The organism is Hyphomicrobium sp., from assembly GCF_009026145.1.
Lineage (GTDB): Bacteria > Pseudomonadota > Alphaproteobacteria > Rhizobiales > Hyphomicrobiaceae > Hyphomicrobium_A.
The window spans coordinates 1-53,096 of record NZ_WBUE01000026.1 but is presented as its reverse complement, the minus strand read 5'-3'; the positions used below and the strand labels follow the sequence as shown (position 1 = coordinate 53,096).

Annotated in this window: 64 protein-coding genes and 1 pseudogene (1 of these 65 running past the window's edge); 34 read left to right on the top strand and 31 right to left on the bottom strand. The window is 65.8% G+C overall.

Features of this window, described 5'->3' with window-relative positions; genetic code table 11:
• Together F9K20_RS17130 and greA are read right to left on the bottom strand one after the other, a co-directional pair.
• Positions 1-209: the start of a hypothetical protein gene (locus tag F9K20_RS17130; protein ID WP_291004619.1), read on the bottom strand. Its footprint begins 1,741 nt before the window's first position; only the first 209 of its 1,950 coding nucleotides appear in the window; it begins with the start codon at positions 207-209; its stop codon lies off the left edge, out of view.
• Positions 210-290: 81 nt separating this feature from the next.
• Entirely contained in the window at positions 291-749 is a 459-nt protein-coding gene (gene greA, locus F9K20_RS17125; protein WP_291004616.1) for a transcription elongation factor GreA, read from the bottom strand.
• A gap of 133 nt (positions 750-882) precedes the next feature.
• Here greA and F9K20_RS17120 point away from each other — a divergent pair, with 133 nt between their 5' ends.
• The 3 genes from F9K20_RS17120 (at position 883) to F9K20_RS17110 (ending at position 2,787) form a co-directional block, all read left to right on the top strand.
• Positions 883-1,266: a hypothetical protein gene (locus tag F9K20_RS17120; protein WP_291004613.1), complete on the top strand. Its 384-nt coding sequence runs from the start codon at positions 883-885 to the stop codon at positions 1,264-1,266.
• Positions 1,266-1,949 carry a CAP domain-containing protein gene (locus F9K20_RS17115; RefSeq protein ID WP_291004610.1) on the top strand — a complete coding sequence of 228 codons (684 nt, stop codon included), beginning with the start codon at positions 1,266-1,268 and terminating at the stop codon, positions 1,947-1,949. The genes F9K20_RS17120 and F9K20_RS17115 overlap by 1 nt, the downstream gene beginning before the upstream one ends.
• Before the next feature lie 127 nt (positions 1,950-2,076).
• Positions 2,077-2,787 (top strand): CAP domain-containing protein, encoded by a 711-nt coding sequence (locus tag F9K20_RS17110; RefSeq protein ID WP_291004607.1) that lies wholly within the window; start codon positions 2,077-2,079, stop codon positions 2,785-2,787.
• Here F9K20_RS17110 and recO read toward each other — a convergent pair.
• The 4 genes from recO to F9K20_RS17090 are packed head-to-tail and all read right to left on the bottom strand — an operon-like array spanning position 2,784 to position 4,777.
• Positions 2,784-3,524 carry a DNA repair protein RecO gene (recO, locus tag F9K20_RS17105; RefSeq protein ID WP_291004604.1) on the bottom strand — a complete coding sequence of 247 codons (741 nt, stop codon included), beginning with the start codon at positions 3,522-3,524 and terminating at the stop codon, positions 2,784-2,786. The genes F9K20_RS17110 and recO overlap by 4 nt on opposite strands.
• 9 nt (positions 3,525-3,533) lie before the next feature.
• Complete coding sequence (gene yidD / locus F9K20_RS17100) at positions 3,534-3,839, bottom strand: membrane protein insertion efficiency factor YidD (protein WP_291004601.1); 306 nt, start codon at positions 3,837-3,839, stop codon at positions 3,534-3,536.
• A complete protein-coding gene (locus F9K20_RS17095; protein ID WP_291004598.1) occupies positions 3,832-4,296 on the bottom strand; it encodes a cupin domain-containing protein in 465 nt (154 codons plus the stop codon). Before F9K20_RS17095 ends, yidD begins: the two co-directional genes overlap by 8 nt.
• A 16-nt stretch (positions 4,297-4,312) precedes the next feature.
• Entirely contained in the window at positions 4,313-4,777 is a 465-nt protein-coding gene (locus F9K20_RS17090) for an iron-sulfur cluster assembly scaffold protein (protein WP_291004595.1), read from the bottom strand.
• A gap of 155 nt (positions 4,778-4,932) precedes the next feature.
• On the opposite strand from F9K20_RS17090, the gene folE reads away from it, so the two are divergent.
• From folE to F9K20_RS17075, 3 genes are all read left to right on the top strand, one after another.
• Positions 4,933-5,553, top strand: coding sequence for a GTP cyclohydrolase I FolE (folE, locus tag F9K20_RS17085; protein WP_291004592.1), 621 nt, complete (start codon positions 4,933-4,935; stop codon positions 5,551-5,553).
• A gap of 28 nt (positions 5,554-5,581) precedes the next feature.
• Positions 5,582-6,028, top strand: coding sequence for a phosphoribosyl-AMP cyclohydrolase (gene hisI, locus F9K20_RS17080; RefSeq protein WP_291004589.1), 447 nt, complete (start codon positions 5,582-5,584; stop codon positions 6,026-6,028).
• Positions 6,029-6,264: 236 nt separating this feature from the next.
• A complete protein-coding gene (locus F9K20_RS17075) occupies positions 6,265-7,221 on the top strand; it encodes a patatin-like phospholipase family protein (RefSeq protein WP_291004586.1) in 957 nt (318 codons plus the stop codon).
• A gap of 34 nt (positions 7,222-7,255) precedes the next feature.
• Here the strand turns inward: F9K20_RS17075 and F9K20_RS17070 are convergent, their stop codons facing one another.
• Positions 7,256-7,687, bottom strand: a complete 432-nt coding sequence (locus F9K20_RS17070; RefSeq protein WP_291004583.1) for a CBS domain-containing protein — start codon at positions 7,685-7,687, stop codon at positions 7,256-7,258.
• A gap of 173 nt (positions 7,688-7,860) precedes the next feature.
• On the bottom strand, positions 7,861-8,586 hold the full coding sequence (locus F9K20_RS17065) for a rhomboid family intramembrane serine protease (RefSeq protein ID WP_291004580.1): 726 nt from the start codon (positions 8,584-8,586) through the stop codon (positions 7,861-7,863).
• 232 nt (positions 8,587-8,818) lie between these two features.
• On the opposite strand from F9K20_RS17065, the gene F9K20_RS17060 reads away from it, so the two are divergent.
• From F9K20_RS17060 to F9K20_RS17050, 3 genes are all read left to right on the top strand, one after another.
• A complete protein-coding gene (locus tag F9K20_RS17060; protein ID WP_291004577.1) occupies positions 8,819-9,466 on the top strand; it encodes a PAS domain-containing protein in 648 nt (215 codons plus the stop codon).
• Positions 9,467-9,679: 213 nt separating this feature from the next.
• Positions 9,680-10,327, top strand: a complete 648-nt coding sequence (locus F9K20_RS17055; protein WP_291004574.1) for a PilZ domain-containing protein — start codon at positions 9,680-9,682, stop codon at positions 10,325-10,327.
• A gap of 101 nt (positions 10,328-10,428) precedes the next feature.
• On the top strand, positions 10,429-11,103 hold the full coding sequence (locus F9K20_RS17050; protein ID WP_291004571.1) for a transglutaminase-like cysteine peptidase: 675 nt from the start codon (positions 10,429-10,431) through the stop codon (positions 11,101-11,103).
• A 16-nt stretch (positions 11,104-11,119) separates the two neighbouring features.
• On the opposite strand, the gene F9K20_RS17045 is transcribed toward F9K20_RS17050, so the two are convergent.
• The 3 genes from F9K20_RS17045 to cysE form a co-directional block, all read right to left on the bottom strand.
• On the bottom strand, positions 11,120-11,650 hold the full coding sequence (locus F9K20_RS17045) for a gamma carbonic anhydrase family protein (RefSeq protein ID WP_291004568.1): 531 nt from the start codon (positions 11,648-11,650) through the stop codon (positions 11,120-11,122).
• Between the two features lie 6 nt (positions 11,651-11,656).
• Positions 11,657-11,872 carry a DUF3126 family protein gene (locus F9K20_RS17040; protein WP_291004565.1) on the bottom strand — a complete coding sequence of 72 codons (216 nt, stop codon included), beginning with the start codon at positions 11,870-11,872 and terminating at the stop codon, positions 11,657-11,659.
• Between the two features lie 63 nt (positions 11,873-11,935).
• Positions 11,936-12,769 carry a serine O-acetyltransferase gene (gene cysE / locus F9K20_RS17035; RefSeq protein WP_291004563.1) on the bottom strand — a complete coding sequence of 278 codons (834 nt, stop codon included), beginning with the start codon at positions 12,767-12,769 and terminating at the stop codon, positions 11,936-11,938.
• Between the two features lie 212 nt (positions 12,770-12,981).
• On the opposite strand from cysE, the gene F9K20_RS17030 reads away from it, so the two are divergent.
• From F9K20_RS17030 to F9K20_RS17020, 3 genes are read left to right on the top strand one after another with little or no spacing between them, the layout of a single operon-like run.
• Positions 12,982-13,782, top strand: coding sequence for an enoyl-CoA hydratase (locus tag F9K20_RS17030; RefSeq protein ID WP_291004560.1), 801 nt, complete (start codon positions 12,982-12,984; stop codon positions 13,780-13,782).
• A gap of 25 nt (positions 13,783-13,807) precedes the next feature.
• Complete coding sequence (locus F9K20_RS17025) at positions 13,808-14,842, top strand: polysaccharide deacetylase family protein (protein WP_291004557.1); 1,035 nt, start codon at positions 13,808-13,810, stop codon at positions 14,840-14,842.
• On the top strand, positions 14,839-15,348 hold the full coding sequence (locus F9K20_RS17020) for a GNAT family N-acetyltransferase (RefSeq protein WP_291004555.1): 510 nt from the start codon (positions 14,839-14,841) through the stop codon (positions 15,346-15,348). The genes F9K20_RS17025 and F9K20_RS17020 overlap by 4 nt, the downstream gene beginning before the upstream one ends.
• A 1-nt stretch (position 15,349) precedes the next feature.
• Here F9K20_RS17020 and F9K20_RS17015 read toward each other — a convergent pair whose 3' ends face one another.
• From F9K20_RS17015 to F9K20_RS16990, 6 genes and pseudogenes are all read right to left on the bottom strand, one after another.
• On the bottom strand, positions 15,350-16,333 hold the full coding sequence (locus F9K20_RS17015; RefSeq protein ID WP_291004553.1) for an MDR family oxidoreductase: 984 nt from the start codon (positions 16,331-16,333) through the stop codon (positions 15,350-15,352).
• A 549-nt stretch (positions 16,334-16,882) separates the two neighbouring features.
• A complete protein-coding gene (metH, locus tag F9K20_RS17010) occupies positions 16,883-19,579 on the bottom strand; it encodes a methionine synthase (RefSeq protein WP_291004548.1) in 2,697 nt (898 codons plus the stop codon).
• 39 nt (positions 19,580-19,618) lie between these two features.
• A complete protein-coding gene (locus F9K20_RS17005) occupies positions 19,619-20,227 on the bottom strand; it encodes a hypothetical protein (RefSeq protein WP_291004545.1) in 609 nt (202 codons plus the stop codon).
• A 17-nt stretch (positions 20,228-20,244) separates the two neighbouring features.
• Positions 20,245-21,294, bottom strand: a pseudogene (locus F9K20_RS17000) (homocysteine S-methyltransferase family protein); the annotation flags it as partial.
• A gap of 9 nt (positions 21,295-21,303) precedes the next feature.
• Positions 21,304-22,230 (bottom strand): methylenetetrahydrofolate reductase [NAD(P)H], encoded by a 927-nt coding sequence (gene metF, locus F9K20_RS16995; protein WP_291004542.1) that lies wholly within the window; start codon positions 22,228-22,230, stop codon positions 21,304-21,306.
• On the bottom strand, positions 22,230-23,267 hold the full coding sequence (locus tag F9K20_RS16990) for a metalloregulator ArsR/SmtB family transcription factor (RefSeq protein ID WP_291004539.1): 1,038 nt from the start codon (positions 23,265-23,267) through the stop codon (positions 22,230-22,232). The genes metF and F9K20_RS16990 overlap by 1 nt, the downstream gene beginning before the upstream one ends.
• A gap of 146 nt (positions 23,268-23,413) precedes the next feature.
• Here F9K20_RS16990 and F9K20_RS16985 point away from each other — a divergent pair, with 146 nt between their 5' ends.
• Both F9K20_RS16985 and F9K20_RS16980 read left to right on the top strand, forming a co-directional pair.
• Positions 23,414-24,043 carry a hypothetical protein gene (locus F9K20_RS16985; protein ID WP_291004537.1) on the top strand — a complete coding sequence of 210 codons (630 nt, stop codon included), beginning with the start codon at positions 23,414-23,416 and terminating at the stop codon, positions 24,041-24,043.
• A gap of 157 nt (positions 24,044-24,200) precedes the next feature.
• Complete coding sequence (locus F9K20_RS16980; protein WP_291004534.1) at positions 24,201-24,851, top strand: ABC transporter substrate-binding protein; 651 nt, start codon at positions 24,201-24,203, stop codon at positions 24,849-24,851.
• 35 nt (positions 24,852-24,886) lie between these two features.
• Here the strand turns inward: F9K20_RS16980 and F9K20_RS16975 are convergent, their stop codons facing one another.
• From F9K20_RS16975 to F9K20_RS16960, 4 genes are all read right to left on the bottom strand, one after another.
• Positions 24,887-27,112, bottom strand: a complete 2,226-nt coding sequence (locus F9K20_RS16975) for a trehalose-6-phosphate synthase (RefSeq protein WP_291004531.1) — start codon at positions 27,110-27,112, stop codon at positions 24,887-24,889.
• Between the two features lie 111 nt (positions 27,113-27,223).
• Complete coding sequence (locus F9K20_RS16970) at positions 27,224-27,499, bottom strand: DUF5985 family protein (protein ID WP_291004528.1); 276 nt, start codon at positions 27,497-27,499, stop codon at positions 27,224-27,226.
• A complete protein-coding gene (locus F9K20_RS16965; RefSeq protein WP_291004525.1) occupies positions 27,499-27,756 on the bottom strand; it encodes a DUF5985 family protein in 258 nt (85 codons plus the stop codon). The genes F9K20_RS16970 and F9K20_RS16965 overlap by 1 nt, the downstream gene beginning before the upstream one ends.
• A gap of 3 nt (positions 27,757-27,759) precedes the next feature.
• Entirely contained in the window at positions 27,760-28,137 is a 378-nt protein-coding gene (locus tag F9K20_RS16960) for a hypothetical protein (RefSeq protein WP_291004522.1), read from the bottom strand.
• A 197-nt stretch (positions 28,138-28,334) separates the two neighbouring features.
• Between F9K20_RS16960 and F9K20_RS16955 the strand changes: the two genes are divergently transcribed.
• Positions 28,335-28,718: a DUF930 domain-containing protein gene (locus F9K20_RS16955; RefSeq protein WP_291004519.1), complete on the top strand. Its 384-nt coding sequence runs from the start codon at positions 28,335-28,337 to the stop codon at positions 28,716-28,718.
• An 87-nt stretch (positions 28,719-28,805) separates the two neighbouring features.
• Here the strand turns inward: F9K20_RS16955 and F9K20_RS16950 are convergent, their stop codons facing one another.
• On the bottom strand, positions 28,806-29,087 hold the full coding sequence (locus F9K20_RS16950) for a PepSY domain-containing protein (protein ID WP_291004516.1): 282 nt from the start codon (positions 29,085-29,087) through the stop codon (positions 28,806-28,808).
• Positions 29,088-29,233: 146 nt separating this feature from the next.
• On the opposite strand from F9K20_RS16950, the gene F9K20_RS16945 reads away from it, so the two are divergent.
• The 7 genes from F9K20_RS16945 to F9K20_RS16915 all read left to right on the top strand — a co-directional run bounded on the left by F9K20_RS16945 (position 29,234) and on the right by F9K20_RS16915 (position 34,441).
• Positions 29,234-29,542 carry a PepSY domain-containing protein gene (locus F9K20_RS16945; RefSeq protein WP_291004513.1) on the top strand — a complete coding sequence of 103 codons (309 nt, stop codon included), beginning with the start codon at positions 29,234-29,236 and terminating at the stop codon, positions 29,540-29,542.
• On the top strand, positions 29,542-30,207 hold the full coding sequence (locus F9K20_RS16940; RefSeq protein ID WP_291004510.1) for a response regulator transcription factor: 666 nt from the start codon (positions 29,542-29,544) through the stop codon (positions 30,205-30,207). The genes F9K20_RS16945 and F9K20_RS16940 overlap by 1 nt, the downstream gene beginning before the upstream one ends.
• Positions 30,204-31,580 carry a sensor histidine kinase KdpD gene (locus F9K20_RS16935; RefSeq protein WP_291004507.1) on the top strand — a complete coding sequence of 459 codons (1,377 nt, stop codon included), beginning with the start codon at positions 30,204-30,206 and terminating at the stop codon, positions 31,578-31,580. The genes F9K20_RS16940 and F9K20_RS16935 overlap by 4 nt, the downstream gene beginning before the upstream one ends.
• A 64-nt stretch (positions 31,581-31,644) precedes the next feature.
• Positions 31,645-32,046, top strand: coding sequence for a thioredoxin family protein (locus tag F9K20_RS16930; RefSeq protein ID WP_291004504.1), 402 nt, complete (start codon positions 31,645-31,647; stop codon positions 32,044-32,046).
• 10 nt (positions 32,047-32,056) lie between these two features.
• The gene (locus F9K20_RS16925) at positions 32,057-32,779 is read left to right on the top strand and encodes a cytochrome c biogenesis CcdA family protein (RefSeq protein WP_291004501.1); all 723 of its coding nucleotides are present in this window, start codon (positions 32,057-32,059) and stop codon (positions 32,777-32,779) included.
• 59 nt (positions 32,780-32,838) lie between these two features.
• On the top strand, positions 32,839-33,681 hold the full coding sequence (locus tag F9K20_RS16920; RefSeq protein ID WP_291004498.1) for a cytochrome b/b6 domain-containing protein: 843 nt from the start codon (positions 32,839-32,841) through the stop codon (positions 33,679-33,681).
• Positions 33,671-34,441, top strand: coding sequence for a molybdopterin-binding protein (locus F9K20_RS16915; protein ID WP_291004495.1), 771 nt, complete (start codon positions 33,671-33,673; stop codon positions 34,439-34,441). Before F9K20_RS16920 ends, F9K20_RS16915 begins: the two co-directional genes overlap by 11 nt.
• Positions 34,442-34,447: 6 nt before the next feature.
• Here the strand turns inward: F9K20_RS16915 and msrB are convergent, their stop codons facing one another.
• Both msrB and F9K20_RS16905 read right to left on the bottom strand, forming a co-directional pair.
• Complete coding sequence (gene msrB / locus F9K20_RS16910) at positions 34,448-34,846, bottom strand: peptide-methionine (R)-S-oxide reductase MsrB (protein WP_291004492.1); 399 nt, start codon at positions 34,844-34,846, stop codon at positions 34,448-34,450.
• A gap of 371 nt (positions 34,847-35,217) precedes the next feature.
• Positions 35,218-35,442: a hypothetical protein gene (locus F9K20_RS16905; RefSeq protein ID WP_291004489.1), complete on the bottom strand. Its 225-nt coding sequence runs from the start codon at positions 35,440-35,442 to the stop codon at positions 35,218-35,220.
• 28 nt (positions 35,443-35,470) lie between these two features.
• Here F9K20_RS16905 and exbB point away from each other — a divergent pair, with 28 nt between their 5' ends.
• Genes exbB through F9K20_RS16890 form a run of 3 tightly spaced genes read left to right on the top strand, consistent with a single transcriptional unit; the run spans position 35,471 to position 37,559 of the window.
• A complete protein-coding gene (gene exbB, locus F9K20_RS16900) occupies positions 35,471-36,208 on the top strand; it encodes a tonB-system energizer ExbB (RefSeq protein WP_291004486.1) in 738 nt (245 codons plus the stop codon).
• A 2-nt stretch (positions 36,209-36,210) separates the two neighbouring features.
• On the top strand, positions 36,211-36,744 hold the full coding sequence (gene exbD / locus F9K20_RS16895; RefSeq protein ID WP_291004483.1) for a TonB system transport protein ExbD: 534 nt from the start codon (positions 36,211-36,213) through the stop codon (positions 36,742-36,744).
• Positions 36,741-37,559, top strand: coding sequence for an energy transducer TonB (locus tag F9K20_RS16890; protein WP_291004480.1), 819 nt, complete (start codon positions 36,741-36,743; stop codon positions 37,557-37,559). Before exbD ends, F9K20_RS16890 begins: the two co-directional genes overlap by 4 nt.
• Positions 37,560-37,607: 48 nt before the next feature.
• Here the strand turns inward: F9K20_RS16890 and F9K20_RS16885 are convergent, their stop codons facing one another.
• A complete protein-coding gene (locus F9K20_RS16885; protein WP_291004478.1) occupies positions 37,608-38,045 on the bottom strand; it encodes a DUF6691 family protein in 438 nt (145 codons plus the stop codon).
• Positions 38,046-38,047: 2 nt separating this feature from the next.
• Positions 38,048-38,482, bottom strand: a complete 435-nt coding sequence (locus F9K20_RS16880; protein WP_291004475.1) for a YeeE/YedE family protein — start codon at positions 38,480-38,482, stop codon at positions 38,048-38,050.
• 462 nt (positions 38,483-38,944) lie between these two features.
• Between F9K20_RS16880 and F9K20_RS16875 the strand changes: the two genes are divergently transcribed.
• Positions 38,945-39,175, top strand: a complete 231-nt coding sequence (locus tag F9K20_RS16875; protein ID WP_291004472.1) for a hypothetical protein — start codon at positions 38,945-38,947, stop codon at positions 39,173-39,175.
• 231 nt (positions 39,176-39,406) lie between these two features.
• On the opposite strand, the gene F9K20_RS16870 is transcribed toward F9K20_RS16875, so the two are convergent.
• Both F9K20_RS16870 and F9K20_RS16865 read right to left on the bottom strand, forming a co-directional pair.
• Positions 39,407-40,114, bottom strand: a complete 708-nt coding sequence (locus tag F9K20_RS16870) for a phosphatidylcholine synthase (RefSeq protein ID WP_291004470.1) — start codon at positions 40,112-40,114, stop codon at positions 39,407-39,409.
• 25 nt (positions 40,115-40,139) lie between these two features.
• On the bottom strand, positions 40,140-40,499 hold the full coding sequence (locus F9K20_RS16865; RefSeq protein ID WP_291004467.1) for a hypothetical protein: 360 nt from the start codon (positions 40,497-40,499) through the stop codon (positions 40,140-40,142).
• Positions 40,500-40,829: 330 nt separating this feature from the next.
• Here F9K20_RS16865 and F9K20_RS16860 point away from each other — a divergent pair, with 330 nt between their 5' ends.
• The 4 genes from F9K20_RS16860 to F9K20_RS16845 all read left to right on the top strand — a co-directional run bounded on the left by F9K20_RS16860 (position 40,830) and on the right by F9K20_RS16845 (position 45,265).
• Entirely contained in the window at positions 40,830-42,056 is a 1,227-nt protein-coding gene (locus F9K20_RS16860; RefSeq protein ID WP_291004464.1) for a UbiH/UbiF family hydroxylase, read from the top strand.
• Positions 42,057-42,119: 63 nt separating this feature from the next.
• Positions 42,120-43,034 carry a lipid A biosynthesis acyltransferase gene (locus F9K20_RS16855; RefSeq protein ID WP_291004460.1) on the top strand — a complete coding sequence of 305 codons (915 nt, stop codon included), beginning with the start codon at positions 42,120-42,122 and terminating at the stop codon, positions 43,032-43,034.
• Positions 43,035-43,248: 214 nt separating this feature from the next.
• Positions 43,249-43,713: a helix-turn-helix domain-containing protein gene (locus F9K20_RS16850; protein ID WP_291004457.1), complete on the top strand. Its 465-nt coding sequence runs from the start codon at positions 43,249-43,251 to the stop codon at positions 43,711-43,713.
• A 142-nt stretch (positions 43,714-43,855) separates the two neighbouring features.
• On the top strand, positions 43,856-45,265 hold the full coding sequence (locus tag F9K20_RS16845) for a hypothetical protein (RefSeq protein ID WP_291004454.1): 1,410 nt from the start codon (positions 43,856-43,858) through the stop codon (positions 45,263-45,265).
• 63 nt (positions 45,266-45,328) lie between these two features.
• Here F9K20_RS16845 and F9K20_RS16840 read toward each other — a convergent pair whose 3' ends face one another.
• The gene (locus F9K20_RS16840; protein ID WP_291004452.1) at positions 45,329-46,279 is read right to left on the bottom strand and encodes a helix-turn-helix domain-containing protein; all 951 of its coding nucleotides are present in this window, start codon (positions 46,277-46,279) and stop codon (positions 45,329-45,331) included.
• A 237-nt stretch (positions 46,280-46,516) separates the two neighbouring features.
• Here F9K20_RS16840 and F9K20_RS16835 point away from each other — a divergent pair, with 237 nt between their 5' ends.
• Complete coding sequence (locus tag F9K20_RS16835) at positions 46,517-46,873, top strand: MarR family transcriptional regulator (protein WP_291004449.1); 357 nt, start codon at positions 46,517-46,519, stop codon at positions 46,871-46,873.
• A 122-nt stretch (positions 46,874-46,995) separates the two neighbouring features.
• Complete coding sequence (locus F9K20_RS16830; protein ID WP_291004446.1) at positions 46,996-48,051, top strand: CoA ester lyase; 1,056 nt, start codon at positions 46,996-46,998, stop codon at positions 48,049-48,051.
• A gap of 18 nt (positions 48,052-48,069) precedes the next feature.
• On the opposite strand, the gene F9K20_RS16825 is transcribed toward F9K20_RS16830, so the two are convergent.
• On the bottom strand, positions 48,070-49,224 hold the full coding sequence (locus tag F9K20_RS16825) for a hypothetical protein (RefSeq protein ID WP_291004443.1): 1,155 nt from the start codon (positions 49,222-49,224) through the stop codon (positions 48,070-48,072).
• Positions 49,225-49,609: 385 nt separating this feature from the next.
• Here F9K20_RS16825 and hspQ point away from each other — a divergent pair, with 385 nt between their 5' ends.
• Positions 49,610-49,948 (top strand): heat shock protein HspQ, encoded by a 339-nt coding sequence (hspQ, locus tag F9K20_RS16820; protein ID WP_291004440.1) that lies wholly within the window; start codon positions 49,610-49,612, stop codon positions 49,946-49,948.
• A gap of 82 nt (positions 49,949-50,030) precedes the next feature.
• Here hspQ and F9K20_RS16815 read toward each other — a convergent pair whose 3' ends face one another.
• Positions 50,031-50,909, bottom strand: coding sequence for an invasion associated locus B family protein (locus F9K20_RS16815; protein WP_291004437.1), 879 nt, complete (start codon positions 50,907-50,909; stop codon positions 50,031-50,033).
• Between the two features lie 310 nt (positions 50,910-51,219).
• Here F9K20_RS16815 and F9K20_RS16810 point away from each other — a divergent pair, with 310 nt between their 5' ends.
• The gene (locus F9K20_RS16810) at positions 51,220-53,010 is read left to right on the top strand and encodes an extracellular solute-binding protein (protein WP_291004434.1); all 1,791 of its coding nucleotides are present in this window, start codon (positions 51,220-51,222) and stop codon (positions 53,008-53,010) included.
• The last annotated feature ends 86 nt before the right edge of the window (positions 53,011-53,096 follow it).

The following is a 53,096-nucleotide window of genomic DNA, read 5'->3' as shown; positions in this document are numbered from 1 at the left end:
AGCCCAATAGCGAATAGGCCCGTAGGACTCGCGGGCAGTTGCCAAAGAAGGGGCGAACCAGCGTGGTAAAGGAAAACGACTATCGATAAGAATAGCAGGGCTGCAGCAGCTAAAAAAGAGGATTTGTGCGATCTTATGTATTCGCTGTAGTCGCGCAATAATGCCGATACAGCGAGGCCACCAATGATTCCCAATATAAATGCCAGCATAATGCGGCGCCTTCAAATGCCTTGAAAAATCATCTTTGCTAAAAGACAATAAGTCACGTATTTCTCACGCCTGAGGGGCGCCTACCGCACCTCCACAATTTCAGCGTCGGCGCCGGCGATGCGGATGGTGTCGCCGACCTCCTTGCCAGCCAGCTGGCGCGCCAAGGGCGACACGTACGAGATCGAGCCCTTGCCCGGATCGGCCTCGTCCTCGCCGACGATGCGGTACGTTTGCCGCCGCCCGTCCGCCCGCTCGATGGTCACCGTGGAGCCGAAATGCACGCGCTCGGTGTCGGCCGGCGCCGGCACCAATTCGGCCGAGGCCAGCCGCGCGCCCCAGTAGCGCACCTCGCGCGCCGTGGCGGCCATCGCCTCGCGATCGCCAGCCACCTGCGCGGCGGCGTGCGCGGCATCGGCGCGGCGCAACTCCGCCTCGATGTGGGCGAGACCCTCCTTGGTGACGAGGTTGGGGTGCTCGGAGATCAGCTTGTCGGGCAGCTCCTCGACGCTCTCCTGCTCCTTGACGAAGGCGCGGCTCATATCGGTTCCTTCCGTCTGGCCGGCGCCGGCAAGTTCCGGCGCAAGAGGGTCAGTATACCCGGGCCAGGAAATTGCGCATGACGCGGCGCAACACGTTGTTGCCGGCGCCGGCGCAGCCTACATTCGGGCTGCAATGGGAATCGCCGCCATAAACGTCAGCCTGACGGGTTTCGAAAAGCGCCACCATAGGGTGATCTCGCGCCCCGCCTTCGCCCGCCGCATGCTGCGGGCGTCCGGCATTTGGTTGGGACTGACGACGTTCGGGCTCGCCGTCGGCATCGCCGGCTATGCCGGCTTTGAAGGCATGTCGCTGACGGATGCCTTTCTCAATGCGGCGATGATCCTCTCCGGGATGGGCCCGGCCGCGGAGCTGAAGACCGAGGCCGGCAAAGTGTTCGCAGGCTGTTACGCCATCTTCTCCGGGCTCATCATCATCATCGCCACCGGCTTCGTGCTGGCGCCGATCTTCCATCGCGTGCTGCACAAGTTCCACGTCGAAACACGCAGCGACGAATAGTGCCCGTCCTCCCCGACATCCCGGCGGCGGAAGCCGCCATCGTCGAGATGACGAATGCCTTCCGGGCGCAGCACAGGCTGGCGCCGGTGCGGCACAACCCCAAGCTTGCGGCAGCGGCGCGCGGCTACGCCAGGAAGCTCGCCGGCCAATCGGCGCTGTCGCACACAGCGGACGGCACAACGCCGGCCGAGCGCATCGCCGCGGCCGGCTACCACTATTGCCAGGTGGGCGAGAACCTCGCCGCGATCCTCGATACGCGTGGGTTCACCGCGGCCGAGTATGCGCGCCGCGCGGTCGAGGGTTGGGAGGACTCGCCCGGGCATCGCAAGAACATGCTGCTGCCGTTCGTCACCGAGACCGGCGTCGCGGTGGCGCGCGCCTCGCCAACGGAGCCCAACTACATCGCCGTGCAGCTATTCGCCCGCCCCGAAGCGGCGAAGTACAGCTTCAAGGTGACGAATGCGGCGCCACAGGCGGTCGCCTATACGTTCAACGGCGAGGATAACACCGTCTCGCCGCGCGAGATCGTCACCCACACGGCGTGCCTGCCGGGCACCATTACGTTCGCGACCGGGAGCCGGGCCAGCGCCTCCTCGCAGTATGAAGCCGGAGATGGGCAGGTGTACGCGATCAAATCGACCGCTGCCGGCATCGCCGTCGAGGTCAGCCGCAAACCGCGCTGAGCCGAATTTGTCGTCCGGGCACGGATTTTTCACCCCGCCGGCGATATTGCGCTGCAAACCGCTGGCCGCATCGCTTGTTTCCGGGGAGACTGCGGAGTTGCTCGCCCGTGCCGCTGATGGCGCACGCATGCCGATCACCGCCGACATACCGGCCGCCGAGGTGGCCATCGTCGAGATGACGAACGCCTTCCGCAGGAAGCACGAGCTTGCGGCGGTGCGTCCCAATGCGCAGCTGGAGGCTGCCGCGCGTGCCTACGCGCGTGTCCTCGCCGCCGGCACCGACCTGTCGCACACGCTCGAGGAGTCGACGCCGGCGACGCGGGCGCAGAAGGCCGGCTATGCGTACTGCCAGATCGCCGAGAACCTCGCCATGGCCTCCTACAGCGGCAGATTCACGCCGAGCGACTACGCCAATCGCGCCATGCGCGGCTGGGAGCACTCGCCCACCCACCGCCGCGTTCTCATGCTGCCGCATCTGACCGACATCGGCGTCGCCGTGCTGCGCGCCTCGCCCGACGATCAGCGCTACATCGCCGTGCAGCTGTTCGGGCGGCCGCGCACGGCGCGCTACGAGTTCAAGGTGCGCAACACGGGCAGGAAGACCGTCGCCTACGAGTTCGCCGGCAAGCGCTATGACCTCGAGCGCGAGCAATACATGACCCACAAGGTGTGCCTGCCCGGCAGCATCGACGTGATCACCGGCCGGGCCAGGAAGGCCACGGCGCGCTATGAGGCGCGTGACGGCCAGGTCTATTCGCTCGAGGCCGGTCCCGAGGGCGTGACGGTCGACGTCGCACCGGACCCGCGCCACACCACCGAGGTGGCGGCGCCGAATTAGGCGGCCTGCGCGGCGCGGCGCACCATCAGATCCTTGAGCCGCACGCGCGCCGCCGGCATCTCTTCCTCGCGCGGGATCAAGACGCGCGTCTCGAGGAAATGTCCGGTGAGGTTGAGCCCGGCGACGACATCGTCGGGCGTTGCGGCTCCTCCCTGGCGGCCCTTGGCGAGAAAGCCCGGCAAGCGCAACAGCCGGTCCTTGTAGTCGGCGCCGGCGGTGGCCGAGACGGCACGGCCCGACTTCGGCGACACGTAGATCAGATCGTCCTTGCTCCCGGTGGCGGCGCAGGCCGAGAGGTCGAGGCCGAAGCCAAGCTCGTCGAGCAGCGCCAGCTCCCAGCGCACCATCAGCGCCGGCCACACCTCCGGCTCGTCGAGATAGCCGAGCACGAACAGCGCCACCTCGAATAGCGCCGGGTGCGGGTCGCGCTCGGGCAGCAGGCGCGCCAAGGCACACAGCGAGGAGAGGCCGGCCAGCGCGGCCGGGTCCTCCATCGCCTGCGCCGCATACCCCTTGCGCAGCTCGACGAGCAGGTGGCCGAGGTGCTCGGCGAGGCGCGCCTTCCAGGTGGCGTCGACGTGGTTGCCGGTCTGCAGCACCGGACGCAGCTTGCGCGAGCGCCCACCGTGCACCAGGCCGAGATGGCGGCCATGCGCGCGGGTGAAGATTTCCGCCACGGCCGCCGTCTCGCCGTGCGGCTTCACCGACAGGATAATGCCCTCATCGGACCACTGCATTGCTTCTCGCTACGGTAGCTTGTGCCAGCGCCAGCGGCCGTAGCGCCAGGGCGCAAGCGCGTGCCGCTCGGCGCGAATGTCGGGCACCGGATCGAGCCCCCGCGTACCGTATGGGTGGCAGCGCGACAAGCGCGAGACGGTGAGCCACAAGCCGCGCCAGGGCCCGTTCTTGTCGATGGCTTCGAGCGCGTATTCGGAGCAGGTCGGCAGGTGCCGGCAGTTCCAGCCGACGTACGGCTTCAGCGTCCAGCGGTAGAGGTGGATCGGAGCCTTCAGGAGCGCGCCGGTCAGGCTCGTTCGACCATGCTCACTCATACGGCTCGCCGGATTTGCGCACGAAGCGGTAGCGCCCGTCGCGTTTCTCGGCGCGCAGATCGACGTCGGAGTAGGTCGCATCCTCGTCCTTCGAGCGGGTGCCGATCTCGAGATAGGTCGCCGGCTGCGGGCTGCGGTTGATGAGATGATGACCATTCGCCTCGCCCGCCGGGAACCCTGCCGCCATTCCCGGCTTCAGCACGCACTCCCCCTCGTCGGTGATGAGCACGAGCTCACCTTCCAGCATGTAGACGCACTCGTCCTCCTTCGCATGCCAATGACGCAGCGAGGACATGGCACCGGGCTCGAGCGTCGTCAGGTTGACGCCGAACTGCGTGAGGCCCAGCGCTTCCGTCAGGGCGCGCTTGATGCGCCCGTCGAAACCGGCGGCAAACTCGGCCGGGTAAATCGTGCCGCGCCGCCCGGCGAGCTGCAATGGATCGCGGATCACCGCCATGGACCGCCCCGCTGCGTCAGGCGGTGGCGGCGTTGGCGCCGACCGCACGCTTGGCCTCGATCTGGTCGACGGCGCGCTCGAGCGCATCGAACACCAGCATCACCGAACCGTGGCGCGCCTTGTAGTGGCGCACCGGCTCCAGGAGCTCGAGATCCGCGAAGCGCCCCCCCGGCGGCGGGCCGTTTTCCTTCAGCATGCGGCGCATGGCGCCGGCGACATCGCGCAGCTCGGCAGCAGTGGCGCCGATGATATGCTCGCCGACGATGGCGCAAGCCGCCTGCCCGAGCAGGCACGCCTTCACGCTCTGCCCGTAGCCGGTCACCGCTCCCTCGCGCATGTTGAGGTCGATCGACACGGTCGAGCCGCACAGCTTCGAGTGCGCGGAGACGGTCGCATCGGGAGCGGAAAGGCGCGCCGAATGCGGTATGTGCGCCGCCAGTTCCAGCAGTCTCGAGTTGTAGATCTCGTTTAGATCGGCCATGTGTCGCCCTGATGCGAGGCAGCTCAATTCGGTCCCGCCGGCCTTCCCAAGCGCGTCGCGGGTGCCGATAATATAGGGCACCCTGTCGCCCCGCACAGCCCGGACAGGCTGCCGCAAAGCCGCAACTGCGCGATCTCACACCAAAGGAGCGCCCCGTGACCGATACCCCGGGCCTCAAGCTCAAAAGGGCGCCGCGCCTCAAACCCTCGCGCGAGGAGGCGGAGGACGCGGTGCGTACGCTGCTCGCCTGGGCCGGCGACGATCCCGCGCGCTCGGGGCTCATCAACACGCCTAAGCGGGTGGTCGAGGCCTTCGAGGAGCGGTTCAGCGGCTATCGCGAGGACGCCGCCGCCGAGCTCGCGCGCACCTTCGAGGACGTTTCCGGCTACTCCGACATGATCCTGTTGCGCGACGTGCGCCTGGAAAGCCATTGCGAGCACCACATCGCCCCGTTCACCGGCATTGCGCATGTCGCCTACCTGCCGGACAAGCGCGTCGTCGGCTTGTCGAAGCTCGCCCGCGTGGTCGATATCTTCGCGCGCCGTCTGCAGGTGCAGGAATCACTGACCGCACAGATCGGCGAGACCATTCAGCAGAGCCTGGCGCCGCTCGGGGTCGCGGTGATGATCCGCGCCGCGCACCAGTGCATGACGCTGCGCGCCGTCAATCAGCCCGCGGCCGTCATGGAGACGACGCACTTCACCGGCGTGTTCGACAAGGACGAGAGCTGGCGCCAGCGCTTCCTCGATGCGGTGCGCCTGCGCGCCGGCGCATAGTTCGGCCCTTCACTCAGCAGGTTTTTGCATGGCTTTTACGAAGACGTATGCGTTCAACCCGCGCGGCTCCAAGGCCGAGATCGAGAAGGGTCTCGACTTCCAGCCGAAGTTCGATGCCGATGGCCTCATCCCGGCGATCGTCACCGACGCCCGCACGGGCGAAGTCTTGATGTTTGCTTTCATGAATGCCGAGGCGCTCGCGCTCAGCATCGAGACCGGCATTGTCCACTTCTGGAGCCGCTCGCGCGGCGCACTTTGGAAAAAGGGCGCGGAAAGCGGCAACGTGTTTAACATCCTCGAAATGCGCACCGACTGCGATCAGGACGTCGTCTGGTTGCGCGTCACAGTCGAGGGTGATGGCCAGGCCTGTCACACCGGCCGCCGCAGCTGCTTTTACCGGCTCGTTGCGGTGAACGGCGGAGCGGCAGTGGGCGCGCACCTCGTCATGGCGCCCGACGCCGACGAGCCCGGCTGAAACTAAACCCCACCTGAAGTCCGTATTAGTTGTTGCATCGCACCTGCTTCGACCGCAGTGCGAGACGAGTTGCGTCATAGTGCAAGGTTAATCTTGGACGCTTATATCTGAGGCGTATGCTGAGTTGAGGGCGCATTCGCTGAGTCGCCGCAACGGGGCACAAAATGCGCACCAGGACGTTAAGCAAGCGCAGATCTTGGGGTCAGACAGGCGGCATCGCATAAGCAGGTGAGGACATGGCCAAGGCAAAGATCGGTCTGGCATTGGGGGGCGGCGCGGCACGCGGCTGGGCCCACATCGGTGTCCTCAAAGCTCTCGTCGAAGCCGGCATCAAGCCCGACATCATCGTCGGCACCTCCATCGGCGCCGTCGTCGGCGCCTGTCACGCCGCCGGACATCTCGATGCCCTCGAAGAGTTCGCCCGCGACCTGACGCGCCGGCGCATCTTCGGCTACCTCGATTTCAACTTCGCCGGCACAGCGCTCATCAACGGCCAACGCCTGTGCGATCGGCTGGAGAGCCATCTGGGCCATCTGCACATCGAGGAGCTCGACCCGCGCTTCACCGCCGTCGCCACCGAACTCGGCACCGGACACGAGATCTGGCTGTCGCGCGGACGCCTCGCCGACGCCGTGCGCGCCTCCTACGCGCTGCCCGGCATCTTCCGACCGGTGAAGATCAATGGCCGCTGGCTGTTCGACGGCGCGCTGGTCAATCCCATTCCCGTCTCGGTCGCCCGCGCGCACGGCGCCCGTTACGTGATCGCCGTCAACCTGAACTTCGACGTGTGCGGCCGCGGCACCATCGTTCCGCACCTCGAGCCCGACGTGTCGGCCGAGGCTGAGGCTGATGCGCCGCCCGTCAATGGCAAGAACGGCAGCGCCATGCGCAACCTGTTGAAGCGCCAGGTGCTTGGCAAGAGCGAGGCGGTTCCCGGCATTTCCACGGTCATGGTCGAGGCCTTCAACATCGTGCAGGACCGCATTGCGCGCTCGCGCCTCGCCGGCGACCCGCCGGACGCAATGATCAACCTGCGCCTTTCCGATATCGGGCTGTTCGATTTCCATCGCGCCGAGGAGCTGATCCGCCGCGGCGAGGATGCAGCCAAGCGGCATCTTTCCGAGATGCACCGCGAGATCGACGCCCGCCGCCACGCGCCGGGCGCACATACGGGCATCGTCCCCCTCGCCTAGCGGGGCGCCCGTTTCAGCAAGCGCGCGAAAGTGCCTAGCCGGTAACGAAGTAGCCGCGCATGGCGGTCACTTCCATTTCCACCTCGGCGATGTGGTTCTTCACGATGTCGCCGATAGAGACGATGCCGACGAGCGCGCCATCCTCGATCACGGGCACGTGGCGGAAGCGGCCCTGCGTCATCACTTCCATGAGCTCATCGAGCGTCGTCGTTTCCTGGCAGGAGATGACGTTGGAGGTCATGCTCTTGGACACGGGCTCGCTCAGCACCTCCGGCCCCCGCTCGCCGAGCTTGCGGATGACGTCGCGCTCGGAGACGATGCCGACCACCTCGCCCTTGTCGCCGACAATGACGATGGCGCCGATCTTCTTTTGTGCAAGTTTGTTGACGATCTCCAGAAGCGAAGCGTCCGGGCGCGCGGTTGCAACGGCTCGTCCCTTCGCCTTCAGGATCTGTCCGATATTCATTTGCATCCTCCCACTGCGCTCTGACAGTCGAAGTCCAGAAACGACGCCGTCGCGTTCCAGTTCCCCGGCGGCGCACCCTCCGGCAATCGACGCAAAGTCATCTGCCTTGTTGGCCGCTCGGCCCAGCCGTCGGCAGTTCATCGTGCTGCAATCACGCCGCTGACGCAAGTCATTCAATGCAGCCTGGCGGAACCGGATGAATTGTCGGTTTGCGGCGCATCAAAGAAGCCGAATGTTAAAAGGCCGGCGAAATACCCGCCGATGTGCGCCTCCCAGGCGATGCCGCTCTCGCCCACGCTGCCGAGACCGAGCACAGCTAGGATATTGGCGGCGAGAAAAACGAGCGTAACGAGCACGACGCGCTTGTCGGTGATGGCCACCATGAGCGGCATCAGGGGTGCCGAACGCGGATCCTCCCGCAGTGCGGCGAGACCGCGACCGTCCACCGCCGTGAATAGAAAGCGCATCGTCGCCCCCATCAGGCCCGATATCGCGCCCGACGCACCGACCATCGGCAGCATCAGCCCGGGGTTGAATAGGAGAAACGTCGCCGCTCCCGCGGTGGCGCAGAAGCCGAACAGGAGCAAGAAGCGAAGCGATCCCACGCGGTTGGCAACGGCGCCACCGAAGGCGACCAGCCAGGCAGCATTGAGCCCCAGATGCACCCAATCGCCGTGCACCAGAGTGTGCGTGAGAAAGGAGGTGACGGACGCAATCTCGCCGCCCGGTAGTTCTTGCGCAAAGCCCGCATAGCGCACCGGGATGAACGCCAGCGCCAGGGTGACCCAGGTGTCCCACGCCTCCGGCAGCCCGAGGCGGACGAGATGGACGGAAATCATCAGCGCCAGCACCGCGAGCACGCTGCCCGGCACGTTGAACATCGGCTCGTGTCGGCTCACCGGTCGCCCTCGTTGCAGCCCGTCCGTGTCGCGGGTCCATCGCAGACCGCGTCGCGGCCGGCAGAGTTAACGTCAGCCGCCCCTTGCAGCAACCACGATGTGAACGCCGGGCGGCACTGGCACGGTTGCTGCTCCTAACGCCTCAGAAGCGGATCGGCGAACCCAGATTGTCCCGATCCGGGACGGCCGTTTACGGGGCCCTCACGGGGGCGTGGCGCTTATCGGTTCGCTCATGGATTTGAAACACAAGACCAGCCAGATCCTACTCGCCTACTGGAACAAGGTCCGCGGCAATCGCACTACGCCGCGGCGGTTCGAGATCGAGCCGGCGAGGATCGCCTCGATCCTGCCCTCCACATTCATTCTCGAGCGCATCGACGCCGAGGCCTATCGCTTCCGGCTCGCCGGCACCAATGTTTGCGACATTTTCGGCACCGAGCTGCGCGGCACGAATTTCCTCGATGGCTGGTCCGCGATGGACCGTCTCGCCCTGATCCGCCACTTGGCCGCCCTCGCCAAGCAAGGCGCGGTCGAGAGGATCCACATGGAGGCGGCCCCGGTGGCACGCGCCTCGACCCCGTTCGAGGTGTTGCTGCTACCTCTGCGGCACACCGGCGACGACATCGACCGCGTACTGGGAGCGCTCGTGCCGCTCGATCCGCCCCACTGGCTGGGCGAGCTGCCCCTCACCAGCAAGCGGATCATCGCTCACGAGCTGGTGTGGCCCGGGGGCGCTCCGACGATCGTCGATGAGGGGCGCGTCCGCAACGACGTGCCGGTGCTGCTACCGGCCGATCACGCGCGCATCGTGCGCTCCGAGCGCCGCCAGTTCCGCGTCTTCGAGGGCGGGCTCGGCCGCGCCGATCTCGACAAGTCCTGACCATCGGACCCCGGCCACCGCGCGGCCTGCCCGCGATTTTGCGGCCCTTTCTCAGTCCGCTAACTGCGATGCATACAGAAATGACGCGGCAATTAGCCGTTCGTTAAGCCGCACACCTGCATAGTCGAAGCCGGAACAGAGCCTTCAGCGTACGCGTTTGGCCTGGCTCGCGGAAAGCGGACCGCCCTTGGCGGCCCAATCGCAGGAACGGCTATGTCGACGAGTGCGGATGCATTTCGGCCAATTGCTGCGGCCGATGCGGGCTATCAGGGACCCAATAAGCGCCGCTTCCCGCGCTACGCGCTGAGCCTGCCCGGCCGCTTCATGCGCGCCGATAAGCTCGATCATCCCTGCCGCCTCATCGATATCTCGGTCGAAAGCGCCGCCATGACGACGGCGGTGCCGCTGCGTTTGGGCGAAAACCTCATCGTCTACCTCATGCATCTTGGCGGGCTCGAAGGCAGCGTCGTGCGCCTGTTTCCCGGCAGCTTCGCCATGGCCATCAGCGGTACGCAGCGCAAGCGCGACAAGCTCGCGATGCAGATACCCCGTCTCGCCGCTCAATCGGAAATACCCGAAGGCGAGGAGCGCGAGTTCCCCCGCGTGTCGGCTGACGAGGCGGCGCTGCTCGTGCTGCCCGACGGCAGCACCATGGTCTGTCCGCTGCACGATCTCTCCATCTCGGGCGCGGCAATCGTCACGCCGGCGCGGCCGCCGCTCGGCGCCGAGGTGATGCTCGACAAGCGTCGCGCCACCGTCGTGCGCCACCACGAGCGCGGCATCGCCGTCGAGTTCGTTAACGAGCGCTTCACGAGCAGCGACGCATTGAGCGCCAGCTTAAGGGCTGCGCCACGAAGGTGAACGATCAGCGAGTTTTTCGCTTCAAATCCGGGGACGTTGTTTCAGCGTAATTCGAGTTCTGTCGGGTAGCTTTGAGAGGAAGTGTAACGGGGTTTTCGGTCATGCAGCGGGTCCACCTTGGCGCTATCGTCCTCATCGGCGGCATGCTTGCCTCATCGGCGGCGTGGGCGCAGGGCGTGTCGAATATTCAGAGGCCCGACAAGGCGGATGGCTCCTCCGCGCAGGGCTCGCCCTTCATGCGCATCTTCGGACCGGCGCAGCCGCCGCATGGATTCGTGCGCTTCTGCGAGGCCAACCCGCACGAGTGCTCCTCCGATCACAGCCAGGAGAGCCGCTTCGACGCGTCCGTCGAGCGCCTCAAGGAACTCGACGAGATCAATCGCACGGTCAACCGGGAAGTCGCCCCGGCGACCGATCTGGAGGTCTACGGCGTCAACGAGTATTGGACGCTGCCGCGCACCCGCGGCGATTGCGAGGATTACGCCCTGCAGAAGCGGCATAATCTGATCCGCAAGGGCTGGCCCGTCAGTGCGCTGCTGCTGACCGTCGTGCGCGACGAAAAGGGCGAAGGTCACGCCGTCCTGACGGCGCGCACAGTGCAGGGCGACTACATCCTCGACAACAAGATCGAGGACGTGCGCGTGTGGAGCAAAACGCCCTACCAGTTCGTGATGCGCCAATCGTATCTGAACCCGAAGGTATGGGTGGCGCTCGACACCCGCCAGGGCCCGCTGGCGACATCGCTGTCCGGTCTCGAAAACGAGAGCATGGAATGACGGCGAGCCGCTGGCCTCAGGCCTGCGGCTTCAACCCGGCGGCAAACCGCTTCCAGTTCTTCACGTAGCGCCCGGCGGCGGCGCCGAAGCGCGCGACATCTTCCGCCGTCAGCTGGCGGACGATCTTGCCGGGTGAGCCGAGCACCATGGAGCGCGGTGGGATCTCCTTGCCCTCGGCAATCAGCGTGTTGGCGCCGATCAGGCATTCCTCGCCGATCTTGGCGCCATTGAGGATGATCGAGCCGATGCCGACGAGGCTGCCGCGGCCGATCGTGCAGCCGTGCAGCATGACCATGTGGCCGACGGTGCAGTCGGCGCCGACGGTCAGCGGGAAGCCGGGGTCGGTGTGCAGCACGCAGCCTTCCTGCACGTTGGAGCGGGCGCCGATGCGGATCGGCTCGTTGTCGCCGCGCAGCACGCTTCCGAACCACACACTGGCCTCTTCCTCGAGGATCACCTTGCCGATGAGGACGGCGGTCGGCGCTACCCAGAAGCGGCCCTCGCCCGGCGTTTCGACGCGGACTCCGTCGAGCTCGTAGAGCGACATGCGGGATCAGGCCTGCTCGAGATCGAGGTCGAGGATCGCCATCTGGAACTGGTAGGAGACCTCGCCCTCCTCCTCCTCGCGGAACAGCACGGCGATGAACTCCCCGTTGACGAACACCTCGGCCGAATCCTTCTTCTTCGGGCGCGCCCGCACCTCGAGCGACGGCGTGCCGAACGTCTTGCGCAAATAGGCCTGCAGCCGAGCGACTTCTTTGGGGTCCACGTGCGTCATCTCCCTTGGACGGGACTAGGCTTGCCCGCCGCCGTTGAACGTTATCAGGCTAAATCACAGGCCGCCGAAATCGTCGACCCAGGTCTGCTCCATCTCGAGCGCAGGCTCGGCGCTGCCGGCCGATCCGACGATCTTCGCCGGGACGCCCGCCACAGTGACGTGCGCCGGCACCGGGCTCAGCACGACGCTTCCCGCGGCGACACGCGAGCCGTCGCCGACGGTGATGTTGCCGAGCACCTTGGCGCCCGCGCCGATGAGCACGCTCTCGCCGATCTTCGGATGGCGATCGCCCGTCTCCTTGCCGCTGCCGCCGAGCGTGACACCGTGCAGGAACGAGCAGTTGTTGCCGACGACCGCCGTCTCGCCGACGACGATGCCCGTCGCATGGTCGATCATGATGCCCTGCCCGAAGCGGGCGGCGGGATGGATGTCGACGCCGAAGGTGCGCGAGGACTGGCTCTGCAGGAATAGCGCGAAGTCGCGCCGCCCCTCCTGCCACAGCACGTGTGCGAAGCGGTGCGTGGCCAGAGCGTGGAAGCCTTTGAAGTAGAGCAGCGGCTCGATGTAGCGGTTGCACGCCGGATCGCGGTCGAACACGGCGGCGAGGTCGGCGCGGAAGATGGCGCCAAGCTCGGGGCGCGCCTCCAGCACCGCCTGGAACGTCTGATTGATGAGCACCGCATCGACCTCGGAGTGGTCGAGGCGCTGGGCGAGCCGATGGCAGATGGCCTCTTCCAGCCGGTCATGGCTGAGCAACGTCGCGTAGATGAAGCTGCCGAGCGCCGGCTCGGCCGCCATCGCGCTGGCCGCTTCGCGACGGATCTCCGACCAGATGGGATCGTAGGCCTGCACCTTGCCGTCGGCCACCGAACGCGTCTTGGTTGCCATGTCGCACTCCCCGCGCTGATGCGCGCCGCTTCGATCCGGTCCGCAACCCCGGCTCAGATGGGCGTACAAATATGCCGTCGCAACGTCAACGCCTCCCAAGGACATAACCTTTTTGGACGGTTGCGCAAGCGACCCGCTTGAGACGACCTGCCCGATTGCAGCCGAGTGCCGTTCCCTGCTGTATAAGGTGCGAGCGCAGAGAAGGAATTCCCATGCAGGACACTCCGTCGGAGACGCCCGAACTGCGCTTGGAGCGCGACGGCGACATCGGCTTCGTTATCGCCAGCAACCCGGCCCGTATGAATGCCTTCACCGCCGGCATGTGGCGGGCCCTGCCGGAAATCCTGACAGCGGCCGAAGCCGAGCCGGGGATCCGCGTCATCGTGCTGCGCGGTGCCGGTACCCGCGCCTTCTCCGCCGGCGCCGACATCTCCGAGTTCGACAGCGCCCGCGCCGGCGATGCGACGGCGGCGTACGACGCGCTCAACGACGCGGCGTTCAGGGCCCTCAGCGGTTGCAGTAAACCGACCATCGCCATGATCCATGGCTTCTGCCTCGGCGGTGGCCTGGCCATTGCGTTGTGCACCGACATCCGGCTCGCCGACGAGGCGGCCGAGTTCGCCATTCCGGCCGCCAAGCTCGGCCTCGGCTACAACGCGCGCTGGGTGCATCCGCTTCTCGCCGCGGTACCGCCGGCGCGGGCCAAGGAGATGCTGTTCACCGGGCGGCGCTTCAAAGTTGCGGAGGCGCTCGCCATGGGCCTCGTCAACACCGTCGCCACGACGGACGAGCTGGAGAGCAAGACGCGAGCCCTTGCCGGCGAGATCGCCGCCAACGCGCCGCTCACCGTGCGCGCCGCCAAGCGGACGATCGATGAGCTGACGCGCAACCCGCAGACGCCCGACCTGGCAGCGCTCGATGCGGCCGTGGCGGCGTGCTTTGCCAGTGAAGACTACGCAGAGGGAAGGCTCGCCTTCAAAGAGAAGCGCAAGCCGCGCTTCAAGGGCCGTTGAGGAGCCTTTCGCCGTGACGGCGTGCATGGGTCGACGTTGGGTCCTCGCGGCGCTGGCCCTGTGCCTCAGCGTGCCGGGGCTACCCGTTCCTCCGGCGGCGATCGCCAGCGACAAGCCGTTGCTCAGCGCCTGCTGGGCTCCGGAGGCGCTGACCGCCAAGCCCGGCGAGAAGCTGTCGCGCAAGCATGACCGCAGCTTCGATGCGCCTCCCGTGGAGGGCTGGCTCGCTACCCCGGTGGAGCCCGCGCCGGCCGGCGCGCTGGGCGCGATCCGGAGCGTGAGGCTACCGCCGGGCAAGAAGCTCATCGCGCTGACGTTCGATCTCTGCGAGCAGCCGGGCGAGATCGCCGGCTACGACGGCGCCGTCATCGACTACCTGCGCCGCGAGAACATCAAGGCGACCTTTTTCGCCGGTGGCAAATGGATGCGCTCGCACGAGGAGCGCACGCAGCAGCTCATGGCCGACCCGCTGTTCGAGATCGGCAATCACGCCGAGGCGCATCGCAACCTGCGACTGCTCCAAGGCAAGCGGCTGCACGATGAGGTCGAGGGGCCCCAACGCGCCTACGAGACGATCCGCGCGCGCTTCGCCCGGTCGGAGTGCGCCAAGGCGCAGCCCGCCGCCGTGCAGAGCATAGCGCCACGGCTGACGCTGTTCCGCTTTCCCTACGGCGCCTGCAACGAGCGCGCCCTGCGCGAGGTGCACGATCAGGGTCTGCGCGCCATCCAGTGGGACATATCGACGGGCGATCCTTCGCCCCAGCAATCGGCGGCCGCCATCGTCCACACCATGAGCCATGCACGCCCAGGCTCGATCATCCTCAACCACGCCAACGGACGCGGATGGCACACCGCCGCCGCGCTGCCGGTCGCCGTCGCCAAGCTGCGCAAAGAGGGGTTCGAGTTCGTCACCGTGTCGGAGCTGATCGCCGCCGGCGAGCCGGTGATCGCGCCCGGCTGCTACGACAGCCGCCCCGGCGACACCAACCGCTACGATCGTGTCGTGAGGCGCCCGCGCCCACTGCAGACGACCGAGACCCCTTGGACCCCCTGGCCATGAGTGGCGCTGCAATGTTCGCCCGAGCGCGCTACGAGCTGCCGGTAGAGGGCGGCCCGCTGGTCATCACGCCGCTCGGCGCCGCCGAGGGAGACCGGCTGGGCGTCGTCTTCGCGGCCATCGACCCATGGGCCGCGTATGCTTACCCGGCCGCGGCGCTTTCGCGTTTCCTCGCCGCCTCCGAGCCCGCCGCTCAGCGCCTGCAGCTCAGCCTCGGCGATGACGTCGCCGGCGCGGCCGTCATTCGCACGCGCTGGCTGCGCGGGCCGTATCTGCAGTTTCTCGCCGTCGTTCCCGGATTGCAGGGCCGCGGCATCGGCAGCACCGTGCTGCGCTGGATGGAGCGCGAGGCGCGCATGGCGAGGGAGCGCAACCTGTGGGTCGTCGCATCGGAAATCAACGCCGGCGCCATGCGCTTTTACGAGCGCCATGGATTCGAGCCGACGGCGCGGCTCGACGATCTCGTCTGCGATGGGCGCACGGAAATCCTCATGCGCAAGCGGCTCTAGCTCACGCAACTTCGAGGACGATGCGGCCGCGCACCTTGCCGGCGAGGATCTGGGGCGCCAGTGCAACGACATCCTCGAGCGGGCGCGTCTGCGTGATCGCGCCGAGCTTTTCCCGATCGAGATCGGCCGCCAGCCGCGCCCAGGCGCGCACGCGCCTCTCCTTCGGCGCCATGACGCTGTCGATGCCGGCCAGCGTTACGCCGCGCAGAATGAAGGGCGCCACCGACGCCGGCAGATCGAGGCCCTGCACGAGACCCGCGGCAGCGACGCAGCCGCCGTACTGCGTCATCGACAGGACGTTGGCGAGCGTGTGTGAGCCGGCGACGTCGACGGCACCGGCCCAGCGTTCCTTGCCGAGCGGGCGACCGGGAGCCGACAACTCCTCGCGGGCGATGATCTCGCCGGCGCCGAGCGCGCGCAGGTAGTCCGCTTCCTGCGGTCGACCGGTCGAGGCGATGACGCTGTAGCCAAGTTTGCTGAGCAGCGCGACGGCAATGCTGCCGACGCCGCCCGTCGCCCCGGTGACCAGCACCGGGCCCTTGTCGGGCGTCACGCCGTGCGCCTCCAGCGCCAGCACCGCCAACATCGCCGTGTAGCCGGCTGTGCCGATGGCCATCGTCTCGGCGTTGGTGAACTTCGCCGGCCGCTTGACCAGCCAATCCCCCGGCACGCGAGCCAACTCGGCGTATCCGCCGGGGCGGCGCTCGCCGCAGCCCCAGCCGTTGAGGATCGCATCATCGCCGGGGGCCAACTCGGCATGCTTCGAGGCGATCACGGTGCCAGCGAAATCGATACCGGGCACGAGCGGTAGGCGCATACCCGGCAGCCGGCCGGTCAGCACCAGGCCGTCCTTATAGTTGATGGTCGAGTGGGTGACGCGAAGCGTCACATCACCCTCCCCGAGCGAATCCTCGCCAAGCCTCTGCCAGGTCGCGGAGACGCCCCCCTCGGCGCGCGCCACCACCAGCGCCTTGTATTGGCTCATCGGCCGCCCCCGGCGGCGAGCCCACAAACTTGTCTCGCACTGCAACACGCAGCGCCGCTCGCATCCCGCATGATCACTCCGCCATAGTGATGCATTTCTGCTCAATCTGCATGCCGCCGGGGCATGCTCGGACCAAAAAATGTGCGTTCAAACAACACCTGTGTCCCAATCGCCCAGCCAAAACGCATTCGTAGAATTCAGCCCTAAATCGATCGGCTCCCTGCACTGCAAAAAATATTTCGCTTGGCAAGCGATTGCACGGCCACATAGGTTCGGAACCTCGGCACGGCCAATGCGTTTGTCCGTGCTGTTATCGAGCCGCCAGCATAAGGCGGCCGCAAATTGGAGGCGACAATGGAACTCATGGTCCGACTGAACGTCCTTGCCGCGCTTCTCTCTTTTGGCCTCATCGCTGCGATCGTATTCGGCGTCGTGTAAGCAAGCATCGCAGCTGACGGCGAGCGTCTCCAACTCCCCCCGTTCCGAGACGCACCCGTGGAATCAAAGCAAAGGCGCGGAGCTGGCTCCGCGCCTTTGTCGTCTGCAAGTTCAGGCGGCCGCCTCGCGCAGCGCGCGCGGATCGTAGTTGAGCACCGGCGCCAGCCAACGCTCCGCCTCCTCGATGCTCCAGCCCTTGCGCGCGGCGTAATCCTCGACCTGATCGCGCTCGACCTTGCCGACGCCGAAGTAATGGCTGTCGGGGTGCGCAAAGTAGAGCCCAGAAACGGACGCGCCGGGCCACATGGCAAAGCTCTCGGTGAGCTCGATGCCGGCCGCGCGCTCAACGTCCATGAGACGCCACAGCGTGCCCTTCTCCGTGTGGTCGGGCTGTGCCGGATAGCCGGGCGCAGGGCGAATGCCGCGATACTTCTCGGCGATGAGCTCCTCGTTGGAGAGCGTCTCACTCGCGGCATAGCCCCAGAACTCGCGACGCGCGCGCGCGTGCATGCGCTCGGCGAAAGCCTCTGCCAACCGGTCGCAAAGCGCCTTCAACAGGATGCGGCCATAATCGTCGTGTGCCTTGATGCGCGTCTTGATGGCCTCCTCCTCGCCGAGACCGGCGGTGACCGCGAAGCCGCCGACGTAATCGGCAAGCCCCGTCTCCCTCGGCGCCACGAAGTCGGCGAGCGCCGTGTGCGCGCGCTCGCGTGAAGGGTCGCGCACGATCTGCTGGCGCAGCGTAAAAAGCGTCGCGAGCTGCTGCTTGCGCGTCTCGTCGGTGAATAGCGCGATGTCGTCGCCGATGCTGTTGGCAGGCCAGAAGCCGATGACGCCCGAGGCGCGCACCCACTTCTCGGCGATCATGCGCTTCAGCATCTCCTGCGCGTCGTTGAACAGCTTCTGCGCCTCCGTGCCCACCTTGTTGTCCTTGAGGATGGCGGGATAGCGCCCCGTCAGCTCCCACGTCTGGAAGAAGGGCGTCCAATCGATGTACGGCACCAGCTCGGCGAGCGGGTAGTCGGCGAACGCCTTGGTGCCGAGGAAGGTTGGTTTCGGCGGCTTATAGCCCGACCAGTCGATGGCGAACTTGTTGACGCGCGCGGCGGTGAGCGGGATGCGCCGCTTGTTGGCCTCGTTGCGCACGTGCGCCTCGCGCACCTTGACGTACTCGTCGCGGATTTCGCCGACGTAGGCGGGGCGATCAGTCTCCGATAGCAGCTTGGAGACGACGCCGACGGCGCGGCTGGCATCGAGCACGTAGATCGCCTGCCCCTTCTCGTAGTTGGGGCTGATCTTAACCGCCGTGTGCACGCGCGACGTCGTGGCGCCGCCGATGAGCAGCGGGCAATCGAAGCCCTCGCGCTCCATCTCGGCGGCGACGAAGCACATCTCGTCGAGCGACGGCGTGATGAGGCCCGACAGGCCGATGATGTCCGCCTTTTCGCGCTTGGCCGTCTCGAGGATCTTCGCCGCCGGCACCATTACGCCGAGGTCGATCACCTCGTAGTTATTGCACTGGAGCACGACACCGACGATGTTCTTGCCGATGTCGTGCACGTCGCCCTTGACGGTGGCCATGACCACCCTGCCCGCCGCCGGCATCTGATCGAGACCCGAGGCCTTCTTCTCCGCCTCCAGGTAGGGTTGCAGATAGGCGACGGCCTGCTTCATGACGCGCGCCGACTTGACCACCTGCGGCAGGAACATTTTGCCAGCGCCGAACAGGTCGCCGACGACGTTCATGCCGGCCATCAGCGGGCCCTCGATGACGTGCAGCGGCTTATCCGCCTTCTGCCGCGCCTCCTCGGTGTCCTGCTCGATGAAGTCGGTGATGCCGTGCACCAGCGCGTGCGTTAAGCGCTGCTCCACCGAGGCCTCGCGCCAGGAGAGATCCTTCTCTTTCGGCTTGGCGCCACCGCCATCGCCCTTGAACTTCGGCGCTGCCTCCAAGAGGCGGTCTGTTGCGTCGGGACGCCGGTTGAGCACGACATCCTCGCACAATTCGCGCAGCTCCGGATCGATGTCGTCATAGAGCGCCAGCTGCCCGGCGTTGACGATGCCCATGTCCATGCCGGCCTGGATGGCGTGGTAGAGAAACACCGAGTGCATGGCCTCGCGCACCGGCTCGTTGCCGCGGAAGGCGAACGACAGGTTCGACACGCCGCCCGAGATGTGCACCAGCGGCATCTTCTCCTTGATGCGCCGCGCCGCCTCGATGAAGGCGAGCCCGTAACCCGAATGCTCCTCGATGCCGGTGGCGACGGCAAAGATGTTGGGATCGAAGACGATGTCCTCGGGGGGAAAGCCGACCTTCTCGGTCAGGAGCTTGTAGGCGCGCTCGCAGATGGCGACCTTGCGCTCAGCGGTGTCGGCCTGGCCTTGCTCGTCGAAGGCCATGACGACGACGGCGGCGCCGTAGCGCAGCACCTTCTTGGCGTGGTCGAGGAATGCGGCCTCGCCTTCCTTGAGGCTGATGGAGTTGACGATGGCCTTGCCCTGCACGCACTTGAGGCCGGCCTCGATGACGCTCCACTTGGAGCTATCGATCATGATCGGCACGCGCGCGATGTCGGGCTCGGAGGCGACCATGTTGAGGAACGTCGTCATGGCCCTTTCGGAATCGAGCAGGCCCTCGTCCATGTTGACGTCGAGAATCTGCGCGCCGTTCTCGACCTGTGAGCGCGCGACGGCGAGCGCGGCTTGATAGTCGCCCGCCTCGATCAGCTTGCGGAACTTGGCCGAGCCGGTGACGTTGGTGCGCTCGCCGACGTTGATGAAGACTTGCGCCGCATTTGCTGTAGTCATTGGACTTCTATGTCTCTCCGGCCTCGTGCACGGGCGTTATCAAAATAGAGCAGCCAACAGCTCTGACACTCTCTGCCAGAGGTTGCCGACGGTAGACACATCCGAGAGCAACTCGTTCAACCGCTTTAAGAGAACACGCGCCATTGCCGTCTTTCGAGTTTGCTGCGGCTGACTGGCCTGATCCGCAATCGAACCCAGCAGCTCAATGACCTCGTTCTTGACAGCGGTAGTGAACTCAGGTGCGCCCAAGACCGCAGTGATGAGGTCATTGAGATTGGTCGCGAGTTCGCTCTGCCCTTCCTGCTTAAGTTGGGTCACGCTCTGTGCAAATGAGCCGATCGCTCCAGTATTGATGGTGCCAACATGACTGTCGGTGACGCTTATCGAGTTGATAGTGTTGCCGATGTTGCTCGGCATCGGCGAGGGGGGTGCAGGTCTCCGATGAACACGCATTCCGAAAGACTCAAAATGATCATTCATCTGCTGTTCTGCTTCCCACGCGGCGTACTGATAAGCGTGCAGCGTCTTCAGATGAATTGACTGGTACTTCTCGTAGCAGTCGATGCAGATAGGAACTGCCTTCGCCTCCGTTTCACCCCAGGCAAGTATCCCGTTTGGCCGACCACAATTCGTGCAGTTGGCGATCATGGCAATCACCCGTGGATGAAGGGCTCGAGGCCGGAGAGGCGCATCTTCGGCTCGAGGTGCGGGATCTTGCGCGGCGGATACGCCTTCACGTGCTCGGCAATGTGGTGGATGTGATCGGGCGTCGAGCCGCAGCAGCCCCCGACGATGTTGACGATGCCGTCCTTGGCCCACGGCTCCATCTCGCACGCCATGTCGTCCGGCGTCTCGTCATATTCGCCCATGGCATTGGGCAGGCCGGCGTTGGGATAGGCGGAGATGCGCGTATCGGCCTCCGCCGCCAGCTCGGCGAGATAGGGGCGCATCAGCTCGGCGCCCAGCGCGCAGTTGAGCCCAATCGAGAACGGCTTTAGGTGCCGCATCGAATACCAGAAGGCTTCGCCCGTCTGCCCCGACAGCGTGCGCCCCGAGCGGTCGGTGATGGTGCCGGAGATCATGATCGGCAATTCGATGCCCTTCTCCTCGAACACCTCGAGCGTGGCGACGCCCGCCGCCTTGGCGTTGAGCGTATCGAAGATCGTCTCGATGAGGATGATGTCGGCGCCGCCGTCGATGAGCCCGCGCACCTGCTCCTTGTAGGCTTCGCGCAGCTCATCGAAGCTGATATTGCGGAAGCCGGGGTTGTTGACGTCGGGTGAGATCGAGGCGGTGCGATTGGTGGGGCCGACGGCGCCGGCGACGAAGCGCGGCTTGTCGGGCGTCTTCTTCGTCCACAAGTCGGCGGCGGCGCGGGCGATCTTGGCCGCCGCGACGTTGATCTCGTAGGCGAGGTCTTCCATGCCGTAGTCGGCGAGCGAGATGCGCTGGGCGTTGAAGGTATTGGTTTCGAGGATGTCAGCGCCGGCCTCCAGGTACTGCTCGTGAATGGCAGCGATGATCTGCGGCTGCGTCAGCACCAGGATGTCATTGTTACCCTTGATGTCGCGCAGCCAGTCCTTGAAACGCGCACCGCGATAGCCGGCCTCGTCCAGCTTGTAGCGCTGGATCATGGTGCCCATGGCCCCATCGATGATGAGAATGCGCTGATCGGCGGCTGCCTCGAGCGCGGCGTAGGTGGGTTTCCTCTGCATGCGAACTCCTTACCCCGCCGCGCGCGCCCTGGCGGGGGCGGGCGACGTGTGCGGGCGCAAGCCCAAAAGATGGCAGATGGCGTAGGCGAGGTCCGCCCGATTGAGCGTGTAGAAATGGAACTTCTTCACCCCTTCGTCGACGAGGTCCATCACCTGCTCGGTGGCCACCGCCGCGGCAACGAGGTGACCGGTCGCCGCGTCGTCCTCGAGCCCCTCGAAGCGGTGCGCGAGCCAGGAGGGCATGCTGGCGCCGGCGCGCGCGGCGAAGGCGGCGACCTGCTTGAAATTGTGAATGGGGACGATGCCGGGGGTGATCGGCACCCAGATGCCGGCGGCGCGCGCGCGCTCCAGAAAGCGCAGGTAGTGGGCGTTGTCGAACCCGAACTGGGTAATGATGCGATCGGCGCCGGCGTCCACCTTGGCTTTGAGGTTGTCCATGTCGGCGGCCAGCGTCGGGCTTTCGGGGTGCTTTTCCGGATAGCCGGCGACGGAAATTTCGAAGGGCGCGATGCGCTTCAACCCACCGACGAGGTCGGCGGCGTTGATGTAGCCGCCGGGATGCGGCTCGTACTTGGTGCCGGGGCCGCCCGCCGGGTCGCCGCGCAGCGCCACGATGTGGCGCACGCCGGCGTCCCAATAGGCGCGCGCGACGGAATCGACCTCTTCCTTGGTGGCGGTGACGCAGGTCAAGTGCGCGGCGGGCTTCAAGTCCGTCTCTCTGATGATGCGCGCAACCGTGTTGTGCGTGCGCTCGCGCGTCGAGCCGCCGGCGCCGTAGGTCACCGACACGAACTCGGGCCGCAGCGGCGCCAGCCGCTCGATGCACGACCACAGCTGCTCCTCCATCTTCTCCGTCTTGGGCGGGAAGAATTCGAAGGAGACGTCGATCTCGCCAGCGCCGAGCAGCCGGCTCTTGCGTTCGGACACCATAGGCATCAGGGGGCCTCCTGTAATGCGCGGGCGCGCGCCGGTAGCTTCTGCACTTGCGCATCGAGCGGCCGCTCGCCGAGCCACAGGGAGACGGTGAGCGCCTGCGGGCTGGCTGCCGCGGCCGGCGCCAGGTCGCGTTGCAGCCGTGGCACGAGGCCGGCGTCTTGCATCCAATTCGCCACCTGCGCCGACGCAAAGCCGAGCCGGTCGTGGGCGTGCTCCTCGCGCAGAAATTCGAGATCGTGCGGGGCAAAGTCGACGACGAGGAGCCGGCCGCCGGGGGCGAGGACGCGCGCCGCCTCGCGAATGGCGAGCGCGGGATCGGAGAGGAAATGCAGCACCTGGTGCATGACGACGGCGTCGGCCACACCGTCAGGCAGGCTCAGGGCATAGATGTCGCCATGACGAACCTGCGCCCGCGCCAACTTCGCTTTCGTGAGGTTGCTGCGGGCGTAGGCGAGCATCGCGTTGTTGAGATCGAAGCCCAGTCCGCGCTCGTAGCGGTCGGCGAGCAGCTCCAGGATGCGCCCCGTGCCGGTGCCAAGATCGACCAGGAGCTTGAACGGGCCCCGGCCGAGCGCCTCGACGATCGCCTGCTCCACGTCGTGCTCGGCGACATGCAGGGCGCGGATTCGGTCCCAGTCGGCAGCGTGGGACTGAAAATAGGCCTGTGCCGAAGCTTCGCGCTCCCGTTTCAGGGCGTCGGCGCGCTCGCGGTCGCGGGCCACGACGCGGTCGGATTCATCGACCAGCGCCAGAATATCGAGGGCGAGGCGGCCGCCGGACGAGCGGTCGGAAACGTGGAAATAAGCCCAGCTCCCCTCGCGGAACCGCTCCACCAGCCCTGCTTCGGCGAGCAGCTTCAGATGGCGGCTGATGCGCGGCTGGCTCTGGCCGAGAATCAGCGTCAGGTCCTTGACGCTGAGCTCGCCGGCGGCAAGCAGCAGCAGAATGCGCAAGCGCGTCGGTTCGGCCGCTGCCTTGAGCGCCGTCACGATGTCATCGCTGGCAAAGGATCCCGACACGGCCGCCTTCTCGCGCATTTTGCCGCATCATATAAAGATATGTTTATGTGTCAAGCGATGTGCGCTTGCCACAATCGGATGGTCATTTCGGCACACCGATTAACCCGAAAGTAAGCACGCCCGTTTACCTTCGATTCCCAGATTTCCTCGATTGCGGACATTCCATGCGCGTTGCCATTTACGACCGGGTCGACCCTCCCATGCCTGCCGAACTGCCGCTCCGCCTGACCCAGACCTGCTCGCAGCGCGCGGCGACGGTGCTCCTCACCCTCGTCATCCCCGGCACCATCGCCGTCACCCTCGCCGCGGTTGCCATCGTGCAGGCCATGCTTTCGCCCGCCGCGCGCACGCTGATCGAGCAGCATCCGGCGCAGGGCGTGGAGGTGCTCGCCGCCATCGGATTCCTCATCTATCTCGTCGCCCTGCCGACCAAGCGCCTCATCGACCGGCTGGCGACGACGCGCACTGTCGAGATCGCGCACGGCATGGTCGCGGTGACGGAGGGCGGATACTTCCGCACCTGGGCATGGTCGGCTCCGCTCGCCTCCTTCACCGGCGTTGCGCATCACGTGCGCGCATCGCTGTCGGGCACGCGCCACGAGCTGATCCTCGTCCATCCGCAGCGCGAGAAATCCGTGCTCTTGTGTGTGGCGCCGCGGACATCGCAGAGCGAGGTCGACCGCGTCGCGGCGCCGCTCGGCCACAAGCAGGTGGCACCCAGCGAACTCTATCGATTCAAGGGCCTATGGCCACGACTGTCCACCGCGCCATTACCGGATGCCGCCCATGCCTGACGCCCTCGTCGTCCAAAAATTCGACGCTATCGCTGCCCACCCTTTGACTGAAAGATGCCTCACATGGCTGATAAAGCAGCTGAGGCGAGGGCCGGCCGGCGGTATTGCGGCCGCCGCCGTTGATCGTTCGTACGCCCTCAGGAGGGAGCCCAACCGTATGATGAGCACCGTGACCTTACCTGTGCCGCGGCAAAGCTACTTGCGTGCGCTGGCGCTCTCCTGCATGGCACTGTTTGCAATTCCGGTGACCGCCTCGGCGCAGGCCCCGGCCTCGAAGGCGGCGCCTCCGGGTGACGCTGTCGAGGTCGTACGCAGGGAAAGCCCCGCCGGCTTCATGAAGCGCGTCGGCAACGAGCTGCTCGCCGCCTCGCGCTCGGGATCGACCACCCAGTTCGCCATGGTGCTCAATTCCAACGCCGATGTTCCCTCGATCGGCCTCAGCGCGCTGGGCGATTATGCGCGCAGCCTGCCGAAGACCGACCGTCCGATCTATTACAACGGCATGATCAACTTCATCGCCCGCTACGCCTCGAAGGAGGCGCCGAAGTATCCGGTCGCGCGCTTCATCGTCACCGCCCAGTCGAAAGAAGATGCGCGCGGCACCTACGTCGACAGCCGCATCACGCTGGTGAGCGGCGAGAGCTATGATGTGCGCTGGCTGATCGTGAAGCGCGGCAATACCTACAAGGTGCGCGATGCGCAGGTGATCGGCTTCTGGATGACGTCGTTCCTCGATAATCTGTTCCAGAGCTTCATCAGCGACAACGGCGGCAATCCGAAGGCCCTGGTCGTCGCCCTCAATCGCTGATCCGCAGCGGGCAGCGTCGTCCTCACCCGGGCTTGTCAGCCACCGAGTTGCCGCTGCTCGGCGAGGTCGACAATGCGTCTGCGCTTGCGCACGCGCGCCGCATCGAGAAGCATCTGCCCGGCCCAGCGATAAACATTGCGTTCCTTGACCTGGGCGCGCATCAGCCGCATGCGCTCGCGCTGCTCGTTTAGGGGCATGTTGAGGGCCTCGTCGATCGCCTCACCCAGCCCGTGGGCATCATACGGATTGACGATCAGCGCTTCCGCCAGCTCGCGCGACGCACCGGCGAATTGCGACAAGACCAGCACGCCGCGCTCGTCGTCGCGCGCCGCGACGAATTCCTTGGCAACGAGGTTCATGCCGTCGTGCAGACTACTGACGACGCAGACATCGGCGGCGCGGAACAGCTTGAAGACTTCGTCCGGTTCGTGGTGGCGGATGAGCAGATGAATCGGCTCAGGGCCGGCGCCGCCGTATTTGGCGTTCACGGCGCCTGCAAGCTCTTTGGCTTCCTCTTGCAGGTGACGATAGGTATCGAGCTTGCTGCGCGAGGGAGCAGCCGCCTGGATGAACACGAACCTGCCACGCCATTCGGGGTGCCTCGTCAATAGCTCGTCGATGGCGCGGATGCGATTGAGGACGCCCTTGGTATAATCGAAACGCTCCACGCCGACGCCGATATGAACGTCCTCGCCGATGCCGAGCTCGGCGCGAACGCTGCGCCGGCATTCGTCGACGGATGCTTGCTTTTCCAGCGCCTGAGGCGGCCACTCGATGGAAATGGGATAGGGACGAACGATCGTCTCATGCCCACCGAAAGTTACGGATGCACGCTCGCGATCGATACGTGCCTCGATGAAGCGATCCACCGTCTCGAGGAAATTGTTGCAGTGGAATTGCGTGTGAAAGCCGAGGATCGTGCTTCCGAGCAATCCGCCGATGATCTCCTCCTTGAACGGGCAGATGCTGAATGTCTCGGCGTTCGGCCACGGAATATGCCAGAAGGTGAGGATGGTTGCGCGCGGCAGTCGCTCTTTCAGCAGCCGGGGCAGGACCGCGAAGTGGTAATCCTGGACGAGGATGATCGGATCGTCGGATCTCGCCTCTTTGGCTATGGCCTCGGCAAAGAGCCGATTGACCTCCTGATACGACCGCCAGTCCGCTTCGCGAAAATTCGGCGGCACGAACGAGATGTGGCACAGCGGCCAAAGGCCCTCGTTGGCGAAGCCGTAGTAATATCCGGCCTGCTGATCCTCGCTCAGCCATACGCGGCGCAGGGTATAGGCGGGTGCGCTGGGAGGGACGGCGATGCGGTCGTGAGCATCCACCGTTTCGCGATCCGCCGATCCGCTGCCGTGCGCAACCCAGGTGCCACCGCATGCCCGCATGACCGGCTCGAGCGCGGCAACGAGGCCGCTTGCCGGAATCTGCATCTCAATGCCGTCGCCGGTTCTGTTGTGAATATACGGCTCGCGGTTCGACACCACCAAGACTTCGGCGTTCGGCAGCTCGTGGCCGAGCAGCAACCTCAGAGTCTGCGGCGACCATTCGACTTGGATGCCCTCGGCGAGCGGCGGCGCGCGCTGCAGGTCGCGGACGAGCTGGCGCAGCTCGGAGCCGAGGAGCGGCGCCGCGCGCGGCGCATTGGGAATGAAGGCGGGTGCTCCTGCCGCCTCGGCAATGGTCTGTCGTATGACCCCCAGCCATTGGCGCGACAGATGGAACGCCGACAGCGCTGCCAGTGCGACCAGGGCCAGCCCCGCCCCGGCTATCGCCAGAGCCCAATGCAGACGGGCTTTGGCGGCGCGCCGCTCGGCGAAGCTGAGATCGTGCAGGACGACGAGATGCCCCGTTCCCTTCGGTGCGGCCACCGGGAACGATGCCGCGAGGATCTTGCTCCCCTCATTTTCAATGGTCGAGAACGTTCCACCCTCGCCGCTCGGAGCCGAGCCACAGGCAAACTTCGCGGGCATGAGCTTGGTCGCAAAAAGCAGTTGGCCGGCTTCATCGCAATAGCCGACCGCCAGAAGCTTCTCGTCCGCCGTCAGGCTTTCAAACAGGCTGACGACATCGGAATCGTTTCCTGACGCGAGGTGACGGGTCACCTGGTCCTTGATCGAAAGGTACACCAGCTTGGAGCGGCTCTCGAGATCGCGGAGGGACCACGTGTCGACGAGAACCGACGCCAATGGCGCCAGCAACAGCACCAGTATCGCGACGGCGCCGAGAGCTCCGGCTGCATAACGTAGATAGGTCTGCACCCAGTGTTTTCCTTCCTAACTGGCGACGGCCGAAGGTATCGGCCCCGATCGACGCGGTGCGCCGCGGTTGATCAAAGCAGAAGAACGACCGATCGCGCGAGGGAACCGGGATCAGCGTGAGCGGCGCGGGCGGTTCTTGTGCACGATGGCGGCGATGATCAGCCCGAACATCACGAGCCTCACGAGATAATAGAGCGGCTCGAGCTCGTCCGAGGGGTGGCTCAGCCCCAATGCAATTCGGGTAAGCGAATCGAGAGCGAATGCCGCCGCAAAGAAGAGAAAGAGGGGATCGTGCGTCTGCCACCAGAAGCGCATGAAGAACAGCGTTGCCACCAGCGAGGCCATGGCCACCGCACCCATCAGCATCGGATAGAGTTCGAGATCCATCACTCGGCATCCCAAATGAGGCCATACAGAAGTATGGTCATGGCGATCAGCGCAACCGACGTGCGCCACAGCGACAGGTCCATGTGCGGCACGATAATCTTGTCGGCAACCAGAATGAGATTGTTGAGCGTCAAGCCGACGAAGCACAACCCGCTCCACAACAGCAACCGATAGCCGCCCCTCCAGAAAGCTTGCAATAGAAGGTAAGCGCAGGTCGCGGCGGCGATGGCGCACAATGCGTAGATGAGAGGACCCATGTGTCATCGATCCTTTCGCAATTTGAATGCCGCGGCAAAGGCCCGAATACCGGACGGCCTGGAGTGCACCAGGTTGGTCACGGGAATGAGGTGCCGGGAATAGAGTGTGGCCAGACGCTCCACCATTTCGCGCTGGCCTGGCGGTTCGTCGTTGAACCGGTAGGTGCCATGATTACAGCCAGCGAGCCCGCTGTCGCATAGCCGGTCGAGAACCGCCTTTGCTTGCTCCTCGTCGATATAGAGCTGGGCGGCGACGCTGCTGGCCGTCCATTTCTCCTCGGACTTGTGCACGAGGAGAAGCAGCGCCTCGAGGTGGGCGATGGATTCGATATACGTGAGGATGAACTCGCGAACGTCGAGCGGAATCAGCTCATCGGCCATGCCGCCCCCAGGTGTATGCCGAATAGCCTGCTCACCGGCCCGGTGTCGCCCTCGATGTGTTGATGACCACCCGGCGTAACGCTGCGACCTATGGCCCGCCGGGTCAAGCCTCAAGTACGCCCGATTTTCCTCTCATCAGACATGTTGCGATAAAGAGTAAAAGCCCGGGAAGGGCGAAGCCAATTGGGGGGAAATCCATGCCACGCAGGTTCGGCCCGCTGGCGGTACTGTGCCTGTACCCGCTCGCGGTGCAGGCGGGCAGCATCGAGCGGCAACTTCAGAAGCTCGATCCGGAAGAGCGCGCGCACCAGGTTTGCATCATCAAGGGCATCGACACCATTCGGCGCGATGGCAAGCTGCCGAGGGCCGACCGCCTGACGACCAGCACCACCGCGCGCGCTACCTTCAGCGGCACGCAGGTGGCCGCCAAGGGCGGCGCTGTGCGCGCCAAGTCGCACTGGTACGCGCTGAAATTCAAATGCGACGTGAGCCCGGATCAGATGAAGGCGCTGACCTTCAGCTATGAGATCGGGGGCGAGATCCCGGAACACGAATGGGAAGATTTGGGCTTGTGGCGCTGACGCGCTTGGGGCTCTCTAGGCGACCCGCGCGTCGCGCTCGCCTGCCCGCCTTTCCCTCCGCGTCGGGAGGGAAAGGCGCCGCCGCACTCAGTCGTCGTAGCCGACCAGCAGCTCGCCGGTCGCCGGGTGCACGTATCCCTCGACGCGGACGCCGTTCTTGTCGACGAGCTCGACCTCGTAGGCACCGTCATCAGTCTCGATCTCGGTCACCTTGTAGCCGGCAGCCGTCAGCTTTTCGGTGATCTGCGTCGGGGTCAGCCACTGCTCGCGCGGCACATTAAGGCGTGCACCGGGAGGCGTGTCGGCCACGGCCGGTGCAAAGGCGGCAAAGGCCAGCGCCAATACCGGAGCTATGATGTAGGCTCGCATGGGTTGCATCTCCTTGCGGTTTGCGTCTGGGTTCGACCAGCGGGATCGCCGGGACGGGCGCACCATGCCCGGGGTGGCCTGACGCGGGTCTGACCCGGGTCGTCAGCGAGTTGTCAGCAATTGGCCTGCACATTGGAGACATGCCCATGCCTGCGTTTCTTCGCCGGCACTTGATCGCTGCCATGCTGGCGCTGGCAGCCGGCGACGCGCGCGCCGACGATGTCGGGCCAGAGGTGGCTCGGCAATTACTCAGCGAGGGCCGCATCCGCCCGCTGGCGGAGATTCTCGATGCCGTGAAGGCTGCCGTACCGGGCGAGATGGTGGAGGTCGAGCTGGAGCTCGACGACGGCACCTATGTGTACGAGGTCAAGCAGTTGCGCCCCGATGGCCGCGTGCAGGAAGTGAAGGCCGATGCGGCGACGGGCAAGATCTTGAAGATCGAGGACGATGACTAATGCGCCTCCTCATCGTCGAGGACGAGCCGCGGATCAGCGAGGCCATCAAGGCCGCTCTCGAAGCTGCCGGCTACACCTGCGACGTTACCGCTGATGGCGAGGATGCCTGGTTCCGCGGCGACACCGACGCTTACGATCTCGTAGTGCTCGACCTCGGGCTGCCGAAGCTGGACGGGCTCACGGTGCTGAAGCGCTGGCGCGCGGCCGGACGCAACATGCCGGTGCTGGTGCTGACGGCACGCGGCGCCTGGCCAGAGCGCGTCGAAGGCATCGACGCCGGCGCCGACGATTATCTGGCCAAGCCGTTCCGCTCCGAGGAGCTGTTGGCGCGCGTGCGCGCGTTGATACGCCGCGCGGCAGGGCACGCCAACGCGCTCATCACCGCGGGCGACCTCTCCCTCGACACGCGCCAGATGCGCATCTTCGTGGCCGGCGAGCCGGTGCAGGCTTCGCCGCTCGAATACCGCCTCGTCGCCTATCTCATGCATCACAAGGGCCGCGTGGTCCCGGCGCACGAGCTGATCGAGCATCTCTACGGTGACGATGACGCGCGTAACGCCAACGCGCTCGAGGCATTGATCATGCGCCTGCGCAAGAAGCTGGGCCCCGATGCCATCGAGACGCGTCGCGGCTTCGGCTATCTCGTTCCGGATGCCGCCCCATGAGCTTCGGCTCGCTGCGTTTGCGCTTGCTTGCCGGCGCCGCCGCCTTCGTCCTCGCTGCCCTGGCGCTTGCGGCCATCGGTCTCACGGCACTGTTCGAGCGACACGTCGAGCACTGGCTCGAAGGGGAGATGTCGAGCCATCTCGATCAACTCATGGCCGGCATCGACGCCGGCCCAGATGGACGGCTCGCGGTTCTGAAGCCGCCGAGCGACGCGCGCTTCGAGCGCCCCTTGTCGGGTCTTTACTGGCAGGTAGCGGTCGAGCCGAACGGACCAGTACTGCGCTCGCGCTCACTGTGGGACTTCACTGTCGCGCTACCGGCCGAGAGCCGGGTGGACGATGCGCTACACGCCTACGATGTCCCGGGACCTGACGAGCAGACGCTGCACCTAGTGCAGCGGCACATTACCCTCCCAGCGCGGCTCGGCGCGCATACGGCGCGCGTCGCCGTCGCCGTCGATCATGCGGACTTGACCGATGCGGTGCACGACTTCGCCGGCGCCCTATTGCCATTCCTGCTCGTGCTTGCCGTCCTGCTGACGGCCGCGGCGTGGGCGCAGGTGAGCCTGGGCCTGCGGCCGCTGACCGCGGTTAGGCGCAAGTTGGCCGCCATCGGCTCGGGGGAGTCTCGCCGCCTTGGCACCGGATTTCCCGACGAGGTGCTTCCCCTCGCCCGCGAGATCGACACCCTGCTCGATGCACGCGAGCGGCAGATCGAGAAAGCGCGGGCGCGCGCCGCCGATCTCGCCCACGGTCTGAAGACGCCGCTGCAGCTCTTGAGTGGCGACGCCGAGCGCTTGCGTGCCAAGGGCGACAGCGAGCTGGCCGAGGAGATCGAGGACATCGCCGCTACCATGCGACGGCACGTGGAGCGCGAGCTCGCTCGCGCGCGCAGCGCTGCCGATGCCGCGAACGCCAGCGCCGATGTCGCGACCATCGCGCAGCGCGTGGTGCGCGTCATCGAGCGCACGCCGGAGGGAAGTCGCCTCGCTTGGACGGTCGACGTCCCGGCAGGGCTCACGGCGCGTATCGATCCCGAAGATCTCACCGAGGCGCTCGGCAATCTCACCGAGAACGCAGCGCGGCATGCCAATTCCGCCGTCATCGTTACCGCGCGGGCCAAGGACGGCACCGTGGTTCTGTCCGTGATCGACGATGGCCCGGGCATCCCGGCGGCGCGGGCGCAGGAGGCGCTGCGGCGCGGCGGGCGGCTGGATTCCTCCGGCTCGGCGGGCCTGGGTCTGGCGATCGTCGGCGACATTGCGGAAGCCTGCGGGGCAACGCTGACGGTCGAAACCCCGCAGCGCGGCTGCCATATCTCGTTGCAGCTGCCCGCCTCCGGCCATCACAGACCTGGCCCCGGCCCCCTGTAACTTTCGCACCTGCGTCGGCGTATCAGTCGGTACCATCCCGCGCTCTCGCCTCGGAGGAAAAACTATGCGCGCCGCAAGTCTCACCAAAATTGCCGCCATCGTCGTTACGGCACTGATGTTCACCGCCGGGACGGGTTGGGCATTCGAGGAAAAGCCCTTCGACATGACGGCGTTCAAACAGGCGCAGAGCGAGGGCAAATCCATCCTGCTCGATGCCTTTGCCCCCTGGTGCCCGACTTGCAAAGCGCAGCAGAAAGTCCTCGGCGCTTTGAAGGATGACGCAAAGTACGCCGCGCTCGTGCTGTTCAAGATCGACTACGACAACCAGACCGATGCGCTGAAGACCTTCAACGTGCGGCAGCAGAGCACCCTGATCGCCTTCAAGGGTGACAAGGAAACCGGCCGCTCCGTCGGTGATACGCAAGCCTCCGCCATCGAGGCGTTGATCAACACCGCACTCAATTAGGCGCACGCTCATGCTTCTCGGCAGCGCTACCTTCGCCCTCCTCGCCGGCGTTCTCTCGACGTTGTCGCCGTGCGTTCTGCCGCTGCTTCCCATCGTCCTGGCGACGGCGGTGGGGGAGCATAGGCTCGGCCCGCTGGCGCTTGCGACGGGGCTCGCAATCTCGTTCGTCGCCGTCGGCATGTTCATCGCCACCATCGGCTATGGAATCGGGCTCGACGCGGGATTCTTCCGCACCTTCGCCGCCCTGCTGCTCATCGGCATCGGAGTGATCCTTCTGGTGCCGCAGCTGCAGACGCAATTTGCCACTGTCGCAGCCCCCATTGGCGGCTGGGCCGAGAGCAGCTTCGGCAGCTTCAGCACCGGCGGCCTGCACGGCCAGTTCGCGCTCGGGCTGCTGCTCGGCGCCGTCTGGAGCCCGTGCGTGGGTCCGACGCTGGGCGCCGCCTCGGTGCTCGCCTCCCAGGGCAAAGATCTCGGCCAGGTCTCGCTCGTCATGCTCGCCTTCGGTCTCGGCGCGGCGCTGCCGCTGCTGCTGCTCGGGCTGTTCTCGCGCGATACGATGCTGCGCTGGCGCGGCCGCCTTTCGGGGGCCGGCAAGGGCGGCAAGCTGGTGCTCGGCTCGCTGTTGATCGCGGTCGGATTGGCGATCGTCAGCGGCTTCGACAAGCGGCTGGAAACGGCGATCATCGACGCTTCGCCAGCGTGGCTCACAGAGATAACCACGCGCTATTGAACCGATAGCGCACGGGTGCCGGCAGGGGCGCTAGGATTGCGAGGAAAAGGTCACGCCCCATGGTCAGCTCAGCCGTCGTACCCCAGCCGGAAATCGTCTATCGCCATACGCTCGCGGTGCGCATCACGCATTGGGTGAACGCCTTCTGCCTATTGGTGCTGCTGCTCAGCGGTCTGCAGATCTTCAACGCCCATCCGACGCTGTACTTCGGCGACAAGTCCGATCCCGATCGCGCCGTGCTGAGCATGAAGGCCATCGAGCGCGACGACGGCAGCTATGCCGGCATCACCACCATCGGCTCGGCGAGGTTCGATACCACCGGCGTGCTCGGCCTGTCGCGCGACGCCAACGGCGAGCTCGAGTCGCGCGGCTTTCCTTACTGGATCACGCTGCCCTCCTACCGCGACCTCGCCACGGGACGGCGCTGGCACTTCTTCTTCGCCTGGCTGTTCGTGCTCAACGGCCTCGCCTACCTCATCTATGCCGCGTGGAGCGGGCACGTGCGCCGCGACCTCGCGCCGACGCGCTCGCAATTGCGCCACATCGGCCAATCGGTATGGGAGCACATCCGTTTCCGCTTCCCCAAGGGCGAGGAAGCGAAGAGCTACAACGTGCTGCAGAAGCTCGCCTACCTCGCCGTGATCTTCGGTCTCTTGCCACTCGTCGTGCTCACCGGGCTCACCATGTCGCCGGCGATGGATGCAGCCTTCCCGTTCCTGCTCGACATGTTCGGCGGCCGGCAATCGGCACGCACCATCCATTTCCTGTGTGCCGCGGGCATCACAGCCTTCGTCGTCGTGCACCTCGTCATGGTGGTGGCGACGGGCACTTGGAACAACATCCGTTCGATGATCACCGGCCGCTACGTGATCGAGCCGGAGGAGGCGCCGCATGGCAAATGAGCGCGGTTTGACTCGGCGTGGCTTTCTCATCCGTGGCGCGGCGGTCGGCGGCGCGGCGCTGCTCGGTGGCTGCGACCAGCTTTCGCAATCTCCCTCGTTCCGCGAGATGCTCTACAAGGCCGAGGGCGCCACGCAGCGCGTGCAGCGGCTCGTGCTCTCAGAGCGCTCGCTGGCGCGTGAGTACTCCGAGGCGGAGCTTTCGAAGCATTTCAAGGCCAACGGATCGACCAACGTCTCCGATCCCGCCTACCAGCAGGCGGCGCAGAACGGCTTTGCCGATTGGCGCCTCGAGATCGACGGTCTCGTCGCGCGCCCGACATCCTTGAGCTTGGATGAGTTGCGCAAGCTGCCCGCGCGCACGCAGATCACACGCCACGACTGCGTCGAGGGCTGGAGCGCCATCGGCAAGTGGACCGGCGCCCAGCTCGGGCCGCTGCTGCAAAGCGTCGGGCTGAAGCCCGAAGCGCGCTACCTCGTCTTCCATTGCACCGACACGCTCGGCCTCAGCGGCAAGTATTACGAGAGCATCGACCTCATCGACGCCTTCCATCCGCAGACCATCCTCGCCTACGACATGAACGGGGCGGCGCTACCCGTGCCGCACGGCGCGCCGCTCCGCCTGCGCGTCGAGCGCCAGCTCGGCTACAAGCACGCCAAGTACGTCGAGCGCATCGAGGCGGTATCGAGCTTCGCGATGCTGCGCGGCGGGCGCGGCGGCTTCTGGGAAGATCTCGGCTACGAGTGGTACGCCGGCATCTAGCCGCACTCAGTCTTTCTCTTCGAGATTGAGGCACACCGAGTTGATGCAGTAGCGCTTGCCGCTCTCCGTCGGGCCATCGTCGAACACGTGCCCCAGGTGCGAGCCGCAGCGCGCGCAGGTGATCTCGGTGCGCACCATGCCGTGCGAGGTGTCGGCGTGATGGGCGACGGCGCCGGGCAGTGCCTCGTCGAACGACGGCCAGCCCGTTCCGGAATCGAACTTTGCATCCGAGGCGAACAAAGGGTTGCCGCAGGCGGCGCAGGTAAAGGTGCCGTCCGCCTCGGTGTGCAGATATTCGCCGGTGAACGGCGGCTCGGTGCCCTTTTCGCGCAGCACGCGGTACTGCTCCGGCGTCAATTGCTTGCGCCAGCCCGCTTCATCCTTCGGCATCGGCTTCTCGCTCATGCGGACCAGATACCACGGCCGGCGTGGCCGCTAAAGCCATGCGCAGTGCGGTCCAGGCAAGGCTGTTGAAGTGGTGCCGCCTACTCTCGCCGTGGTTCAAAAGTAGAACGTTCGACGATGGCGCTCCCCCGCCATCCTTAGTTTGCATTGTCGCATTATTGACTTCAAACTTGACATGCAAAGTAAGGTATCTCCTATGGGGCTATAGGGTCGCAACATCCAGATCAGAAACTCGGCGCCATGGATCATCCTCTCTCGCGACTTTCGAATGCATCTAAACTAGCCGGCGCCGCGAGCGCGCTGATGCTTGTCAGCTTCGCACCGGCGTTGGCGCAGGACGCTGTGCAGTCGGCAGCGCCAGGCGCGACGCCTCAGGCGGCCGAGACGCCGAACCCGGCGGCAAGCACGCCGCCTCCAACCGCCGCCGCCTCGCCGTCCGCGACGACACCTGTCGTTTCGCCCACTGCGGCGAGCGCTGCACCGACGACCGCGGCGCAACCATCCACCACCCCCTCACCCGCGGCGTCGCCACCAGCCGCCCCCACCGGCGCACCCGCCGCCGCTCCCGGCGCAACCGAGGCGGCACACGACATCATTGCGCCCGATGCTCCCAGTGCGCCGACGATGCCAACCGCAATGCCGGCACCGGCGTCGCTGGTCAATGCCGAGAAGCTCCCGCGCGATCTGTCGCCGTGGAGCATGTTCATGCAGGCCGACATCGTCGTGAAGTCGGTGATGATCGGCCTCATCTTCGCCTCGATCGTCACCTGGACCGTCTGGCTGGCCAAGAGCATCGAGCTCGCCGCCGCCAGGCGCCGGATGCGCACGGCGCTGAAGAAGCTCGGCGCCGCCAACTCGATCAACGAGGCGGTGAGCCTCGTCGATGCCAAGCGCGGCGCGGTACCGGCCATGCTGCGCGCCGCCATCGCCGAGACGCGCGCATCCTGGGACGTCGCCGACAAGTATGCCATCAAGGAACGCGTAGCGGCGCGCCTGGAGCGGATCGAGTTTGCCGCTGGCCGCGACATCAACCGCGGCACCGGCGTCCTGGCCACCATCGGCTCGACGGCGCCGTTTGTGGGGCTGTTCGGCACCGTATGGGGCATCATGAACAGCTTCATCGGCATCTCCGAAGCGCAGACCACCAACCTTGCGATCGTTGCTCCGGGCATTGCCGAGGCGCTGCTCGCCACCGCCTTCGGCCTCGTCGCCGCTATCCCAGCGGTGATGATCTACAATCATTTCGCGCGTGCCATCGGCAGCTACAAAGCGCTCGTCGGCGATGCCTCCGTCGCCGTTCTGTGTCTTGTGTCGCGCGATTTCGATCGCGGCGTGCGCCCTGAGCTGAGAGCGGCGGAGTAGCCATGGCGGGACGGCTGCAGGACGACGACATCTCGGAAACGCACGAGATCAACGTCACGCCGTTCATCGACGTGATGCTGGTGCTGCTCATCATCTTCATGGTGGTGGCGCCGCTATCGACCGTCGACGTGCCGGTCGAGCTCCCCGTCTCGGCCGCGCAGCCGGCCGCCAAGCCCGACAAGCCGCTCTACGTCACGCTCAAAGCGGATCTCTCGCTGGCCGTCGGCAACGACATGGTGCTGTGGAGCGGGCTCGGCCCGGCGCTCGACGCACAGACGAGCGGCGACCGCAACAAGCGTCTGTTCCTGCGCGCCGACAAGGCGGTGCCGTACGGCGAGCTGATGCGCCTCATGGATACGCTGCGCGCCGCCGGATACCTCAAGGTTGCGCTGGTCGGCCTCGAGGGCCCGCCGGTTCCGGATGCACCGTCTGCGGCCACGGGTGCCACGCCATCGTCGCCGCCGAGCGCTGCTCCGCCGTCATCATCCGCCTCGCCCAGCGAAGTAGCTCAACCCTCGCCGACTCCCTCGCCATGATCCCGCATCTGGACTTCCTCGAGGGTTCTGCAGCGCGCTTGCGCCGCTGGCTGTTGGCCGCCTTCCTGATGGTGTCGCTGCACGCCGTCGCCGGCGCCCTTACGCTCGCCCATTGGCCCGAGGAGGAGGCCAGCGAGGAGGAAGCCGGCGCATTCATGGTCGAGCTGGCGCCGGTGCCGGTGGCGCCGCCAGCAGAGAAGCTCAACGTCGCCATTGGCATGCGCTCCGAGGAGGCCGCGCCGTCGGTCGCGCCCACCGAGGAGGTGAAGGAGAAGTCCGAGATCGAGACCCCGAAGGTCGAGGAGGCTCCGCTCGCCCCGGATCCGGAGCTCGTCGTGGAAAAGCAGAAGCCGGTCGAGGAGGTCGACGACGAGAAGGCCGAGGAGGACCCGCGCCCGGAGCAGAAGGCGACCCCGCAGGTTTCCGCCGCTGCGCAGGAGACGGCGGCTCCTCCGCCGGTCGAAGCGCCGCCGGCCGAGAAGCCGGCAGCCCCCAAGCAGGGCCTTTCAACCAAGCCCTCGGAGGCGGTGCTGAGCTGGTACAAATCGCTGTCGCTGCACCTCAACAAGCACAAGAAGTATCCGCACGAGGCACGCAAGAAGGGTCACGAGGGCACCGCCAACGTGTCGTTCACGCTCGACCGTTCCGGCAAGGTGATCAGCGCGCAGCTCGACAAAGGCTCCGGCTACGATCTCCTCGACAAGGAGGCGATCGAGGTCCTCAATCGCGCCAGTCCGTTTCCGCCGCCTCCGTCGGACGTGCCCAACCTGACCATCAACCTGACGCAGCCCATCCAGTTCCGCATCAAGCGCTGACGCTCACCGCCGCCCACCACATATTCGGTTTCCTGCTAAGGGCGCGAACTAGCTGCCGTCTTGAACGGGAACAATGCGCGTGCGCAGCAGGCGAACCATGATGATGCCGGCGAGCATCGCGGGAACGAAGACCAGCGTCCCCGGAGCGAGCAGCGGGATCGACACGAGGGCGGGTCCCGGGCAAAAGCCTGTCAGTCCCCAACCAACGCCAAAGATTGCGGCCCCGAGCACCAACGGGCGGTCGATCGCCGAGGTGCCGGCCGGCAATCTGAACTGCGGCGCCAGCAGCGGCGCCGGGCGCCGCCAGGCGATGCGATAGCCTAGGAATGTCGTCGCCACCGCACCCGCCATGGCGAAAGCAAGGCTCGGGTCCCAGGAGCCGAACAGGTCGAGGAAGTTCTGCACCTTGGCCGGGTCGACGAGGCCGGAGATCAGCAGGCCGAGACCGAACAGCAGACCGGCGACGACATTGACGATCACTCCCATGCCTAGCCTCCGATCATGTGGCGCACGACGAATACGGTGGCAAAGCCTGTGGTCATGAAGACCGCCGTCGCGGCCAGCGATAGCGGCGAGAGACGCGACAGGCCGCAGACGCCGTGGCCGCTGGTGCAGCCGCCGCCGTAGGCGGCGCCGAAACCTACGAGCAAACCACCGACAAGCATCAACGGGAGATTGTCAGAGACCGTTTGTGTCACCGCCATGCCGGCGGCGGCGTACATCAGCGGCGCGGCGATGAGCCCGGCGACAAATGCTGCCGCGTGCACCGGCTGGTCCCCGTCATAGGGCAGCAGCAGACGCCCGACGATCCCGCTGATGCCGGCGATGCGGCCGTGAAACAGCATGAGCATAACGGCCGAGGCGCCGATGAGAACGCCGCCGAGCGTCGACGCGACGGGCGTGAATTCCGTGGGCACCGGCAAAGCAATCCTCCCTCCATCGGCGCTGCGACACGATGCCCGTCAGCGGTCGCGCGGCCATCACCCGCGAGCGTAGCGGTCCGTGCGCGGCAAGTCGATGCACGACCGTCACCCCTCATAAGATTTGCAGGTCTTGCTATTTGACGATCGTCGCGCGAGCCCCCATCTATGCACGCGTCGGCTCGCGCCGGCCGCGGTGATTTGCAGAGCAAGGTTGCGCCGCGAAACCAAACGCTAAGGTGCTGTGTTTGTAGGCACGGCATCGGCTCCAAGGAGAACCAACATGGCAAGCGTCGTGTATTCGATGATCCAGCGCCCCCCGCACCAGCGCGGATCGATGAGCCACTCCTGTTGCATGTGCTGTTGAAGCGCGGCTGAGCGGCGCTGGCCGCCGCCGCACCGATAACAAATGTCATCGAAGCAACATAAGGGAACGCCGGGTACCCACCGGCGCAAGGTGAGCTCATGTCTTCACAAGCCTACATCATCGAGATCGGCAGCGACGCCGTCGGCATCGTCGTGCGCGAGGCGGGCGAATCCGCATTCCAGTTCCATTCGGCGTTGAGTGCCTTCCGCGCCCTCGACGGCAAGAAGTTCGCCACCGCACAGGCGGCGCAGAAAGCCGCGCTCGACCACGACGCCAAGCTGCCCCGCCTAGCCGGCCGCGCCGCGCAACCGGAGCTGGAGTTCGTATGATGTGAGGGCGCCGCGGCCCCGCGCCTGATGGCTGCAGGCATTGGCAGCTAAGCGCCCCATCTGCTCCCCTAGCGAGAGCCGCCCCCGCGCAGTTCGTGCACGCTGCGCGGGGGCCATTCGTCTGTATCGCCTTGATTCAGCGCGCTGCCAGCTTGGCGGCGATCTGCGCCATGTGCCGACCCTGGAAGCCGGCATGGGACGCCTTCCGGCTAGCGCAGAAGGCTTGACGCCTCAATCGCCTGGACGGGCGCGGAAGGTTAGCTCCACGGTCATGCCCGCGAAATAAAGCGCCGCCACGACGAGGACGACTTGGCACCAGAGCGGTGGCGGAAAGCCGTGCCAGACGGAGGCGACGGCGGCAACGGACCATGCCACCGTCATCGCCAGGGTGACGCCCCTCATGCGCGCTACCCGCACCGGATGCACCCAGTGCATCGGCACGAAGGTGAGCAGCACCAAGGCGATCAACACCGGATAGGTGATCAACGCCGGTGGCGTCAGGGCAAAAGCGTAAAAGGCCACGATGTTCCAAAGCGTGGGAAAGCCGACGAAGCTCGAATCCTCGGCTTTGCTGGCGAGATCGGAGAAGTGATAGAGCGACGAAATGAGGATCAGCGCCGCGACGATCACGCCGCTGGTGCCCGACAGAAATCCGCCGCGCAAAAGCGCCAAGGCAGGGACGAAGACGTAGGTTATGTAATCGACCACGAGATCGAGGCGCTCGCCGGAGAAGCGCGGCAGGCGCTCCTCGACGCGCGCCATGCGCGCAAACGTGCCGTCGATGGCGTCGATGACGAGCGCGGCGCCCAGCCACGCGAACATGCGCTCCCAGGCGCCATCGAATGCAGCGAGTGCGGCCAGCAGCCCGCAGACGGCGCCGAGCGCCGTGAACAGGTGAACGCTGGCCGCGACAAGGTCGGAGAATCGAAGGGGAAGCACCGGGATCCCCTCCACGTGCCGAAGATCAGAAGCGATGCTTGACCGAGCCGCGCACCGTCAAGTCGTCTTCGGGGTTGGGCACCGCCTCGGGCTGACCCGCCGGTTGATTCTCGGCGGCGCCGTAGAGCAGCTCGAGGCCGAAGTCCATTTTCGGCAGCACGCCCAGCTTGCCGAGCCCCGGGATGCGGATCTCGGTCCCCGCCTCGGGTTTGGCCGCGGTTTCATCGCTCAATGCGGCCTTGTCGCCCGATGCGGCCTCGGCAGGCGCCGGGGCGGCGTCGGCGGGCGGCGGGGTGCTGCCCTTCTGTTCCTGGAACGCGAACGCGCCGTGGCCGGCAACAAGTGCCGCTACCAACGCCAGCGCTACTACGTACCGGCTCCTCATCTCAAAAACCCCGCAAGGTCATGTTCTGCCCCCGAAGCGAAAATGCTGTCTCGGACCTATCATGACAAGGATGTTTTAGGCGCGGTTAAGCCCTAGTAAACAATTGTCCCAAGGGGTGTGATCTAACTGCCATGTGGCCGTTCGGCATCAACAATAGGCCCTTCCACTCTGATCACTATTTACCCCCGTTTTGCCCAGGGCGAACCGGAGATTCGCCGCAAACTGGCCGCCGCGGATCGAGGGCGGCGCTTGGCCGCCATGGACACCCGGCGCATCGACATCCGATGATGGCGCCGTGCGAAGGTCAAGGCTCTCCTGGGCAGTGGCGGGATGAATGACGGCCGTTCATATGACGTCGGCGTCGTCGGCACCGGTCCGGCCGGCCTGGCCGCCGCTCTGGCGCTCGCGCGCCCGGGTCTGCGCGTGGCCGCCATCGGCCCGGCACCGAGCAGCCGGGATACGCGCACAGCCGCTCTTTTCGCCGGCTCGGTCACCCTGCTCGAGAACCTCGGCGTCGGCGATGTCTGCCGCTCGGCCGGCGAGGCGATCTACGGCATCCGCATCATCGACGACATGGGGGCGCTGCTGCGCGCACCCGAGGTGACCTTCACCGCCGCCGAGGCCGGGCTGGAGCGCTTCGGCTACAATGTTCCCAACGCAGCCCTCGTCGAGGCCCTGCGCATACGCGCGGGCGAGGTTCCCACCCTGACGCTGATCGACGCGAGTGTCGCCGAGGTCATCCCTGGACCGGAGGAGGCCGAGGTGCATCTCGGCGATGGGCGCCGGCTCACCGTGCGGCTCGTCGTCGGCGCCGACGGCCGCCAGTCGCTGTGCCGCCGGGCGGCGGGCATTGCCGCGCGGACCTGGGCCTACGAGCAGAGTGCCCTGACGTGCACCTTCACGCACCAGCGGCCGCACGGCGGAATCTCGACGGAGTTCCACCGGCCGGCCGGCCCATTCACCGTCGTTCCCTCGCCTGGGCGGTCCTCCAGCCTCGTGTGGGTCGAGCGCCCGGACGTTGCGGCACGTCTGGCGAGCCTCGAGGAGGCTGCGTTCCGCTCGGCGCTCGAGGAGCGGCTGCAAGGCCTGCTCGGCGCGGTCGAGACAATCGGACCGCGCGGCGTCTTCCCGCTGTCGGGTCTCTCGGCCGACGTTGCCGGCCGCAACCGCATCGCTCTCGTTGGCGAGGCCGTGCACGTGATCCCGCCCATCGGCGCCCAGGGCCTCAACCTCGGCTTGCGCGATGCCGCCTGTATTGCCGACTGCGTCGCGGACGCCCTCGCCGCCGGCGGCGATATCGGCGCGCCGGGCGTAATCGAGGCTTACGGGCGCATGCGACATGCGGACATCGCCTCGCGCATCTGGACCATCGACCTGCTCAACCGCAGCCTCTTATCAAGCGCCCCGCCGGTACAGGCGCTGCGCGGACTGGGGCTGCATATCCTCAAGACCTTGGGCCCGGTGCGTCGGATGGCCATTCGCGAGGGCCTCGGGCCATCGTTCATCACCCCGCGCCTGATGCAAGCCCCCGTAGAAGGTCACGGCACCAGCCCTTGACGAAGCGTGTCGGCCTGGGCAAGACCCCCTTACCCCGCAGAACACTCGAGATGCCGCCGGCCGATGAAGACCAAAGATCGCCTTCGCGACCTGCAATATCGCTTCGAGTACGCAGTGCTGCGGCTCGTCGCCGGTTTCTTCCGCGCCCTGCCGCTCAATGTCGCTACCGCCGCGTCGGCGTATTGCTGGCGCCGCCTTGCACCGCTGATCAACCCCAGGCGGCACCAGCGCGCCCTGGCCAATCTCGCCATCGCCTTCCCGGAGAAGAGCGAGCAGGAGCGGCAGGCGATCGCGCTGGCGCACTGGGAGAACCTCGGTCGCGTCATGGTCGAGACGATGCGCATCGACCGCTTCCTAAAAGAACCCGAGCGCATCGACATCGTCAGCCAGAACATCTTCTCGCGTTACAAGGACAAGCTCGGCCCGGCGGTCGGCGTCAGCTTGCATATGGGCAACTGGGAGCTGGCGATCCTCCCGTTCACATGGGCGGGTGCCAACCCGGCGGCGGTCTACCGCTCGGTGACCAACCCCTACGTCGACCAGTACCTGCGCGACCAGCGCAAGGATCTTTATCCCGACGGTCTGTTCGGGCGCGGCAACGTGGGCGATCACGGCGATGATCAAAGAACCGCGCGCGCCATCATGGACTTCGTGCGCCGCGGCGGCCGCCTCGGCCTCGTCTGCGATCTCTACGACCGCACCGGGATGCCGGTCCCGTTCTTCGGCAAGGATGCGAAGACGCAGGCCATCGGCGCCATGATCGCCCGGCGCGTCGGCGCCCGCATCTGGCTGTCGCGCTGCAAGCGCATCGGCACGCAAAGTCGCTTCGAGATCGAGCTCAAGGAGTTGCGCGTGCCGCGCACCGCCAACCAGGCGGAGGATATCCGCTGGACCATGGTGCACATGCAGAAGCAGTTCGAGGCGTGGATCCGCGAGGCGCCCGAGCAGTGGATGTGGAGCAACCGGCGCTGGAGCTAGCGCCGGGCGCGATTCACCTTGATGATGACGAGGCACGCGTGGACGATCGGCTGAGAGCACTGACCGATTCCACACGCATTGTAGGCCTGGGCCGACACGGCAGGTCGGAAGTTACCACGGCCGCGACAAGCACGGGGCGCCGACCTCGCAGCTCACGGCGTGCGCCGTACGGCCCACGAACGGCTTGGGAGGTCTGCTCTCCGACTATTTGCGAATGCTGCCGTCGTACGTCGCGATGCTGCAGCCGGCCGAGGCGGAGCGCATCGGCGAGCAGTTGCTCGACCTGGTGGCGCTGGCTCTGGCGGCGCAGGGCAGACGCGAGGAAAGCCCCGCCCTGTCGGCCGCACGCGCCGTCGCCCTGCTGCAGTTGCGCTCGGCGATCGAAGCCCGGCTCGATGACCCCTCGCTCGATCCCGAGACCGCCGCCGCCGCGGCCGGCATCAGCGTGCGCTACGCCAATGCGATCCTGGCCGAGCAGGGAATGTCGCTACAGCGCCTGATCGTGGCTCGTCGCCTCGAGCGTTGCCGGCTCGATCTCGAGAATCCGCAGCGAGCGCATCTCACGGTCAGTGAGATTGCATACGGCTGGGGCTTCTCGGATACCTCGCACTTCAATCGGCGCTTCAAGGCCGCCTTTGGATGCACGCCGAGCGAATGCCGCCGACGCTCTCACGATTGAGAGGGCGTGCGCACCCTTGTGGATCTGGTTGCGACAGAGCGGGTCGGTTATCCCCAGTCAACACCGCCTAATCCCAGAACGCCAATTGACACATCGCGGCATCGATCATCCGCTTGTCAGAGGCTAGACACGGGAGACCGCGATGGGCGCGCCAACCGAAACGAAGCCGTCGAGCGTGCTGCAGGCGTGGCGCAGCGAGTTGCGCACGAGGCTGCGTTACCCGCGCCTGCGCTTCGTGCCGCGCCAATGGCGGCCGCTCCGCTACGTGCTGTCCATCGGAGGTATGGGCGCCACGCTCGTCCTCTTGGCGGTCGCCTATCTCGGCTATGATCTTGCCATAGCCAGACTGTCACCGTGCGAGGCGATCTTCCGCGAGACCAGCGTTGGATTGTCGACGCGCATCAGTTTTCTCAGGACGGAGGGCGAGCTGCAGATCGGCCGCGAGCAGCTCATCGAGCTCGACGAGCGCGCGCAGATGACAGCGCTCAACCTCAAAACCTGCTGCACAGTCCTGGATGCAGGGCGACTTGATCCCGAGCAGTTCCTGCAATGCAAGGGCAGCGCGCGCACCTATCAGGCGAGGCTCGAAGACATCGCCGACCTGGTACGACAAGCCGTCAAGGAGGGCATAACCACCGGCACCGTCGCGGCGCAAGCCGCCACACATCCCGACGATCCACGAATCAAATCGAAGATCGAGGGCGAGATCGCGGCGGCAAAGGACGTCTCCCGCGACTTCAACCGCGTGGTCGTCAACGTCCGCAGGGCGCAGGGGCTGGAAACTCTGAAGGCGACTCCACCGCGGCACGTGACCATAAGGGCGCAGGAGAGCGAGCCCAACGACGACGGGCTCGCCACCAACGCGATTGAGCTCGGAACCTGGGTCACGGGCGCCATCCAGACGCCGAAGGACGCCGACTATTTCACTTTCACTACGCCCGAGACGCACCGCGACTGGATACGCATCGAGTTGCAGAACCGCTCCGCGACACTCGAGCCCCGGCTTGAGCTGTTCGATGCGGAAAAGACCAGCCTCGGCGAGGTGCACAAGACGACGCAAGGCGCCGACCTCGCCTACGCGTTCGTCGCCGAGCCTGCCCGCACCTATTTTGCGCGTGCGAGCAACTACTACGGCCAAAGCGTCGGCGTTTATCTCATGCGCGTCGCCGCGACGAAGGCCTACGACGCGCATGAGCCCAACGACGACATTCTCTCCGCCAAGCAGATCAATGTCGGCGATGCGGTCGCCGCCGGCGTCATGGATAGAAGTGACATCGACTACTTCAAGTTCACCTCGGGTGATGGAGAAGGCGCGATCCTCGCAAGGGTAGAGAACCGATCGACCACGCTGCAGCCGGAAGTCGCCGTCTACGACGACAGCAAAGCCCTCATGGGCAGCGGTCACAACACGACCGCGGGCGGCGACACGAGCTTCAGCTTCAGGGTCCGGCCGCGCACAACCTACTATGTGCGCGTGCGCGACTACTACACAGGCGCGGCGGGCAACTATTCACTGACCGTGAGCCTGTCACCGCCGCCCGAAAACGGGTGACGGAAGCCAATAGCGTTGTACGAGCGTTATGCGCCTTCGTCCCTCGGCGCGAACGGTGCGGCGTCAGCTGCCGCCCGGCGCTAGCGCCCGCCGCCGGCAATCGCTCGGTGTCATGCCGAAGGCGGATCGGAACCGGCGCGTGAAGTGCGACAGATCCGAGAACCCCCAGCCGAAGGCGATCTCGCCGATCATGCGGTGCGCCTGCAGCGGGTCCTCGAGGGCGCGGCGGCAACGCTCGAGGCGCCGATGCAGGATGTAGCGCTCGACGGAGAAATTCTCCCTGGAGAGAAGGTCGTTGGCGTAACGCACGCTGATGCCCGCCGCGTCGGCTGCATCCGCCGGCTTAAGGCTCGGGTCGGAGAGGCGCGCCTCGATCGCCGACTTCAGGCGCAACAGCGCGGTGCTACGAGGCGTCGAGCCGATCGAAGCTCCCTCGCCCGTGGCAAAGGCTAAGGCAATGAGATCGAGGGCGTGCCCCGCCAGGCGCCCCCGCACGGCCGGCTCAACCGCATGCACCCGCGACGTCAGCGTGGCGAGAAACTCCGCCGCCACTGCCGCCGTAGGCAGACTTGTCGACAGGGTCCGCGTTGCAGCCGCGTTGTCTATGCGCGCCAGCACCAGCCGGCGAGGAATGGTGACGAAGATCGATGCCGTCTGTTCGAGAAAGTCGACCTTCATCGGGCGACCAGCGTCCTGCAGCAGCAGGGTGCCTGGCTCGACGACAACCTCGCGATCGGCCTGCGAGAAGGTCGAGCGTCCCGCCAGCCGGATGCACAGTATCAGGTCGTCGATACCGTCGTGCGCAATATCGCGTCGGGTGCGCGTCACCTCGCAAGGCCCGCAATCGCACCGGGAAAGGAGCAGCGGGTCGAGCTGGTCTGTACTGAGGTGGCCAACAAAGTTGGCGGGCTTGGCGCTGAACCCGTGGTCGAAGTAAGCCTTCGACGCGACATCGACCCAGTAAGGGATGCGGTCGCGCTGCGGCAAAGCCTCGGTGGAAAATGCGATGGTCATCGATCCCCCATCCCCCGGCAGAGGTGCCCGCACGGTCAACCGATTGTGCCGCCTCGGTCAAGCGCGAGCGGCTGTTCTTCAGTTTAATCAGTTTACCGAGCTTCAGGGATGGGCATAAGCGTTCCCGCCCCCGGCAGCTCAACCGCAATGCAAGCTTAGGTTGTCCAAGTGAGCGCCTCGACCTTACATCTCCTCCACCGTGTCCATCAGTGCGCCGGAGAACTCTTCCAGTCGCACATGAATGGCCTCGATGTGACCACGACCCAGTACGCTGTGCTGGTGGCGGCGGCCGAACGTGACGGCCTCAGTCAGCAGGATATCATCAACGCCACCGGCATCGACCGTTCGACGGTTTCGCAGGTCGTGCAGTTGCTCATCCGCAAGGGCCTGTTGAAGCGACGCCGCACGCGTCACGATGCGCGCGCCTACGCCATCTCGCTGACCGACGCGGGGCGCCGCGTGCTGGAGGCTTCCGAGCCGATCGTCGGGCGCATCGAGGAAGCCCTCGTCGAGGCACTGCCGGCGACCCGGGCCAAGGCGTTCATCGCCAACCTGCGCACCATTGTCGCCGCCTTCGAGCCCGCGAAGACCTAACGTCTCCGAACAGCCAGCGACGGTCGACCTGCTCCGCCAGGCTTTGCCGCTGCGCGCCGCGTTGACTCGCGCTCGCGGGCCAATAATGTGCGCCGCACCGCAACATTGGGAGCCCGACGCCGATGGCCGCCAGCCGCACGCCCGCCAAGTTCTACTCTCCACTTGCCATCGGCGCGCCCGAGCCTTACCGCGCGCTGCCCGTGCGGCTCGAGCGCATGATCCACTTCGTGCCGCCGCACAACGAGAAGATCCGCTCCAAAATCAAGGACATCGCCGGCCAGGTCGATGTCGTGCTGGGCAACCTCGAGGATGCCATCCCGGCCGATCAAAAGGAGGCCGCGCGTGCCGGCTTCATCGCCATGGCGCGCGAGAACGATTTCGGCACCACCGGTCTGTGGACGCGCATCAACTGCCTCAACAGCCCGTGGATGCTGGATGACGTGCGAGAGATCGTCGCCGCCGCCGGCGACAAGCTGGACGTCATCATGCTGCCCAAGGTCGAAGGCCCATGGGACATCCACTACCTCGACCAGCTCCTGGCCCAGCTCGAAGCCAAGCATCAGGTCAAGAAACCCATCCTCATTCACGCCATCCTGGAGACGGCGGAAGGGGTCAACAATGTCGAGGCCATCGCGGCGGCCTCCCCGCGCATGCACGGGATGAGCCTCGGCCCCGCCGACCTTGCCGCCTCGCGCGGGATGAAGACGACGCGCGTCGGCGGCGGCCATCCCGACTACGGCGTGCTGGCCGACTCCAGCGGCGAGAGCGGATCGCGCCGCCCATTTTTTCAGCAGGATCTCTGGCACTACACGGTCGGCAAGATGGTCGACGCCTGCCTCGCCTACGGATTAAAGCCGTTCTACGGGCCGTTCGGCGACTTCTCCGACCCGGCCGCCTGCGAGGCGCAGTTCCGCAACGCCTTTCTGCAGGGTTGTCTGGGGGCCTGGTCGCTGCACCCCACGCAGATCGACATCGCCAAGCGCGTTTTCTCCCCCGACGACAAGGAGGTCGCCCTCGCCAAGCGCATCCTCGAAGCCATGCCGGACGGCACCGGCGCGGTCATGATCGACGGCAAGATGCAGGACGATGCGACCTGGAAGCAGGCTAAGGTGATCGTCGATCTCGCCCGCCTCGTCGCCGCCAAGGACCCGGAGAAGGCCGCCGCCTACGGTCTCTAGCCCAAGCGCAAGCGCTGTTCAGCCTCCCGCGCCGAACCCTTGCACGAATGCCGCTGCGCGCCCTGAAATTGCCGTGGCAAGCGCACGCTCTGCAAGACCGGAAAGCATCCCGATGAGCAGAGCCACCGATCCAGTGCTCTGAAAGGAAGCCGAGTTTGTCTTCAATAGACCAACCTCGATATTTATGGCGTTTGTCCAGAAAAGCAGACAGGCCATCATCGTCAGCGCCACGACGAAGATGATGCGCAAGGGAGGGTCGAGTGATTGCTCCTCCAGCATCACCAGCTGATCAAACGACAGCTGCACCCGGCGTACAGAGAAGGAGAGCCAGGTACCGACTGCAGCTCCCGCACCGGCCAGCAAGAAGGATTTGTGGATCCACCACCAATTGTTCGTGATGCCACCGGAAACGATCCACACCCAGATCCCCGTAAATATCAGCGTCGCGAGGGCGGCCCATATCCCCAACGACACCACGTAGGTATTCTTGATCCGACTGGCTTCGCGCGTGACGACCTCATTCTTGAATTCGTCCAGCGCCAGCTTGGCCAAGTTGGTGTGATTTCCCTCCAATCCTATCTCGGCAATACCCGCAAGCTTGCCGGTGTATTCCTCGAGCCGGCGCATTGCGCCCACACGCTCTGTGGGGTCCCTGGCAGGTTTTTCCCACAGCCAACTGGGCCACACCGCCGCCCGCTCTCCAGCGCGGCGAATACAGACGGCGCTGACGACGTTGGAGGCGGCGTTGATCTGCGTGAAGAGGGCTTCCTTTTCGGGTGGGACGACCGCGCCGGGAAGCTCTCTGACCTTGATGCTGAGATTGACGTTGTAGGCTGCGTCCGCGCCGCTGCCCTTCTCTATCTTGACGGCAAATAGGCGGTTATCTGACGGCGTACCGGAGCGCGCACCCCCGACCTTGAGGGACAAGGAAAGGGCCGCCGATTTGCGTTCCTGTTGCCGTGCCGCGCGATCGCTCGGCGACAGGCCAGCTGTCTTGTCCCTCTCCTCGCCCGCCGCCAGAGAGTCAATCTCAGCATTCAGCCAGTCGACGCGCTTTTGTTCATCAGAGGTTGGCGCATAGCCAGGCTCGGGCTCAACTCTGAAGTCACCTTCAAAGCGGGGCTGCTGTGGCCTGACGATACTCAGTCCCTTGGGAAATTCCTCAACTGACATCTCAAAATGCTGCCGTACTTGAAAGAATCGGCACCCCCAAGGTTCAGGCTCAAGGCTGGAAAAAAGGCATCTTCAAACGGCTTGAAATAGGTCCGGAAGCCCCCTCAAAGAACGGGCCATCGGGCGCGCCATTTGCGTGTCCCAATAAATACCCCGGTCGACCATGTGGCAAGGCAGTACACCTCAGCGACCTGGAAGCAGGCTAAGGTGATGGTCGACCTCGGCCGCCTCGTCGCGCCAAGGACCCGGGGAAGGCCGCCGCCTACGGTCTCTAAGGCGCCTGCGCGGTCGGAATGCCGCAGTTCGTGAACCGAGTTGCCGTGACCCGATTGACAGCCGCCTCGCGCTCCCCTCGAATAAAAGCAGGACGAGACGGACGCGCGCGATGGGTACGGTGAGGCAGGCAAAGGCGAAGTACGCAGTGGGGCAGGTCGTCCGCCACCGCTTCTACCCGTTCCGCGGCGTCGTCTTCGATATCGACCCGGAGTTCGACAACACCGAGGAATGGTGGCTGTCGATCCCCGAGGAGATTCGCCCCCACAAGGAGCAGCCCTACTACCATCTGCTCGCCGAGAACGCCGAGACCGAATACATCGCCTACGTCTCCGAGCAGAACTTGCTACCCGACGAGACGGGCCAGCCGCTGCGCCACCCGCAGCTCAGCGAGCTGTTCGCCGAGGACGAGAACGGCGGCTACCGGGCCTTGTTCCTGCAATCGCACTGACGCCCGACCCGGCGAGACATAAGAAAACCGCCCGGTTTGCGGACCGGGCGGCTTACGTTGTCGAGGCGTCGGTGACGCGCGCTTACTTCTTCGCGGCGGGCGCGGCGGCCTTGGCTGCCGGCGCGGTCGCGTCAGAGCCCGGAGGTGGCGGCGGCAGGTTCTTCATCTGCTCGGCCTTGTACTTCTCCAGCGCTGCCTGCTGACGCTCGCGGATCTGCGCCATGAGCTGACCGCGCGCCTTGGCGTATTCCTTGTTGTCGACCGGCTTGCCGGTGAAGGCCTCGGTGAAGCCGTCGAGCGGCACCGGGAAGCCGATGGGCTGTGCACCGGCGTTCATGGCGATAACCATGATGCCGCCGCCCGTCTTCATCTGCTCGAGAATCTCGGCCGTCGCCTCGACCTCGGCCGTGCAGCCGGCGGCGTGGCACAGCGAGTACTTGAGCGAAACGGGCTTCAGCGTCTTCTCGTCGATCTTCTCGTTCTTGGCGGCCTGGGCCCACTGCTCCTTGGTGTAGACCGCGGCGCGCAATCCGGGAGGCAGCGCCATGCCGAGCGGCACCATGACCATCATGCTCTTCTTGTCGGCCCCTTCGACCTCGCGGATGGCCGCCGACACCATGACCATGCCCGTGTTGCCATCGAGGCGCTCATGGTGCGTCAGGCAGATGTTCTTCTCATCCTTGACGTCCTTGCCGTCCTTGTCCTTGTGGGTGAACGGAGCCTTCTCGCACAGCTTCACCCACGCGCTCTTCTTATCGGCCGCAGCGGCATCAGTCTTGGCTGCCGGCGCGCCGGCAGCGGGAGCCTTTGCAGCCGGAGCGGCGGGTGCCTTCGCTGCCGGGTCCTGCGCAAGTGCTGGTGTGCCGGTGATCATGGCGGCCAGCCCGAGAGCGGCGCACACGGCCGCGACCCCGCGGGCGCTCCGCCCCTTGTCCAGGAGGTGCGCAACGTTATCTGTCATGGAATACAAACCTTTCTTAGAGAGCTGGTCCGCCCAGCTCACCCCTCGGCGGGCGAGCACGAATTGCCCACCCCTCATGACGCCCCTCGGCGCTCATCGATGCGGCAGTAAGGCCCGGATTGCGGCAATCCCGTGGCCGTCGAAATGACGCGCGGGCAATCCCGTTATCGATTCCACACATCGTGGCAAAGCCGCCACGCTAGCCGTTGCGAATGGCTTGCCATGGTCACGATGGTCGAACCAATAAGCTGTGATAATAGGGCGTGAATTGCTCTCGCGCCGCAAAAGCCGGCAGGCCACCGGAGCCCGAATGCTGCCAAGGCTGATCGTCGCCTTTCTCGCCCCGTTGCTGGCTTTAGTGCCTGCAAATGCCGAGCCGGTGCACGGCATCGCCCTTTACGGTACACCGAAGCAGCCGCCGGGCTTTGCCCACTTTTCCTACGTCGATTCGCACGCCCCGAAAGGGGGGCGCCTCGTCCTCGGCGCCTTCGGCTCCTTCGACAGTCTCAACCCGCTGATCGTCAAGGGCGTCGCCGCCAACGGCATCCGCGACTTCACCATCGAGAGCCTGATGGCGCGCGGCCTCGATGAGCCGTTCACGCTGTACGGGCTGATCGCCGAGAGCGTCGAGGTGCCTGCGGACCGCTCATCGATCACCTTCCATCTCAACCCCAAGGCGCGCTTTTCTGACGGCGCGCCCATCACCGCCGACGATGTGTTGTTCTCCTTCGAGCTCCTGAAGGCGAAAGGGCGCCCCAACCACCGCACCTATTTCGCCAAGGTGGCGAAGGCGGAACGGCTGTCCGAGCACGATGTGCGCTTCACGTTCGATGCCTCGGGCGACCGCGAGATTCCACTTATCCTCGGCCTCCTGCCGGTGCTGCCCAAGCACGCCATCAACCCCGACCGTTTCGAGAATACGACGCTCGCGCCTCCGGTGGGCTCCGGCCCCTACAAGGTCGGCAAGCTCGACGCCGGCCGCTCCATCACCTTCGTGCGCGATCCGAACTATTGGGGCCGCGATCTCGCCGTGAACCGCGGCCGCTTCAACTTCGATGAGATCCGCTTCGACTACTTTCGCGAGGGCTCGGTGATGTTCGACGCCTTCAAGGCGGGGCAGATCGACCTGTGGCCGGAAGAGGACCCGCGCCGCTGGGCCAACGGCTACGACTTTGCCGCCATCCGCGACGGGCGCGCGGTGAAGCGCGAGTTCGACATCGGGCTTCCCGCCGGCATGACGGCGCTGGTGTTCAACACGCGCCGGCCTGTGTTCGCCGATGCGCGCGTGCGCGAGGCCCTCATCTACCTGTTCGATTTCGAGTGGATCAACCGCACCCTCTACGCCGGGCTCTACAAACGCACGCAAAGCTATTTCGAGCGCTCGATCCTCGCCTCCGCGGGGCACCCGGCGGATGCGCACGAGCGCGCGCTCCTGGCGCCGTTCCCCGGTGCGGTGAAGCCGGCGTTCATGGATGGCACCTATCGCTTTCCCTCCACCGATGGGTCGGGGCGCAGCCGCGAGAACCAGGAGAAGGCGTTTCGGCTGCTGCAGCAGGGAGGCTACGAGCTCCGCAGCGGTCGCCTCATTGAAGCTAAGAACGGCCGTCAGCTGGAGTTCGAGATCCTCGCCGCCTCGACCGCGCAGGAAGGGCTCTTGCTGTCGTTCGCGCGCGACGTGGAACGCCTCGGCATCAAGGTTAAGGTGCGCGTCGTCGATGGGGCGCAGTACCAGGCGCGCCTGACCGACTACGACTACGACATGATCCAGAACACGTGGACGTCCTCGTTGTCGCCGGGCAACGAGCAGCTGTTCCGCTGGTCGACCGAGGCGGCGAAGATGCCCGGCACCTATAACTTCGCCGGCGTCGAGAACCCGGCCGCCGACGCGATGATCCAGGCGTTGCTGGCAGCCAAGAGCGAGGAGGACTTCGTCTCCGCCGTGCACGCGCTCGACCGCGTGCTGTTGTCGGGCGACTACGTCGTTCCGCTGTTCTTCATCCCCAAGCAGTGGGTCGCCTACTGGACGCGGCTGCAGCATCCGGAGAAAACGCCGCTGTTCGGCTACAACGTCGATAGCTGGTGGGCGGCAGACGCGAAATGACCGATTTCGCATCAACAGCGACGCTCGAGCTGTGGAGCTAGGAGATCCTGCTTGAAGCGCTACTCTACCGGCGTTCCCCCCACCCC

Bases quoted from the DNA above. Each gene is read 5' to 3' on its own strand.
- greA (WP_291004616.1), bottom strand. From the start codon at position 749: ATGAGCCGCGCCTTCGTCAAGGAGCAGGAGAGCGTCGAGGAGCTGCCC.
- F9K20_RS17120 (WP_291004613.1), top strand. From the start codon at position 883: ATGGGAATCGCCGCCATAAACGTCAGCCTGACGGGTTTCGAAAAGCGC.
- F9K20_RS17110 (WP_291004607.1), top strand. From the start codon at position 2,077: ATGCCGATCACCGCCGACATACCGGCCGCCGAGGTGGCCATCGTCGAG.
- recO (WP_291004604.1), bottom strand. From the start codon at position 3,524: ATGCAGTGGTCCGATGAGGGCATTATCCTGTCGGTGAAGCCGCACGGC.
- yidD (WP_291004601.1), bottom strand. From the start codon at position 3,839: ATGAGTGAGCATGGTCGAACGAGCCTGACCGGCGCGCTCCTGAAGGCT.
- F9K20_RS17095 (WP_291004598.1), bottom strand. From the start codon at position 4,296: ATGGCGGTGATCCGCGATCCATTGCAGCTCGCCGGGCGGCGCGGCACG.
- F9K20_RS17090 (WP_291004595.1), bottom strand. From the start codon at position 4,777: ATGGCCGATCTAAACGAGATCTACAACTCGAGACTGCTGGAACTGGCG.
- hisI (WP_291004589.1), top strand. From the start codon at position 5,582: ATGGCTTTTACGAAGACGTATGCGTTCAACCCGCGCGGCTCCAAGGCC.
- F9K20_RS17075 (WP_291004586.1), top strand. From the start codon at position 6,265: ATGGCCAAGGCAAAGATCGGTCTGGCATTGGGGGGCGGCGCGGCACGC.
- F9K20_RS17070 (WP_291004583.1), bottom strand. From the start codon at position 7,687: ATGAATATCGGACAGATCCTGAAGGCGAAGGGACGAGCCGTTGCAACC.
- F9K20_RS17060 (WP_291004577.1), top strand. From the start codon at position 8,819: ATGGATTTGAAACACAAGACCAGCCAGATCCTACTCGCCTACTGGAAC.
- F9K20_RS17055 (WP_291004574.1), top strand. From the start codon at position 9,680: ATGTCGACGAGTGCGGATGCATTTCGGCCAATTGCTGCGGCCGATGCG.
- F9K20_RS17050 (WP_291004571.1), top strand. From the start codon at position 10,429: ATGCAGCGGGTCCACCTTGGCGCTATCGTCCTCATCGGCGGCATGCTT.
- F9K20_RS17045 (WP_291004568.1), bottom strand. From the start codon at position 11,650: ATGTCGCTCTACGAGCTCGACGGAGTCCGCGTCGAAACGCCGGGCGAG.
- cysE (WP_291004563.1), bottom strand. From the start codon at position 12,769: ATGGCAACCAAGACGCGTTCGGTGGCCGACGGCAAGGTGCAGGCCTAC.
- F9K20_RS17030 (WP_291004560.1), top strand. From the start codon at position 12,982: ATGCAGGACACTCCGTCGGAGACGCCCGAACTGCGCTTGGAGCGCGAC.
- F9K20_RS17025 (WP_291004557.1), top strand. From the start codon at position 13,808: ATGGGTCGACGTTGGGTCCTCGCGGCGCTGGCCCTGTGCCTCAGCGTG.
- F9K20_RS17020 (WP_291004555.1), top strand. From the start codon at position 14,839: ATGAGTGGCGCTGCAATGTTCGCCCGAGCGCGCTACGAGCTGCCGGTA.
- F9K20_RS17015 (WP_291004553.1), bottom strand. From the start codon at position 16,333: ATGAGCCAATACAAGGCGCTGGTGGTGGCGCGCGCCGAGGGGGGCGTC.
- metH (WP_291004548.1), bottom strand. From the start codon at position 19,579: ATGACTACAGCAAATGCGGCGCAAGTCTTCATCAACGTCGGCGAGCGC.
- F9K20_RS17005 (WP_291004545.1), bottom strand. From the start codon at position 20,227: ATGATCGCCAACTGCACGAATTGTGGTCGGCCAAACGGGATACTTGCC.
- metF (WP_291004542.1), bottom strand. From the start codon at position 22,230: ATGCCTATGGTGTCCGAACGCAAGAGCCGGCTGCTCGGCGCTGGCGAG.
- F9K20_RS16990 (WP_291004539.1), bottom strand. From the start codon at position 23,267: ATGCGCGAGAAGGCGGCCGTGTCGGGATCCTTTGCCAGCGATGACATC.
- F9K20_RS16985 (WP_291004537.1), top strand. From the start codon at position 23,414: ATGCGCGTTGCCATTTACGACCGGGTCGACCCTCCCATGCCTGCCGAA.
- F9K20_RS16980 (WP_291004534.1), top strand. From the start codon at position 24,201: ATGATGAGCACCGTGACCTTACCTGTGCCGCGGCAAAGCTACTTGCGT.
- F9K20_RS16970 (WP_291004528.1), bottom strand. From the start codon at position 27,499: ATGGATCTCGAACTCTATCCGATGCTGATGGGTGCGGTGGCCATGGCC.
- F9K20_RS16965 (WP_291004525.1), bottom strand. From the start codon at position 27,756: ATGGGTCCTCTCATCTACGCATTGTGCGCCATCGCCGCCGCGACCTGC.
- F9K20_RS16960 (WP_291004522.1), bottom strand. From the start codon at position 28,137: ATGGCCGATGAGCTGATTCCGCTCGACGTTCGCGAGTTCATCCTCACG.
- F9K20_RS16955 (WP_291004519.1), top strand. From the start codon at position 28,335: ATGCCACGCAGGTTCGGCCCGCTGGCGGTACTGTGCCTGTACCCGCTC.
- F9K20_RS16950 (WP_291004516.1), bottom strand. From the start codon at position 29,087: ATGCGAGCCTACATCATAGCTCCGGTATTGGCGCTGGCCTTTGCCGCC.
- F9K20_RS16945 (WP_291004513.1), top strand. From the start codon at position 29,234: ATGCCTGCGTTTCTTCGCCGGCACTTGATCGCTGCCATGCTGGCGCTG.
- F9K20_RS16940 (WP_291004510.1), top strand. From the start codon at position 29,542: ATGCGCCTCCTCATCGTCGAGGACGAGCCGCGGATCAGCGAGGCCATC.
- F9K20_RS16935 (WP_291004507.1), top strand. From the start codon at position 30,204: ATGAGCTTCGGCTCGCTGCGTTTGCGCTTGCTTGCCGGCGCCGCCGCC.
- F9K20_RS16930 (WP_291004504.1), top strand. From the start codon at position 31,645: ATGCGCGCCGCAAGTCTCACCAAAATTGCCGCCATCGTCGTTACGGCA.
- F9K20_RS16925 (WP_291004501.1), top strand. From the start codon at position 32,057: ATGCTTCTCGGCAGCGCTACCTTCGCCCTCCTCGCCGGCGTTCTCTCG.
- F9K20_RS16920 (WP_291004498.1), top strand. From the start codon at position 32,839: ATGGTCAGCTCAGCCGTCGTACCCCAGCCGGAAATCGTCTATCGCCAT.
- F9K20_RS16915 (WP_291004495.1), top strand. From the start codon at position 33,671: ATGGCAAATGAGCGCGGTTTGACTCGGCGTGGCTTTCTCATCCGTGGC.
- msrB (WP_291004492.1), bottom strand. From the start codon at position 34,846: ATGAGCGAGAAGCCGATGCCGAAGGATGAAGCGGGCTGGCGCAAGCAA.
- F9K20_RS16905 (WP_291004489.1), bottom strand. From the start codon at position 35,442: ATGATGTCGTGTGCCGCCTCGGTTGCGCCGGGAGCGGCGGCGGGTGCG.
- exbB (WP_291004486.1), top strand. From the start codon at position 35,471: ATGCCAACCGCAATGCCGGCACCGGCGTCGCTGGTCAATGCCGAGAAG.
- exbD (WP_291004483.1), top strand. From the start codon at position 36,211: ATGGCGGGACGGCTGCAGGACGACGACATCTCGGAAACGCACGAGATC.
- F9K20_RS16890 (WP_291004480.1), top strand. From the start codon at position 36,741: ATGATCCCGCATCTGGACTTCCTCGAGGGTTCTGCAGCGCGCTTGCGC.
- F9K20_RS16885 (WP_291004478.1), bottom strand. From the start codon at position 38,045: ATGGGAGTGATCGTCAATGTCGTCGCCGGTCTGCTGTTCGGTCTCGGC.
- F9K20_RS16875 (WP_291004472.1), top strand. From the start codon at position 38,945: ATGTCTTCACAAGCCTACATCATCGAGATCGGCAGCGACGCCGTCGGC.
- F9K20_RS16865 (WP_291004467.1), bottom strand. From the start codon at position 40,499: ATGAGGAGCCGGTACGTAGTAGCGCTGGCGTTGGTAGCGGCACTTGTT.
- F9K20_RS16860 (WP_291004464.1), top strand. From the start codon at position 40,830: ATGAATGACGGCCGTTCATATGACGTCGGCGTCGTCGGCACCGGTCCG.
- F9K20_RS16855 (WP_291004460.1), top strand. From the start codon at position 42,120: ATGAAGACCAAAGATCGCCTTCGCGACCTGCAATATCGCTTCGAGTAC.
- F9K20_RS16850 (WP_291004457.1), top strand. From the start codon at position 43,249: ATGCTGCCGTCGTACGTCGCGATGCTGCAGCCGGCCGAGGCGGAGCGC.
- F9K20_RS16845 (WP_291004454.1), top strand. From the start codon at position 43,856: ATGGGCGCGCCAACCGAAACGAAGCCGTCGAGCGTGCTGCAGGCGTGG.
- F9K20_RS16840 (WP_291004452.1), bottom strand. From the start codon at position 46,279: ATGACCATCGCATTTTCCACCGAGGCTTTGCCGCAGCGCGACCGCATC.
- F9K20_RS16835 (WP_291004449.1), top strand. From the start codon at position 46,517: ATGAATGGCCTCGATGTGACCACGACCCAGTACGCTGTGCTGGTGGCG.
- F9K20_RS16830 (WP_291004446.1), top strand. From the start codon at position 46,996: ATGGCCGCCAGCCGCACGCCCGCCAAGTTCTACTCTCCACTTGCCATC.
- F9K20_RS16825 (WP_291004443.1), bottom strand. From the start codon at position 49,224: ATGTCAGTTGAGGAATTTCCCAAGGGACTGAGTATCGTCAGGCCACAG.
- hspQ (WP_291004440.1), top strand. From the start codon at position 49,610: ATGGGTACGGTGAGGCAGGCAAAGGCGAAGTACGCAGTGGGGCAGGTC.
- F9K20_RS16815 (WP_291004437.1), bottom strand. From the start codon at position 50,909: ATGACAGATAACGTTGCGCACCTCCTGGACAAGGGGCGGAGCGCCCGC.
- F9K20_RS16810 (WP_291004434.1), top strand. From the start codon at position 51,220: ATGCTGCCAAGGCTGATCGTCGCCTTTCTCGCCCCGTTGCTGGCTTTA.